Source organism: Kitasatospora sp. NPDC101801, assembly GCF_044766665.1.
Lineage (GTDB): Bacteria > Actinomycetota > Actinomycetes > Streptomycetales > Streptomycetaceae > Kitasatospora.
In genome coordinates, this window is the sequence record NZ_JBIWML010000022.1 from 57063 (window position 1) to 111229 (window position 54167).

The 54167-nt window shown below is 71.3% G+C and carries 38 protein-coding genes and 3 pseudogenes (1 of these 41 only partly in view); 21 read left to right on the plus strand and 20 right to left on the minus strand.

What is annotated here, in order from left to right; all coding sequences use genetic code 11:
• Both ACIRPK_RS22930 and ACIRPK_RS22935 read left to right on the plus strand, forming a co-directional pair.
• Nucleotides 1-212: the 3' portion of a hypothetical protein gene (locus tag ACIRPK_RS22930; RefSeq protein WP_403041138.1), read on the plus strand. 298 nt of this gene lie to the left of the window's left edge; the window shows 212 of its 510 coding nt (coding positions 299-510); its start codon lies off the left edge, out of view; its stop codon occupies nt 210-212.
• 216 nt (nt 213-428) lie between these two features.
• Nucleotides 429-1991, plus strand: a complete 1563-nt coding sequence (locus tag ACIRPK_RS22935; protein ID WP_403041139.1) for an APC family permease — start codon at nt 429-431, stop codon at nt 1989-1991.
• A gap of 61 nt (nt 1992-2052) precedes the next feature.
• Here ACIRPK_RS22935 and ACIRPK_RS22940 read toward each other — a convergent pair whose 3' ends face one another.
• Together ACIRPK_RS22940 and ACIRPK_RS22945 are read right to left on the minus strand one after the other, a co-directional pair.
• Nucleotides 2053-2847 (minus strand): VOC family protein, encoded by a 795-nt coding sequence (locus ACIRPK_RS22940; protein ID WP_403041140.1) that lies wholly within the window; start codon nt 2845-2847, stop codon nt 2053-2055.
• A gap of 112 nt (nt 2848-2959) precedes the next feature.
• Nucleotides 2960-3658, minus strand: coding sequence for a TetR/AcrR family transcriptional regulator (locus tag ACIRPK_RS22945; protein WP_403041141.1), 699 nt, complete (start codon nt 3656-3658; stop codon nt 2960-2962).
• Nucleotides 3659-3812: 154 nt separating this feature from the next.
• Here ACIRPK_RS22945 and ACIRPK_RS22950 point away from each other — a divergent pair, with 154 nt between their 5' ends.
• The 3 genes from ACIRPK_RS22950 to ACIRPK_RS22960 all read left to right on the plus strand — a co-directional run bounded on the left by ACIRPK_RS22950 (nt 3813) and on the right by ACIRPK_RS22960 (nt 8010).
• Nucleotides 3813-5267 (plus strand): APC family permease, encoded by a 1455-nt coding sequence (locus tag ACIRPK_RS22950; protein WP_403041178.1) that lies wholly within the window; start codon nt 3813-3815, stop codon nt 5265-5267.
• Nucleotides 5268-5295: 28 nt separating this feature from the next.
• A complete protein-coding gene (locus tag ACIRPK_RS22955; protein WP_403041142.1) occupies nt 5296-6933 on the plus strand; it encodes an amidohydrolase in 1638 nt (545 codons plus the stop codon).
• A 135-nt stretch (nt 6934-7068) separates the two neighbouring features.
• A complete protein-coding gene (locus ACIRPK_RS22960) occupies nt 7069-8010 on the plus strand; it encodes an esterase/lipase family protein (RefSeq protein ID WP_403041143.1) in 942 nt (313 codons plus the stop codon).
• Nucleotides 8011-8017: 7 nt separating this feature from the next.
• Here the strand turns inward: ACIRPK_RS22960 and ACIRPK_RS22965 are convergent, their stop codons facing one another.
• The 3 genes from ACIRPK_RS22965 to ACIRPK_RS22975 all read right to left on the minus strand — a co-directional run bounded on the left by ACIRPK_RS22965 (nt 8018) and on the right by ACIRPK_RS22975 (nt 10830).
• Entirely contained in the window at nt 8018-8677 is a 660-nt protein-coding gene (locus tag ACIRPK_RS22965; protein WP_403041144.1) for a hypothetical protein, read from the minus strand.
• A 67-nt stretch (nt 8678-8744) separates the two neighbouring features.
• Nucleotides 8745-9188, minus strand: coding sequence for a PPOX class F420-dependent oxidoreductase (locus ACIRPK_RS22970; protein ID WP_403041145.1), 444 nt, complete (start codon nt 9186-9188; stop codon nt 8745-8747).
• A 64-nt stretch (nt 9189-9252) separates the two neighbouring features.
• Nucleotides 9253-10830: a cytochrome bc complex cytochrome b subunit gene (locus ACIRPK_RS22975; RefSeq protein ID WP_403041146.1), complete on the minus strand. Its 1578-nt coding sequence runs from the start codon at nt 10828-10830 to the stop codon at nt 9253-9255.
• A gap of 122 nt (nt 10831-10952) precedes the next feature.
• Here ACIRPK_RS22975 and ACIRPK_RS22980 point away from each other — a divergent pair, with 122 nt between their 5' ends.
• Nucleotides 10953-11606, plus strand: a complete 654-nt coding sequence (locus ACIRPK_RS22980) for a TetR/AcrR family transcriptional regulator (protein WP_403041147.1) — start codon at nt 10953-10955, stop codon at nt 11604-11606.
• Nucleotides 11607-11648: 42 nt separating this feature from the next.
• Here ACIRPK_RS22980 and ACIRPK_RS22985 read toward each other — a convergent pair whose 3' ends face one another.
• Both ACIRPK_RS22985 and ACIRPK_RS22990 read right to left on the minus strand, forming a co-directional pair.
• Nucleotides 11649-12134 (minus strand): VOC family protein, encoded by a 486-nt coding sequence (locus ACIRPK_RS22985; RefSeq protein ID WP_403041148.1) that lies wholly within the window; start codon nt 12132-12134, stop codon nt 11649-11651.
• Between the two features lie 147 nt (nt 12135-12281).
• Nucleotides 12282-13472: an aminotransferase class V-fold PLP-dependent enzyme gene (locus ACIRPK_RS22990; protein ID WP_403041149.1), complete on the minus strand. Its 1191-nt coding sequence runs from the start codon at nt 13470-13472 to the stop codon at nt 12282-12284.
• 129 nt (nt 13473-13601) lie between these two features.
• Here ACIRPK_RS22990 and ACIRPK_RS22995 point away from each other — a divergent pair, with 129 nt between their 5' ends.
• Complete coding sequence (locus ACIRPK_RS22995; protein WP_403041150.1) at nt 13602-14804, plus strand: aromatic acid exporter family protein; 1203 nt, start codon at nt 13602-13604, stop codon at nt 14802-14804.
• A gap of 257 nt (nt 14805-15061) precedes the next feature.
• On the plus strand, nt 15062-16126 hold the full coding sequence (locus tag ACIRPK_RS23000; protein ID WP_403041151.1) for a cobalamin-independent methionine synthase II family protein: 1065 nt from the start codon (nt 15062-15064) through the stop codon (nt 16124-16126).
• Between the two features lie 86 nt (nt 16127-16212).
• Here the strand turns inward: ACIRPK_RS23000 and ACIRPK_RS23005 are convergent, their stop codons facing one another.
• Entirely contained in the window at nt 16213-17346 is a 1134-nt protein-coding gene (locus ACIRPK_RS23005) for an aminotransferase class I/II-fold pyridoxal phosphate-dependent enzyme (protein ID WP_403041152.1), read from the minus strand.
• Nucleotides 17343-17720 carry a helix-turn-helix domain-containing protein gene (locus ACIRPK_RS23010; RefSeq protein ID WP_403041153.1) on the minus strand — a complete coding sequence of 126 codons (378 nt, stop codon included), beginning with the start codon at nt 17718-17720 and terminating at the stop codon, nt 17343-17345. The genes ACIRPK_RS23005 and ACIRPK_RS23010 overlap by 4 nt, the downstream gene beginning before the upstream one ends.
• 133 nt (nt 17721-17853) lie before the next feature.
• Here ACIRPK_RS23010 and ACIRPK_RS23015 point away from each other — a divergent pair, with 133 nt between their 5' ends.
• The gene (locus ACIRPK_RS23015; RefSeq protein WP_403041154.1) at nt 17854-18276 is read left to right on the plus strand and encodes a hypothetical protein; all 423 of its coding nucleotides are present in this window, start codon (nt 17854-17856) and stop codon (nt 18274-18276) included.
• 528 nt (nt 18277-18804) lie between these two features.
• Here ACIRPK_RS23015 and ACIRPK_RS23020 read toward each other — a convergent pair.
• The 3 genes from ACIRPK_RS23020 to ACIRPK_RS23030 form a co-directional block, all read right to left on the minus strand.
• Nucleotides 18805-19974, minus strand: coding sequence for an RCC1 domain-containing protein (locus ACIRPK_RS23020; RefSeq protein ID WP_403041155.1), 1170 nt, complete (start codon nt 19972-19974; stop codon nt 18805-18807).
• A gap of 75 nt (nt 19975-20049) precedes the next feature.
• Nucleotides 20050-21291, minus strand: a complete 1242-nt coding sequence (locus ACIRPK_RS23025) for an RCC1 domain-containing protein (RefSeq protein ID WP_403041156.1) — start codon at nt 21289-21291, stop codon at nt 20050-20052.
• 26 nt (nt 21292-21317) lie between these two features.
• Nucleotides 21318-21512 carry a hypothetical protein gene (locus ACIRPK_RS23030; protein ID WP_403041157.1) on the minus strand — a complete coding sequence of 65 codons (195 nt, stop codon included), beginning with the start codon at nt 21510-21512 and terminating at the stop codon, nt 21318-21320.
• Nucleotides 21513-21796: 284 nt separating this feature from the next.
• Here ACIRPK_RS23030 and ACIRPK_RS23035 point away from each other — a divergent pair, with 284 nt between their 5' ends.
• Nucleotides 21797-22690 carry a hypothetical protein gene (locus ACIRPK_RS23035; protein ID WP_403041158.1) on the plus strand — a complete coding sequence of 298 codons (894 nt, stop codon included), beginning with the start codon at nt 21797-21799 and terminating at the stop codon, nt 22688-22690.
• Nucleotides 22690-24027, plus strand: coding sequence for a hypothetical protein (locus tag ACIRPK_RS23040; protein WP_403041159.1), 1338 nt, complete (start codon nt 22690-22692; stop codon nt 24025-24027). The genes ACIRPK_RS23035 and ACIRPK_RS23040 overlap by 1 nt, the downstream gene beginning before the upstream one ends.
• Nucleotides 24028-24086: 59 nt before the next feature.
• On the opposite strand, the gene ACIRPK_RS23045 is transcribed toward ACIRPK_RS23040, so the two are convergent.
• The 4 genes and pseudogenes from ACIRPK_RS23045 to ACIRPK_RS23060 form a co-directional block, all read right to left on the minus strand.
• Nucleotides 24087-24986 (minus strand): hypothetical protein, encoded by a 900-nt coding sequence (locus ACIRPK_RS23045; RefSeq protein ID WP_403041160.1) that lies wholly within the window; start codon nt 24984-24986, stop codon nt 24087-24089.
• Nucleotides 24983-25948 carry a hypothetical protein gene (locus tag ACIRPK_RS23050; protein WP_403041161.1) on the minus strand — a complete coding sequence of 322 codons (966 nt, stop codon included), beginning with the start codon at nt 25946-25948 and terminating at the stop codon, nt 24983-24985. Before ACIRPK_RS23050 ends, ACIRPK_RS23045 begins: the two co-directional genes overlap by 4 nt.
• Nucleotides 25949-26699: 751 nt before the next feature.
• Nucleotides 26700-27764: pseudogene (locus tag ACIRPK_RS23055) on the minus strand (NAD-dependent DNA ligase LigA); the annotation flags it as partial.
• 49 nt (nt 27765-27813) lie between these two features.
• Nucleotides 27814-29709 (minus strand): FG-GAP-like repeat-containing protein, encoded by a 1896-nt coding sequence (locus tag ACIRPK_RS23060; RefSeq protein ID WP_403041162.1) that lies wholly within the window; start codon nt 29707-29709, stop codon nt 27814-27816.
• A 267-nt stretch (nt 29710-29976) separates the two neighbouring features.
• On the opposite strand from ACIRPK_RS23060, the gene ACIRPK_RS23065 reads away from it, so the two are divergent.
• On the plus strand, nt 29977-30597 hold the full coding sequence (locus tag ACIRPK_RS23065) for a TetR/AcrR family transcriptional regulator (protein ID WP_403041163.1): 621 nt from the start codon (nt 29977-29979) through the stop codon (nt 30595-30597).
• Between the two features lie 121 nt (nt 30598-30718).
• Here ACIRPK_RS23065 and ACIRPK_RS23070 read toward each other — a convergent pair whose 3' ends face one another.
• Both ACIRPK_RS23070 and ACIRPK_RS23075 read right to left on the minus strand, forming a co-directional pair.
• Nucleotides 30719-31753, minus strand: a complete 1035-nt coding sequence (locus tag ACIRPK_RS23070; protein ID WP_403041164.1) for a gluconolaconase — start codon at nt 31751-31753, stop codon at nt 30719-30721.
• Nucleotides 31754-31949: 196 nt separating this feature from the next.
• Complete coding sequence (locus ACIRPK_RS23075; protein WP_403041165.1) at nt 31950-33227, minus strand: cytochrome P450; 1278 nt, start codon at nt 33225-33227, stop codon at nt 31950-31952.
• 297 nt (nt 33228-33524) lie between these two features.
• Here ACIRPK_RS23075 and ACIRPK_RS23080 point away from each other — a divergent pair, with 297 nt between their 5' ends.
• The 3 genes from ACIRPK_RS23080 to ACIRPK_RS23090 are packed head-to-tail and all read left to right on the plus strand — an operon-like array spanning nt 33525 to nt 36092.
• Nucleotides 33525-35066 carry an acyl-CoA carboxylase subunit beta gene (locus ACIRPK_RS23080; RefSeq protein WP_403041179.1) on the plus strand — a complete coding sequence of 514 codons (1542 nt, stop codon included), beginning with the start codon at nt 33525-33527 and terminating at the stop codon, nt 35064-35066.
• 2 nt (nt 35067-35068) lie between these two features.
• A complete protein-coding gene (locus ACIRPK_RS23085; RefSeq protein ID WP_403041166.1) occupies nt 35069-35284 on the plus strand; it encodes an acyl-CoA carboxylase epsilon subunit in 216 nt (71 codons plus the stop codon).
• A gap of 58 nt (nt 35285-35342) precedes the next feature.
• Complete coding sequence (locus ACIRPK_RS23090; RefSeq protein WP_403041167.1) at nt 35343-36092, plus strand: thioesterase II family protein; 750 nt, start codon at nt 35343-35345, stop codon at nt 36090-36092.
• A 73-nt stretch (nt 36093-36165) separates the two neighbouring features.
• Here ACIRPK_RS23090 and ACIRPK_RS23095 read toward each other — a convergent pair whose 3' ends face one another.
• Both ACIRPK_RS23095 and ACIRPK_RS23100 read right to left on the minus strand, forming a co-directional pair.
• On the minus strand, nt 36166-37791 hold the full coding sequence (locus tag ACIRPK_RS23095) for an MFS transporter (RefSeq protein ID WP_403041168.1): 1626 nt from the start codon (nt 37789-37791) through the stop codon (nt 36166-36168).
• Nucleotides 37792-37993: 202 nt separating this feature from the next.
• Nucleotides 37994-38842 carry a mycofactocin-coupled SDR family oxidoreductase gene (locus ACIRPK_RS23100; RefSeq protein ID WP_403041169.1) on the minus strand — a complete coding sequence of 283 codons (849 nt, stop codon included), beginning with the start codon at nt 38840-38842 and terminating at the stop codon, nt 37994-37996.
• Nucleotides 38843-39280: 438 nt separating this feature from the next.
• On the opposite strand from ACIRPK_RS23100, the pseudogene ACIRPK_RS23105 reads away from it, so the two are divergent.
• The 6 genes and pseudogenes from ACIRPK_RS23105 to ACIRPK_RS23130 form a co-directional block, all read left to right on the plus strand.
• Nucleotides 39281-45301 (plus strand): annotated as a pseudogene (locus tag ACIRPK_RS23105) (type I polyketide synthase); the annotation flags it as partial.
• A 265-nt stretch (nt 45302-45566) separates the two neighbouring features.
• Nucleotides 45567-46832, plus strand: coding sequence for an LLM class flavin-dependent oxidoreductase (locus ACIRPK_RS23110; protein ID WP_403041170.1), 1266 nt, complete (start codon nt 45567-45569; stop codon nt 46830-46832).
• Between the two features lie 118 nt (nt 46833-46950).
• Nucleotides 46951-47403 carry an SRPBCC family protein gene (locus ACIRPK_RS23115; protein WP_184912946.1) on the plus strand — a complete coding sequence of 151 codons (453 nt, stop codon included), beginning with the start codon at nt 46951-46953 and terminating at the stop codon, nt 47401-47403.
• Nucleotides 47400-48809, plus strand: a complete 1410-nt coding sequence (locus tag ACIRPK_RS23120) for an FAD-dependent oxidoreductase (protein WP_403041171.1) — start codon at nt 47400-47402, stop codon at nt 48807-48809. Before ACIRPK_RS23115 ends, ACIRPK_RS23120 begins: the two co-directional genes overlap by 4 nt.
• 106 nt (nt 48810-48915) lie before the next feature.
• Nucleotides 48916-52137: pseudogene (locus ACIRPK_RS23125) on the plus strand (type I polyketide synthase); the annotation flags it as partial.
• Between the two features lie 57 nt (nt 52138-52194).
• The coding region (locus ACIRPK_RS23130) for a type I polyketide synthase (protein ID WP_403041172.1) at nt 52195-54167 on the plus strand (1973 nt) is incomplete at its 3' end.

Sequence of the window (54167 nt, forward strand, 5' to 3'; positions counted from 1 at the left end):
AGCTGAACCCGGCGGTCGAGCGTCTGCAGAAGTGGCTCAAGGACGAGGGCTGGGGCGGTCTCGGTGATCAGTGGGACGCGAACAGGGTGGACCACGAGGTCTGGGGCAAGAACCCGGAGAAGACCGTCGCGGTGTGGGCGCAGTCGTTCCGCCCGATGAATCGGATCATCTTCCGGGTCAGCGCCGCCTGCTTCCAGCCGCCGGCTTCGTGAGGCAGATCACACACCCGGTGATACCGGGGCAATTTCGGTAACGGTGCGGGTTTCGTTGCGCCGGTGATCATGACATGTGCCTGCGATGTCAAGGCAATAGCCCGTCAATGCCAGGCAATCCAGGGTAAATCCTTGAATAAACCCGCATGATCCATGTCACGGTTCGTCACCTGCAAGCCCCTGAGCTGCGGAAACAGTTCAACGTACGGTTCGAGCATGGTTCAGCTCGACTCCCGCCCGAAGGCCGCCGGTCCGGCGGCCGGAGCGGACGCCAAGGACGGCGTCCGCTCCAAGGGCCTCAACAGCAACTCGGTCGGCCTGCTCGGGAACTCCGTCATCGGCGTCTCGACGGTGGCCCCGGTCTACTGCCTGACCACCACGCTCGGCACCACGGTGGCGGCGGTCGGGCTGCAGATGCCCGCGCTCTTCCTGGCCGGCTTCCTGCCGATGATGCTGGTGGCGTTCGCCTACCGGGAACTCAACAAGGCCGTCCCCGACAGCGGCACCTCGTTCACCTGGACCGTCAAGGCCTTCGGGCCGCACGTCGGCTGGATGTGCGGCTGGGGCCTGGTGGTGGCCACCATCATCGTGCTGTCGAACCTCGCCGGGGTGGCCACGGAGTACTTCTACCTGCTGCTCGGGGAGGTCACCGGCAGCGAGTGGATCACCGGACTGAACGACGACAAGCTGGTCCACGTGCTGACCTGCCTGGCGCTGATCGCGGTCGCCACCGCGATCAGCTACCGGGGGATGACCGCCACCAAGGGCGTCCAGTACGCCCTGGTCGGGTTGCAGCTCTCGGTGCTCGGCCTCTTCGCGGTGATGGCGATCGCCAAGGCGGTCACCGGTGACGCGCCGGGTGCGCTGGACTTCTCCTGGACCTGGCTCGACCCGTTCCAGGCCAGCTCGTTCAAGTCCTTCGTGGCCGGGCTCTCGCTCTCGCTCTTCATGTACTGGGGCTGGGACGCCTGCCTGAGCGCCAACGAGGAGACCGGCGGCAGCGAGAAGACCCCGGGCCGGGCCGCGCTGCTGGCGATGGCCGTGCTGGTCGGCTCCTACCTGTTCACCGCCGTCGCCGTGCAGATGTACGCCGGCGTCGGCGACACCGGCACGGGGCTGGGCAACCCGGAGACCTCCTCGAACGTCTTCGCCGCGCTGGCCGGCCCGGTGATGGGCCCGACGCTGGGCATCCTGCTGTTCGTCGCGGTGCTCGCCTCGGCCGCCGCGAGCCTGCAGACCACCTTCATCCCGGTCAGCCGGACGGTGCTGGCGATGAGCGTCTACGAGGCACTGCCGCCGTCCTTCACCGAGGTCAACGAGAAGTACCGGACCCCGGGCCGGGCCATCGTCACGGCGGGTGTCGGGACCGGCGTCTTCTACACCGTGATGACCCTGATCAGCGAGCACGTCCTCGCGGACACCATCGCCGCGCTGACCCTGATGATCTGCTTCTACTACTCGCTGACCGCGTTCGCCTGCGCCTGGTACTTCCGTCGGGACTTCACCCGCTCGGTCCGGGACGCGCTGCTGAAGGTGGTCTTCCCGCTGCTCGGCGGGCTGACCCTGGCCGGCATCTTCGGGCAGAGCCTGCGCGACATGGTCGACCCCGCCTACGGCCAGGGCAGCTCGGTGTTCGGCATCGGCTCGGTCTTCGTGATCGGGGTCGGCGTGCTGGCCCTCGGCCTGCTGGTGATGGCCGTGATGACCCGGCGCAGCCCGGCGTTCTTCCGGGGCGAGGTGCTGACCCGGGAGACCCCGGCGCTGGTGCTGCCGGAGTAGGCACGGAGCAGGCACGGAGGAGGCGGCCACCCCGACCGGGGCGGCCGCCTCCGGCGTACCGTCAGACGTCCGTCAGCGGTGGCATCTCGCCCTCGGTGGTGTCCGGGTCGATCACCGAGAAGTTGGCGCCCTGCGGGTCCGTCAGGCCGGCGAACCGGCCGAACGGGCTGGTCATCGGGCCGAACCGGAGCTCGGCGCCGAGCCCGGTGGCGGTGGCCACCGCCGCGTCGCAGTCCGGCACCGCGAAGTAGACGTTGACGAACGACGGCACCTCGGCCGGGAACTCCTGGCCCATCGCCATCCGACCGAGCGCCGGGCGGTCGGCCACGCTGTACGTCCGGAAGTCGACGTTGGCGTCGTTCACCTGCTGCGCCGTGTACGGGAAGACCGCAGGGTAGAAGGTGTCCACCTTCGCCGGCTCACGGGTGAAGACCTCGGCCCAGCAGTACGCACCGGGCTCCTCGCGCTTCTCGAAGCCCTCGTGCTGCCCGCCCTGCCAGACGCCGAAGACGGCGCCGCCCGGGTCGGCCGCGAGCAGCATCGAGCCGAAGTCACCGACCTGCATCGGGTCCATCAGTACCGTGCCGCCGTTCGCCGTGATCTTCGCCGCGGTGGCCTTCGCGTCGGGCGAGGCGAGGTACAGGCACCAGGCCGACTGGCCCTCCGCCCCCGGCATCGGCGGGACCACGGCCGCCACCGCCTTGCCGTCGGAGTAGGCCTGGGTGTAGTTGCCGAACTCGGACGAGGCCTCGCCGAACGTCCAGCCCAGCACCTCGCCGTAGAAGGACTTGGCGCCCTCGACGTCGGCGAACATCGCGTCGGCCCAGCACGGGGTTCCCTCGGCGTACGCAGTCATGATGATGACCCTTCCCTGCCCGGAGAGTTGTCCTGGGCGTCACCCTAACCACGGCTGCCGACACCCGCGCGGGCTGCTGCTCCGGGCGGCCGGGCCGGCGTCGGGGCCGAGTTCAGCGGGCCAGGCGGGCGGCGAAGGAGGTGAGCAGCAGGTCGAGCGCCAGCGGGTAGGCGCTGCGGTTCATCTCGGCGGCCAGCAGGGGGGCGGTGGCCGCGATGTGGGGGTGGGTGGTGGCGGAGAGGTGGGCGTAGCTGGTCTGCCAGACGCCGTGGTCGGCGGCCCGGGCCGGGGCCGGGAGAGCGTCCACGGCGGCGTCCAGGGCGGCGAAGGCCAGGCCCTGGTCGACGAAGGCGTGGTAGAGCTGGACGGCCTCCCGGTCGGGGAAGCCGGCGTCCCGCAGCAGGCCGAGGATCGACTCCACGGCCTGGATCTCGTACGCCCGCCCGGTGGTCCGGTAGGCGGCCAGCAGGGCGGCCTGCGGGTGGGCCTGGTAGGCGCCGTGGATCCGCAGGCCGATCGCGCGCAGGTCGGCCTGCCAGTCGCCGGTGGGCTGCCAGCCCTGCTGGGCGCGGCCGATCAGTTCGTCGGTGATCGCCAGCAGCAGGTCGTCGGTGCTGCGGAAGTACCGGTAGATCGCGCTCGGGTCGGCGCCCAGCGCCGCGCCGAGGCGGCGGACGGTGAGCGCTTCGGAGCCGTGCTGGCCGAGCAGCCGGAGCGCGGTGTCCACGATGCCCTGTGCGGACAGTACGGTGCCCTGCTTGGTCGGCCGGCGTCGTCGCCGGGCCGGCTCGTCCACCACCCGGTCGCCCATGGCCGTAACCTTATGACAACAGCATTGACGTGTGAAGACCCCCGGAGTTTCATTTGCCGGACCCGGGGCCGACCGAAGGCCCCCTGGTCAAGGCGGTGGTCTGTTGACGACGACAGCGAAGGACGGGGCGAGAACCTCGCCCCAGAGCGTCACCATGCGGAAGTCGATCGGCGTGGTGGACGGGGTGGTGATCGCTGCCTCCAGTACGGCGGCGACCTCGAGCATCGGCATCGGGCTCGGTCTGACGGCGGGTGTGGTCGGCCTGCACCTGCCGGCCGTCATGCTGCTGGCCTTCCTGCCGGTGCTCGGCATCGCGGTCGCGTACGGCCGGCTGAACCGGGTCGAGCCCAACGCGGGCAACAGCTACACCTGGGTCGGCCGGACGCTCAGCCCCTGGCTCGGCTTCCTGACCGGCTGGGTGAACGTGGTCGGCACCATCGTCTTCATGGCGTACACCACCGCCGTCACCGGCTCGGCCGTGCTCCAGCTGGCGGGCGAGGCGGGGCTGCACAGCGTCGCCGGCCTGGCCCTGGACCCGGACTCCACGCTGCAGACCACGCTGCTCGGTCTGGTCGTGCTGGCCGCCGCCACGCTGGTGGCGATCCGTGGCCTGGCGCTGGCCGCCCGGCTGCAGAAGTACCTGCTGATCTTCGAGTACGCGGTGCTGCTGGTCTTCTGCGGCTGGGGTCTGCTGGTCGGCGACCAGCCGTTCTCGCTGGAGTGGTTCAACCCGTTCGCGATCCCGAGCATGGACGCGCTGGCCCAGGGCATGGTGCTGGCGGTGTTCTGCTACTGGGGCTTCGAGTCGGTGTTCACCGTCGCCGAGGAGGTGCACGACCCGAGGGACGCCTCGCGCGGCGGCATCGTCGCGCTGGTGATGATGCTGCTGCTGTTCGTGCTCGCCGGGACCGCCTTCCAGCGGGTGCTGCCGCTCGACGAGCTGGCCGACAACGGGGCGCAGGGGCTGACCTACTTCGGCGCGAAGCTGGCCGAACAGCCGATCGCCGCCCTGCCGTTGATCGCCCTGACGTTCTCTGCCGTGGCCTCGCTGCAGGCCTCGGTGATCCCCACCGCGCGCGGCACCTTCGCGATGGGCCGGGACCGCACGCTCGGCCCGGTCTGGATGCGGATCCACCCGAAGCACGGCACCCCGGCCGCCGGGACGGTGCTGCTGGTGCTGATCGCCGGTGCGATCGCGCTGCTCTCGCTGGTCATCCCCACCGTCACCGACCTGATCGGCGCGGCGGTGAACGCGATCGGCATCGTGGTGGTGCTGTACTACGCGCTGACCGCCGTGGCCGCCGCCGTCCGGTTCCGCCACCTGCTCCGGGACGAGCCGCTGGCCGGGCTGCGGGTGGTGGTCGCCCCGCTGGTGAGCGCGGCCGCGCTGCTCGCCGTCGGCGGCTACCTGACCTGGACCTTCTACGACTCGGCCGACCACTTCGAGGTCAGCGCCGACAACGGCTGGTTCCAGCTGCTGGTCCCCGCGCTGATGGTCGGCACCGGTCTGGTGGCCGCCGCCTGGGCCCGCTGGGTCCGCAAGTCCCCGTACTTCGTCACCGGTCGCGGCACCGACGCCGACTCGATCGAACTCACCCCCTCGGTCTGACGACCCGAAACCCTCTGGAGACACCCGCATGAACCACGCAGACCTGGTCTTCACCGGTGGCCCGGTGTTCACCGCCGACGCCGCCAGGACCCGGGCCACCGCGCTGGCCGTCACCGGCGAGCGGATCACCGCCGTCGGCCACCAGGAGGTCCGGGAGCTGATCGGGCCCGGCACCGAAGTGGTGGACCTGAAGGGCAGGTTGCTGGTCCCCGGCTTTCAGGACTCGCACATCCACGCGGTGTACGGCGGCACCGAGCTGGCCGAGTGCGACCTGACCGAGACGGTCGGGGTGACGGACTACCTTGACCGGGTCCGGGCCTTCGCCGACGCGCACCCGGACCGGCCGTGGATCACCGGCAGCGGCTGGTCCCTGGAGAGCTTCGAGGGCGGGCTGCCCACCCGGCAGCTGCTCGACTCGGTGGTCGCCGACCGCCCGGTCTACCTGGTCAACCGCGACCACCACGGCGCCTGGGCGAACACCCGGGCACTGGAGCTGGCCGGGCTGACCAGGGACAGCCCGGACCCGGCCGACGGCCGGATCGAGCGGGAGCCGGACGGCACGCCGAGCGGCGTCCTCCAGGAGGGTGCCACCGCGCTGGTCGCCCGGCTGGTGCCGCCGACCACGGCGGCCGACCGGCTGGCCGGGCTGCTCCGGGCCCAGCAGCTGCTGCACTCGCTCGGCATCACCGGCTGGCAGGACGCGCTGCTCGGCGTCTTCAACGGCCAGCCCGACCCCTCCGACGCCTACCTGGCCGCCGCCCGGGCGGGCAGCCTGACCGCCCGGGTGACCGGCGCGCTCTGGTGGGACCGGGGCCGGGGCGCCGAGCAGATCCCCGAACTGGTCGCCAAGCGTGCCGAGTTGACGTACGGGCGGTTCCGGGCCGGTTCGGTGAAGATCATGCAGGACGGCATCGCGGAGAACTTCACCGCCGCGATGACCACCCCCTACCTGGACGGCTGCGGCTGTGCCACCGCCAACTCCGGCCTGAGCTTCGTCGACCCGAAGCTGCTCGGCGGGTACGTCAGCGCGCTCGACGCGCTCGACTTCCAGGTGCACTTCCACGCCCTCGGCGACCGGGCCGTCCGGGAGGCCCTGGACGCGGTCGAGGCCGCCCTCGCGGCCAACGGCCAGCGCGGCAACCGGCACCACCTGGCGCACCTCCAGGTGGTGCACCCCGAGGACCTCGGCCGGTTCGCCCGGCTCGGCGCGATCGCCAACATCCAGCCGCTCTGGGCCGCCCACGAGCCGCAGATGGACGAGCTCACCATCCCGTTCCTCGGCCCCGAGCGGGCCGGCTGGCAGTACCCGTTCGGCCACCTGCTGCGCACCGGCGCCACCCTGGCGGCGGGCAGCGACTGGCCGGTGAGCAGCCCCGACCCGCTGGCGGGCATCCACGTCGCGGTCAACCGGGCCGAACCCGGCGCCACCGACGGCCGGGTCTTCCTGCCCGAGCAGCGCCTCGACCTCGGCACCGCGCTCGCCGCCTACACGGCGGGCTCGGCCCACGTGAACGGCACCGACCAGGCGGGCAGCCTGCGTCCGGGCCTGCTGGCCGACCTGGTGGTGCTGGACCGCGACCTGTTCGCCCACCCGGCCGACCGGATCGCCGACGCCCGGGTCGAACGGACCTACGTGGGCGGCCGGCTGGTCCACCAGGCGGGCTGACACCGGGCGGCGCCGCCCGGCCTGCCGTGCGGCGTCGCCCCTCCGGCGGCGTCACCGTCCACCCCTCGGCGGAGTTATCCCTCGGACACCCCGTCGGGAGGTCCGATCGCCATCCGGAGAAGGACGGTTCTGGAGATGAGAGCTTTGCCCCCGCGGCTGCCGGCCGCCGCGGCCGCCACCGCGTTCGCGCTGCTGACCACCGTCGGCCCGAGCGCCTCGGCCGCTGCCCAGCGGCCGGTCGAAACCAATGCCACGGTGGGATTCCTGGCGGGCTTCCCGAAGCCCGGGGTGGCCCCGGACGGCGCGAACGACTGGTCCTGCCGACCCGGACCGGCGCACCCGAACCCGGTGGTGCTGGTGCACGGCACCTTCGAGAACATGAACGACAACTGGGGCGGGGCGGCGCCGCTGCTGGCGAACAACGGCTACTGCGTCTACGCCCTCGACTACGGCGGACCGGCGGGCGACCCGATCCAGGGCACCGGCCCGATCGAAGCGAGCGCGGCCCAGCTGGCCGCCTTCGTCGACCGGGTCACGGCCGCCACCGGCGCGGCCAGGGTGGACCTGGTCGGCCACTCGCAGGGCGGCATGATGCCCCGTCACTACCTGAAGAACCTCGGCGGTGCGGCCAAGGTGGACAAGCTGGTCGGGCTGGCCCCGAGCAACCACGGCACCACCCTGCTCGGCCTCACCGGGCTGGCGTCGACGCTCGGCCTGCTGGAGCCCGCCAACCGGTTCCTGCTCGGCCCGGCCTGCCCCGCCTGCGTGCAGCAGGAGCAGGGCTCGGCCTTCCTCACGGCGCTGAACGCCGGTGGCGACACGGTGCCGGGCGTCCGGTACACCGTGATCGCCTCCCGCTTCGACGAGGTGGTGACGCCCTACGCCTCGGCCTTCCTGACCGGTCCGGACGTCACCGACATCACCCTCCAGGACGGCTGCCCGCTGGACGCCGCCGACCACCTGGAGATCGCCTACGACCCGGTCGCGCTGACCCACGTGCTCAACGCCCTCGACCCGGCGCACCCCCGCCCGGTCCCGTGCGAGCTGGTGCTGCCGCTGGCCGGGCCGCTGCTCTGACGGCCGGTCAGGCCGTCGGGTAGCCGGTCTCGTCCAGGTCGTCGGCCAGGTCCGCCAGGGTCAGCTCGGGGTTCAGGGCGCGGACCACCTCGGTGGTCAGCGGACGGAGCGCCAGCACGTGCCGGACGGCGGCCAGGTCGACCGGCACCTCGTAGTAGTCCGAGGCGAAGTCGACGTACGCCTCGGCCGAACGGTCGGTGAGCGACTGGAACAGCCAGTCGGCACCGTCCGGATCGGGCAGGCCGGGCGGGAGGTCGACGGTGCCGGTGTGCCACTGCTCGTCGTCGGCCAGCCGCCACAGGGCGACGGTTACGACGGTGAAGCCGTGGTCGGTGAAGGCGGGCTCCTCGGCGCAGGAGCGGAGCTCCGCCGGGACCTCGTCCAGCACGCCCGGCCAGACCCGGTCCTCGGAGTACGGGCTCATCGGCGACTCGTGGTCGAAGCCGCGCAGGAAGCTGCCGGCCGGGGTGAAGGTGACCGAGTACTCGTCGCCGGAGCCGTTCTTCATCGCGGCCAGCTGCTCACCGGGTGCCCAGTCGGCGTCGAAGGAGAAGTAGCGCTCGGGCCACTCGGGGCAGAGGATCGCGTCCAGCACGGCCAGCGCCCGGCAGTGGTCCCGCAGGAGGTCCGGGGCGGGCAGCAGCAGGGCGACATCGTTGGCGGTCATGATGATCATCCAACCGTACGGCTCCGACACCGCTCGCCCCGGGCGGCCCGCTGTCCGCATCCCGTGGTCAGTTGAGGCTGTACGAGGCGGGCGGGGTCCAGGCCGCGCCGAACAGCAGCGCGGCGTCCGGGTCGGTCAGGGTGATCCGGATGCCGACCGTGCCCGCCAGCCCGAGCCGGAGCCGGCTGCGGAACAGGGCGAGCATCGCCGTCAGGCCGTACTTGTTGAGCAGCGAGGTGCGGTAGCAGGCGGTGGTGTCCGGGTCGCAGAGGGCGGCCCTGGCCTGCTGCCGCCCGCCGAGCGGGCGGCCGTGCGGGTCGCAGGGCTCGACCAGGATGCCCGGGTGGCTCCGGACGTGCCGCACCACGGCCGAGTCGGTCGGGGCCCAGACGCCGAGCGCCTGCCCGTCCGGCACCACCCAGGTGGTGGCGGTGGCGGCGGTGCCGTCGGGCTCGAAGGTGGTGATCAACAGGTGCCGCCTGTCGGCGAGTTGGTCGCTGGGCCGGCTCATCTCACGCTCCGTCGGTGCTCGGTGCTCGGTGCTCGGTGCTCGGTGCTCGGTGCTCGGTGTCAGGTCAGTGCTGGTCGGTGTGCGAGATCTCGCGGCGCTGCTCGGCGGTCGGGCGGCTGATCTGCCCGCCCGGGCCGAAGTACGCGCGGGAGGCCCGGACCCGGACCTTGGTCAGCAGCCCGGCCCGGGGCGGGAGTTCGGCGGGGGAGTACTGCTCGTGCGCGGTCAGCCGGTGCAACTCGGCCTGCGGCAGCGGCTCGTGGAGTTCGACGAACTCGCCGTGCGGCATCCGCTTGATGATGCCCGTCTCCCGGCCGTGCAACACCTTGTCCCGGTCGCGCCGTTGGAGCCCGAGGCACCAGCGCTTGGTGATCAGGAAGACCGCGACCGGCACCACGAACACGCCGACCCGGACCGCCCGGGTGATGCCGTCCAGCGAGAGGTGCAGGTGGGTGGCGAACAGGTCGTTGCCACCGGCGGCCAGCAGCACCAGGTAGACGCTGATCCAGGCCGCGCCGAACGCGGTCCGCACGGGCGCGTTCCGGGGGCGGTCCAGCAGGTGGTGCTCGCGCTTGTCCTGGGTGATCCAGCTCTCGACGAACGGGTGGACCGCGATCGCGCCGAGCACCAGCGGGAAGGCCAGGAAGGGGATCAGGATGCCGAGGTTGAGGGTGTGGCCCCAGAGGCCGACCTCCCAGCCCGGCATGATCCGGATCAGCCCCTCGGCGAAGCCCAGGTACCAGTCCGGCTGCGCGTCGGTGGAGACCTGGTCGGGGCGGTACGGACCGTACGCCCAGATCGGGTTGATGGTGGCGATGGCGGAGATCACCGCGATGATGCCGAAGACCAGGAAGAAGAAGCCGCCCGCCTTGGCCATGTACACCGGCATCAGCGGCATGCCGACGACGTTCTGCTCGGTCCGGCCGGGCCCGGCCCACTGGGTGTGCTTGTGGTGGAAGACCAGGATCAGGTGGGCCACCAGCAGGCCCACGATGACGCCCGGGATCAGCAGCACGTGCAGGGTGAAGAACCGCGGCACGATGTCGGTCCCGGGGAACTCGCCGCCGAACAGGAACATCTGCGCGTAGGTGCCGATCAGCGGCAGCGCGAGGAGGGAGCCCTCGACGAAGCGGATGCCGGTGCCGGAGAGCAGGTCGTCGGGCAGGGAGTAGCCGAACAGGCCGTCCAGCAGCCCGAGGAACAGCAGCAGGAAGCCGAACAGCCAGTTGACCTCGCGCGGCTTGCGGAACGCGCCGGTGAAGAACACCCGCATCATGTGCACGAACATCGCCGCGACGAACACCAGTGCGGCCCAGTGGTGGATCTGACGGATCAGCAGGCCGCCGCGCACCTCGAAGCTGATCTGCAGGGTGGAGGCGTAGGCCTCCGACATCGGTATGCCGTTCAGCGGCAGGTACGGGCCGTGGTAGACCACCTCGGCCATGCTCGGCTTGAAGAACATCGTCAGGTAGACGCCGGTCAGCACGATGACGACGAAGCTGTAGAGGCAGATCTCGCCGAGCATGAAGGACCAGTGGTCCGGAAAGACCTTGCGGAGATTGGTCCGGGCGAGCGTGTAGATGCCCAGTCTGCCGTCCAGCCAGTCCGCCGTGCGGCGCCCCGAGTTCTGACGGGTGGTCATGGCACTCCCCTTGTGCGCGATCCGTGCAGCAGGTTGAAACGGGGACTGCCCCCCGCTTCTGGGCGCTACTCTAGCAGTAGTGGGGAGTCCTCCCCGTTTCAGCGACTGACTAAGGTGGGCCCATGACGGATCAGCAGGCCACGCCCCGCCGGCGGGACGCCCGGCGCAACCGCGAGGCACTGGTCGAGGCGGCGGCCGAGCTCTTCGCCCAGCAGGGGCTGAACACCCCGCTGGACCTGATCGCCCGCCGCGCGGGCGTCGGCAACGCCACGCTCTACCGGCACTTCCCGACCCGGGAGGACCTGATCGGCGAGGTGTTCGCCACGGCGGGTTCGGTGCTGGCCGAGGCCGGCGAGCAGGCGCTCGCGGGCGAGGACGCCTGGGTCGAGATCGAGCGGTACTTCGCCCGGATCTTCGAACTGGTGGCGGCCAACCGGGGGTTCAACGACCTGGTGACGATGGCGATCCCCAGCGTTCCGGCGCTGGCCGAGCTGAGCCACCGCAACGCCGCCACGGTCACCGCCCTGATGGTCAGGGCCCAGCAGCAGGGCAGCATGCGGCTGGACGTGGTCCCGATGGACCTGCTGTTCCTGCTCGGCCCGCTCTGCCGGGCCGTCCCCGCCGCCGATGACCTGCGCCCCGGCCTGTGGCGCCGGTACCTGGCCCTGCTGCTGGCCGGGTTCCACACCAGGGCCACCGATCCGGTGGCCGAACCCCCGGTCGGCGAGGAGCAGTTGGACCAGCTCTTCGCCGGGCTCTGGGAGGCCGGGGGCTGACCGGGCGGTGGTGCGGCCACCCGGTCCGCACCGGGCGGCGGGTCACTCGCCCGCGTAGGCCCGTTCCAGCGCGGCGAGGTCGATCTTGACCATCCGGAGCATCACCTCGGTGGTCCGCCGGGCCTTCTCCGGGTCCGGGTCGGCGACCATGTCGATCAGGGCGGTCGGCACCACCTGCCAGGACACCCCGTACCGGTCCTTCAGCCAGCCGCAGGCGACACCGTGGCCGCCGTCCTCGGTGAGCCGACTCCAGTAGTGGTCGATCTCCGCCTGGTCGGCGCACGGGATCTGGAACGACACCGCCTCGGTGAAGCGGAACTCCGGCCCCCCGTTCAGGCCGACGAACTTCTGCCCGTTCAGTTCGAACTCGACCGTCACCACCGAACCGGCCGGGCCTGGACCGGCCTCGGTGTAGCGGGTGATCCGGCCGAGCCGGGAGTTCGCGAAGACCGACAGGTAGTACCGGGCGGCCTCCTCGGCCTGGCCGTCGAACCACAGACAGGTGGTGAAGCGGTCGTCGCTGCGCATACCGGTGCCCTTCCGACTGGCCTGCCGGTACCCCTTCTGACGCAGGGCCTTCGAGCGCACGCGGCCGGCGGGTGCTGCGCCGGATCCGGCGCCCGAAAAGTGAGCATAGGACCGGATCGGCCCGCCCCCGGGGGACGACGCGCGGGGTCAGCCGAGGCCGGTCGGCCGGGGGGCGGGCAGGGCGGCGCAGAGCCGGTCCAGCTCCTGCTCGGTGTTGTAGTAGTGCACCGAGGCCCGCAGCACCGACTCCAGGCCGCGCTCGGCCAGGTCCCAGCGGGCCTGACCGACCGTCGACACCGAGAGGTTGATCCGCTGCGCCCGCAGCTCGCGGAGCAGGTCGGAGCTGTCGTGGCCGTCGACGGTCAGGCTGACGATCCCGCACTGCCGCACACCCCGGTCGTGCATCCGTACGCCGGGCAGTGCCCGGAGCCGCTCGCGCAGGCCCTCCGCCAGCTCGGTGATCCGCTGTTCGATCGCGGGTAGCCCGAGGTCGAGCGCGTAGTCCACCGCGACCCCGAGCCCGATCCGGCCGGCCACCCCGTTCTCCCAGCTCTCGAACCGGCGGGCGTCGTCGCGGACCCGGTAGGAGTCCGGGCCGGTCCAGACCGCCGACCGCAGGTCGAGGAACGGCGGCTCCAGACTCTCCAGCAGCCGTTCCGAGCAGTACAGGAAGCCGGTGCCGCGCGGCCCGCGCAGGTACTTGCGGCCGGGGGCGGTGAGCAGGTCGCAGCCGATCTCCCGGACGTCCAGCGGCAGTTGGCCGACCGACTGGCAGGCGTCCAGCAGGTACCTGACCCCGGCAGCCCGGGCCACCTCGCCGATCTCGGCCGCCGGGTTGACCAGGCCGCCCTGGGTCGGGACGTGGGTGACGCCGATCAGCTTCACCCGCTCGTCGATCAGCTCGCGCAGCGCCGGTACGGAGATCTGCCCGTGTTCGTCGTCCGGCACCACCTCGACCCGGACGCCGTACCGCCGGGCGGTCTGGAGGTAGGCGATCGCGTTGCTGGCGTACTCCGAGCGGCCGGTCAGGATCCGGTCGCCGGGTTGCCAGCGCAGCCCGTGGAAGGCCATGTCCCAGGCCCGGGTGGCGTTCTCCTGGAGCGCGATCTCGTGCGGACCGGCGCCGATCAGCCGGGCCAGCGCGCCGTAGACGTGCTCGATCCGGTCGGTCTCGGCGAGGGCGGCCTCGTAGCCGCCGCCCTCCTCCTCCAGCCGCAGGTGGTGCACCACCGCGTCCACCACCTGACGCGGCGGCAGGGCGGAGCCGGCGTTGTTGAGGTGGGTCACGTTCGTACAGCCCGCCGTGTCCCGCCGGGCCCGTTCGACGTCGATCGGCACTGTCGCCTCCCTGTGGTCCACCGTTGCGTCCACCCTACGCAGGGGTGGCCGGGTGCGCCGGTGGGTTTCCACGGGTTGCCGGCCGGTCGCTGCGCGTCTCGGCCCGGCATCGGCGGGCAGGCGGGGAGAATGTCCGAGATGCGAGCGATCCTGTCCGCGAACGTACGCCGGTACCTCCGCGAACCGGTGGTCCACCTGACCGTCCGGGCCACCCTCGCGGCCACCCTCGCCTATGCCGTGGCCGTGCAGCTGAGCACCGAGCCCGCGCCGCTCACCGCTCCGCTGACGGCGCTGCTGGTGGTCCAGGTGACCGTCTACTCGACGCTGACCACCAGCATCCGCCGGGTGAACTCGGTGGTGGTGGGCGTGCTGATCGCGATCGGCTTCAGCGCGGTGATGGGGCTCAGCTGGTGGAGCCTCGGGCTGATCATCCTGGCGTCGCTGACGGTCGGTCAGTTCGTCCGGGTGGACGAGTTCGTCAACGAGGTGGCGATCAGCGCGATGCTGGTGCTGGGGGTGACCCGGCTCGCCACCCAGGCCTGGGACCGGGTGCTGGAGACCCTGATCGGCGCCGGCGTCGGCCTGCTGTTCAACCTGCTGTTCGCGCCCCCGGTCTGGCTCGACACGGCCGGTGAGTCGATCGAGGACCTGGCCCGCCGGGCCCGCCACCTGCTGCTGCGGCTGGCCGAACAGCTGCACGGCCCGACCGAGGTGGACCTGGCCGCCGCCCGGCTGCACGAGGCGCGGGCGCTGGACCAGGCGATCGCCGAGGTGGACGCCGCCCTGCGGCAGGCCGAGGACAGCCTGCGGTTCAATCCCCGGATCTCCGAGGGGCTGCTCTCCCGGCTGGTGCTGCGCACCGGGCTGGACACCCTGGAGATCTGCGTCGTGGTGATCCGGGTGCTGGCCCGCTCGCTCACCGACCTGGCCAAGCGGCGCACCGGCGAGGAGGCGCTGTTCCCGCCGGACGTGGCGCTCGCGCTGGAGGAGCTGTTCGCCCACGTGGGCGGCGCGTTGGTCAGCTTCTCGGTGCTGGTCACCACACAGGTCAGCCGCAACGCCGAGGCCGCCGAACGGCGGCTGGCCGACGAGCTCAGCGCGGCCCTGGCGAGTCGGGAGAACCTTGCCCGGCTGCTGCTGGACCAGGTGCGGCAGCACCCCGACGCCTGGCAGCTGCACGGGTCCCTGCTGGCCGAACTGGACCGGATACTGGACGAGCTGGACCTGGAGCACCGGTCCCGCCGCCTGATGGAGGAGCTGGACCGGGCCACCGTGGCCAGGAGCGAGCGGCGCACGCCGCTGTACCGGATGCGCAGGCTGGTCCGGGGCTGATCCGCCGGCCGGTGGTCGGCGGAGACGATCCGATCGGATCCTGAATCAACCCGACGCGGCGGCCGACACCGATTGGTGAACTTTCGTCCACGGAATCCGGCCGGACCCGGCCCGTCCGTTCCCCCGGACCGCCACCCGAAGGCCCGGCCGACCTGCGGTCTTGTCCCCGGCCGGGGTGTACCGGGGGACCGACGGACCGGACGGGTGCGATCGACGCCTTGTTGCGGAGGGGAGTGCCACTTCCTACGGTCGTCACCATGAGTATCCCCACGGAGTCAATCGGTAGCATCCCGCGCCCGCGTGTCCTGCAGCAGGCACTGACCGAGCACGCCGAAGGGCGGCTGAGCGCGGCGGATCTGACGAAGCTTCAGGAGCAGGCGACGGCCGACACGCTGGCCGCCCTGGAGCAGCTGGGCTGCCCCGTCCTGGTGGACGGGGAGCAGGCCAAGCCCAGCTTCGTCACCTACCCCCTGGCGGGGCTGACCACCCTCGACCCGGACGGCGCGGTCATCCCGTTCGCCGACGGCCACACCCGGCAGCTGCCGAAGCTGACCGCCGGGCCGTTCCGCTACCAGGTCGGCGCGGAGAGCTATCTGCGGGGCGCCCAGCGGTACACCACCCTCCCGGTCAAGCAGGCGGTGATCGCCCCGTCCGCGCTCAGCCTGCTCTACCCGGCCGACGCGATCGCCGGCTACTCGCGGGAGGCGTTCCTGGCCGACCTGGCGAACGAGGCCGAGGCCGACATCCGGGGCTGCCTGGACGCGGGCGCGCACGCGGTCCAACTGGACTTCACCGAGGGCCGGTTGTCGCTCAAGCTCGACCCGTCCGGATCGGTGCTGGACGACTTCATCGCGCTCAACAATGAGGTGCTCGGCCGGTTCGACGAGGAGCAGCGCTCGCGGCTGGGTGTGCACACCTGCCCGGGCGGCGACCACGACTCCACCCACAGCCTGGACGTCGACTACGCCGACCTGCTGCCCAAGCTGTTCCGGCTCAAGGTCGGCAACTTCTACGTCCAGCTGGCCGGCGAGGCGGACCCGGACCGGGTGCTCGGCATCATCGCCGAGCAACTCCGGCCGGGCATCCGGGTGTTCATCGGGGTGACCGACCCGATCGACCCCGTGGTGGAGACCCCGGAGCAGGTCCGTGACCGGGTGCTGGCGGCGGCCCGGTACATCCCGGTGGACCAGCTGGGCACCACCGACGACTGCGGCTTCGCGCCGTTCGCGGACGACACCTCCACCTCCCGTGACTTGGCGTTCGCCAAGATCTCGGCCCGGGTGCAGGGCACCGCGCTGGCGGCGGCGGCGCTCGGCCTCTGAGCGGTCGGTCGCCGAACCGCCCCCGGTGGCCCGCCCGTTCGGGCGGGCCACCGGGGGCGCGTCTCGGGCGGGTCACCGTCGGTGGGTCAGCGCCGGGTGCGGAGCCAGTCGGCCAGGGCCGCCAGGCCCGCCTCCGGGTCGCGCCGGCCGAGGCCGATCCGGAACCGGTCGGTGGGCGTGGGCGTCAGCTCCGAGCGGTAGATGCTCGCGGGCAGCAGCAGGACGCCGGCCTCCTGGACCAGCCGGGTGCAGAAGGTCTCCACGCCCTCGGCGCCCAGGTAGCGCGGGTAGGCGACGCAACCGCCGTCCGGGGCCCGCCAGTCGAAGAGGTCGGGGAAGTCGGCGAAGAACGCGTCGAAGACCGGCAGGTTGGCCGCCAGCAGCGCCCGGTTCCGGTCCAGGATGGTGCTGCGGGCCTTCAGGGCGATCCGGGCCAGCACCTCGCTCGGGGCCGAGTTGCAGATCGTGGTGTAGTGCTTGGCCCGCTCCAGCCGGGACCTCAACTCCCGGTCTCGGCAGACGATCCAGCCGATCCGCAGGCCGGGCAGGCCGAGCGACTTGGACGTCACGTTCAGCGAGAGCGCGCTCGGCGAGAGGTCGGCGGCCTGCGGGAGGGTCCGGTCCCGGTCGCGCTCCAGGCCCCGGTAGACCTCGTCGCTGAACAGCCGGATGCCGCGCTCGTCGCAGAGCTGCGCCAGGGTGGCGAAATCGGCGGCGTCGATCACCTTGCCGGTGGGGTTGTTGGGGAAGTTGACCGACAGCACCCGGGTGTTCGGGCGCAGCGCGGTCCGGACCAGGTCGAGGTCCAACGCCCAGTCCCGGTCCGGGTCCAGGGCGACGCCGGTGACCTCGCAGAGGGCGAGCGGGACGGTCTCGGCGGCCTGGTAGTTCGGGGTGACCACCACGGCGTGGTCGTCCGGGCCGAGCAGCACGTTCATCGCCAGGTAGAGCGCCTCCTCGGCGCCGGCGAAGCAGATCACGTCCTCCGGACCCGCCTCCCGGTGGTCGGCCGCGATCGCCGCGCGCAGGCCCGGGTCGCCGAAGGTCTCGGTGTAACCCAGTGCGAGGTGCTCGAAGGCTTCGCGGTCGGCGTCGTCGGCGAGGGCGAGCAGCTCGCCCATGGTCATGGTCTGGGCGTCGGAGGCGGTCAGGTGGTGCCGGGCGGTGAACTCCCAGCGGGAGAAGTGGGTTTCGAGTCGGAAGTCGGGCAGTCGGGTCATCGCGCCAGTCCTTCGGAGGGGGTGGACCTGAGCTCGGTCAGCAGGGCGTAGACGGTGGACCGGGACACCCCGAGCGCCTCGGCGACGGCGAGGGCGGCCTTGCGGACGGCGAACACCCCGGCCTGGTCCAGCTCGGCCAGCACGGCCAGCCGGTCCTGCCGGGTGAGCCGCTCGACCGGGCGGCCGTGCTCGCGCAGGTAGCCGCCGACGGCGTGCTGGATGCGCTCGGACCAGTCCTGGTCGAACAGCGGCTCCGGTCGGTGCACGGTGGGCGCCCCGAAGGCGGACAGCACGGCGGCGGCCTTCTCCAGCGGGGTGCGGTCGAGGTTGACGCAGAGCACCGCTGCCGCCCGGCCGTCCCCGTCGCGCAGCACGGCGCTGACCGAGGACAGCCGGCGGCCGTCCGCGAGCAGGCCCGTAGACGTCCCGGGCCGCCAGGCCGATACTGAGCGCCGCCGAGCCCGGGTCGAGCAGTCGCTGCGCGATCTGCAGGCCGCGGGCCAGGAGGTGTCGGTAACCGCCGTGGCCCGGCGGGCGGGGGTGGACCGCACCTTCCTGTATCGCCCCCGCGACCTGCTCACGCAGATCCACACCGCCGAGCAGTCCCCCGCCGGGGACGTGGTGACGGGAGCCGGGGTCTCACGGGCCTCGCTGATGGCAGACCTGGCCGCCGCGAACGAGCGCAACGCCAGGCTCGGGGGCAGGATCGCCCTGCTGGAGAAGCGGCTGTCCCAGCTGATGGGCGACCAGACATGGCGCGAGTCGGGGCTCGGCGCCCCCGAGAGCGCCGAAAAGCTCCAGCAGCGGATCGTCCAACTCGAGAACGACAAGGGCGACCTCAAGCTGAGACTGAAGGAGGCCCTGGAGGACCTGGAGGCCGCACGCTCGACCAACCGCGAGCTGACCCGGGCCCTGAACCAGCCCGGATGATCAGCACCGAGGCGATCCCCGGCTCGTGGCAGCTCCCCCACCGCCATCAGCCGGATCGCCAACGCTCGGGCAGTGCCAGCCCTTTGGCGAACTTCCACCAGCTGAGGGTACTCGGCGGAGCGAAGTCACCAGCCCCGGGATCCCTGGGTCGACGGTTCGTCGGCAAGGGCGCGAGAGACTGCATCTAAGGATATTCTCGCAGGTCAGCCAGGGTCTATCGTGGGCGCCTGTCTTTGATCTCAGAGTTAACTGGCGGGCTGCCCGGCTACTGGATGGGAGGATCCTCCAGCCTGTGGCGATCGTTGCCGGCGTCGCGGGTGATGCCATCACGATGAGCTGGCGGCCGTCGGCGGGAAAGGCGAGAAAGCGCCCTGCCGGTCAGCGTCTTGACGGCCGGTGAGATCGGTCAGGCCGCCGTCGGCCGGAGCCGCGCACAGGCGGAGACCGCGGCGGCCTGACCCCGCCGACGTCAAGGCCGAACTGCTACGGCGCGCACCGGTGGTGGTGCGGGCCGTAGCGGGTCGGGCCTCAGTTGGCGAGGCTGAAGTCACCGCTGACCGGGGCGGCGATCTTGTCGACGCCGGTCAGGGCGGTGAGTGAGATGACCGGGGTGGAGCTGTCCGTGGTGGTGCCGTTGGCGAGCTGGCCGGAGCCGTTGGCGCCCCAGGAGCGGACGGTGTTGTCGCCGAGCAGGGCGACGCTGTGCTCGCGGCCGCCAGCCACCAGCTGGACGCCCTTGATGCCCGGGACGGTGACGGGGGTGATGCGGTAGTTGGTGGTGCCGTCGCCGATCTGGCCCGAGGTGTTCTGACCCCAGGACTTGAGCTTGTTGTCGCTGTCGGTCACGGCCAGGCTGTGGTTGCAGCCGGCGGCGATCTGGGAGACGCCGGCCAGCCAGATGCCCTGGGTGTCGACGGGGGCGTAGCGGTTGATGGTGCTGTTGTCGCCGAGCTGGCCGGTGGCGTTGTAGCCCCAGGCCTTCAGCGAGTTTCCGCTGGTGGGCTTGGTGCCTCCGCTCGGCGGGCCGACCAGGGCGAGGTTGTGGTTGCAGCCGGCCGCGATCCGGGTGACCCCGGTCAGGTTGGCGACCGGGGAGGGCACGTTACGGCTGGCCGAAGTTCCGTCGCCGAGCTGGCCGTTGATATTGTAGCCCCAGGCCCAGACGGTGCCGTCCTCGCGGAGCGCGATGCTGTGGTTGAGTCCGCCGGCGATCGCGATCACCTTGTTGAGGCCCTCGACCCGGACGGGGACGCTGCTGTCGGTGTTGGTGCCGTTGCCGAGCTGGCCGTAGTTGTTCTTGCCCCAGGAGACCACGGTCTGGTCGTCCAGCAGGGCGAGGCTGTGCGCGCCGCCGGCCGCGATGTCGGTGGCGTTGGAGAGGTTGACGACCTGTCCGGGCGCGTTGTGGCCGAAGACGGTGCCGTCGCCGAGCTGGCCGTTGGTGTTGGTCCCCCAGGCCTGCACCGTACGGTCCGTCAGCAGGGCCAGTCCGTGGCCGTTGGTCGGCGAGGCGCCACCGGCGGCGATCTTGACCACCTCGGCGCTGGTCAGCCCGAGCACGGTGGTGGCGGTGGTGCGGAGGTCGGTCCAGGTGCCGTCGCCGAGCTGGCCGGACCGGTTGTTGCCCCAGGCTTTGAGCCGCTTCTCCTGGGCGTGCGCGGTGCTCACCGGCGCGGCCGCCAGGCCGAGTGTGATCACGGATGCGGTGATGGCTGAGCACAGGCGTGCGGTGCGGGAGTTCGTCATGTGGTGCCTTCCGGTGGTGAGGGAGGGTCAGCGCGCCAGGCTGAAGTTACCGCTCGAGGGCGCCGCGACAATGGAGACGTTGCCGGACTTGGCCAGCACCTGGACCGGGGTGGGGCTCTGGGTGAGGGTGCCGTCGCCGAGCTGGCCGGCGGCATTGTTGCCCCAGGCCTGGACGGTGCCGTCGCCGAGCACGGCCAGGTTGTGCGCGGCGCCGGAGGCGATGGCGAGCACGCCGGTCAGGCCGACCAGGGGCACGCTGGTGGTGCGTTGGGTGACGGTGCCGTCGCCGACCTGCCCGTTGGCGTTGAGACCCCAGCCGCGCAGGGTGTGGTCCTGGAGGAGTGCGATGGTGTGCGAGGCGCCCGCCGAGAGCGTGGTGACGTTCTTCAGCTCCAGGACCGGCACCGGGTAGGGCTTGGTGGCCGTGGTGTCGTCGCCCAGCTGGCCGTTGGCGTTCAGGCCCCAGGACATGACGGTGCCGTCCGCGAGCAGCGCCAGCGCGTGGCTGGCTCCGGTGGCGATGCCCTTGACGGTGGTCAGCTCGGGCACCGTGAGGGCGGTGGTGCGGGGGGTCGCGGCCGGGGGGACGAAGACGGTGGGCACGGGGTCGGTGGACTTGGCCGGCCTCGGGGTGGTGCCGAGCTGGCCGTCCTTGTTGTTGCCCCAGGTCTTCACCGTGCCATCCTTCAGCAGGGCCATGCTGAAGGTGTCACCGGCCGCGATCGCCTTGACGTCGTCGAGCCCGGCCACGGTCACCGGGAGCTTGGCGTCGACGACGGTGCCGTTGCCGAGCTCGCCCTCCTTGTTGTTGCCCCAGGCCTTGACCGTGCCGTCCTTCAGCAGGGCCAGGGCGTGCGAGCCGCCCGCCGCGATCGCCTCGACGCCGCCCAGCCCGGCCACCAGCCCGGGCACGGAGGAGTCCTCGGCGGTGCCGTTGCCGAGCTGGCCCTTGTCGTTCTTGCCCCAGGCCTCGACGGTGCCGTTGGCGAGCAGGGTCAGCGCGAAGCCGTTGGTGCCGGTGCCGCCGGCGGCGATGGTGGTGAGCTCGACCCCCGACATGCCGACCACGGAGACCGGGGTCTGCCGGTTGACCTTCGTACCGTCGCCCAGCTGACCGCTGGCGTTCTGGCCCCAGGAGCGTACCCGCAGGTCGTACGCGGAGGCGGTGGAGGCCGGCAGTGCGACGGATCCGAGCAGGGCCAGCCCTGTGACCAGGGCAGGAACGGCGACGGTCGGCAGGTGGCGGAGCTTGCGGTGCTGCAGGTGCATCTCTGTCCTCACGATTCGGGGGGTGTCTAGCGGCGGACGGGCTCGCCGTGGGCGAAGCCCGGGTGCAGCGGCTGGCTGTGGTGCGGCTGGCTCTGGCCCGGCGGGGCGGCGGTCGGGCGGTGCTCGGCCGCCGCGGCGGCGTGGGCGGCGGCGTGGGCGGCGCCCAGCACGGCCAGGGCCGCGACGAGCAGCGCGGCGCAGGGGCGGAGCAGAGGTGTCATGACGTCCCTCGGATACCGGGCCGCACGGCACCTGCCGCACGGTCGCAGCTGGAAGTGGAAATCGGATCGGCGGCATACATGCCCAATGACCAGAACGACTGTGCGTTTCCGAACGGCTTTCCACACCGTTGGCTCACCGGGATCGTTCGTCTTCGCCCTATCGGACCGTCACGGTTGCGGACGGTGACCAAGGGCCGAAGCATGGGCGACTGGACTGACTTCTCGTCATTTCACGCACGCACAAGTGCCGGAGATACGCGCCGACTTCAGTAGGAGACACCGTGTTGCGCAGACCACGAGCCAGACTGCTGGTCGTCACTCTCAGTGGCGCCCTTGCCCTAGCGGCCCCGGCCCCGGCGGGGGCTGAGGACACCGAGCCGGCCGTGGTGGTGAACGGGACGTTCTCCTCGCCCCGGGTGCCCGGGGACAAGACCTGGCTCGACGCCGTCGACGGCTGGACCGGTGGCGGCGTCGGCTCGGCCACTCGCGCCGCCCACCGAGACGGCCTCCAGGCCGCCCATCTCTCCAGACCCGACTCGACCACGCCGCTCAGCACTCGACTGCGTGGCGTCCGGGCCGGGGCCACGGTGACCCTCAGCTGGGACGACAGCCCGGACAGTTGCGTGAAGCAGGGAGTCGCCAGGCGGGCCTACGCCGTGACGGTCGCCGGCTCCGCCAACCCGACGGGCAACTTCGCCACCAATGATCCCATCGGTAAGGCGAATTGGTTCTACGGTCGGATCTACTCCTTCACTGCCGCCGAGGACGCCCCGCAGATCACGTTCACGTTCAGCCCGACCCCCGACAGCCCTGGCTGCCAACCGCTGCTTGGCAACGTCGCCGCCAAGCAGACCGCCCCGCCCCCGCAGCAGAACGACCCCTGCGCGGGCGGCTCGGCCGCCAGTCCGCAGTGCAAGGACACCGCTGCCGACAAGGAGAAGATCGAGAAGTGCCCGCCCACCAGCAAGGAGTGCCTGGCGAGCGTGGCCGGTGACGGCAAGGCGGAGAAGGACGGGATCGCCAAGGAGACCCAGGCCGTGGAGGACTTCGGCAAGGTGCCCCGCGAGCAGGACCCGAACACCGCCGCCGCCGCGCTGTGCGCCCTGCCCAACGCCTTGACCGCCGACGTCAAGCCCGGCGAGGCCCCGATCCAGCCGAGCGACTGGTGGTTCTGCTGATGAGGCGCCAACTCGCGGTCCTTGCCAGCATCTTGATCCTGACTGCCGCCGCACCCGCCCGGGCCACCGACACCGTGGACACGCCCGTACCCAACGGCACTTTCGCCCAGCCCGTCGCTCCCGACAACGGCACCGCCTCCGGGCACACCGACTGGGCCCCGGACAACAGCACCGGAGCCGTCTTCGGCAAGACCCTCGCCCAGCACCCGCTCGGCTACCAGGCCGCCACACTCAACTGGAACGGTGCCGCGCTCTCGCTGCGCACCCGCCTGTGGGGCGTGAAGGCCGGCTCGGCCGTCACGCTCAGCTGGGACGACAGCCCGGGTGTCTACAAGCAGTGCACCGCCGAGCAGGTGAAGGACGGCCAGACCTACAACGTCTCGCTGATCACCACCGGCCCCGCACCCGACCCGGTGGTCACCACGAAGGGCACCGACACCGTCGGCACCGCCAACTGGGCCACCGGCCGGGTGTTCGCGTTCACCGCGACCGAGGACAACCCAATGGTCTCTTTCGACTCCCAGGAGCAGCGCACCTCCCTCTCCTGCGGCCCGCTGATCACCAACGTGACGGCCAAGCAGACACCCGCGCCGGTCGACCAGAAGGTCAGCAAGGAGCAGTTGCCCGGCCCCAAGGCATACCGTGGCAACGACCCGCTGGAGCCGGGCGTCGCGGTGGACGACTGCGAGGGCTCGGCCACCAACTGCACGTTCACGGTGGACAGTCGGTACTCCTACCGGTACTACGGCCAGACCAGGATCGCCGGCGAGGTCTACATCAACTGCAGCCGCAATGCCGTGGTGGACGACCGCAGGATCGAGATCACCGAGCCGCCGTACGACAACCTCACCCAGTACTACGCGAGCAAGGGCGCCCCGCTCGTCCCCAGTCGCTCCGACCTCTCCATCTCCCGCCCGAACACGGCCGCCCAGGCCGCCGCCGGCTACGCGGCCGGGGGCGGCAACGCGGCGGCCGTCTCCACCAGCAACCCGCTCACCTGGAGCCGGACCACCACCAAGTCGCTGAACCCCACCATCCAGCCGGGCGAGGTGAGTTGGATCGAGGTGCAGCCCGCCCGCGAGCGGGTGGTCGGCAGCTTCACCAACCCCCGCAACAAGTACCGCCTGGACGCCACCTTCGACCTTCCCGCCGTCGCCCTTCCGGACCGCTACTACCAGCGCACCGGCCCGCTCAACGAGACCGAGCTCCAGCGGTGCGGCTCCGCCCGCCCGACTGCCGGCACCCCGGACAACGGCGCGAACCCGGACAAGCGGCTGCTTGCCCTCGACGCCCCGCCCGCCGGGGTCACCACCCGGTCTGTCCCCCTCACCCCGTAACCCCCGCACACGAATCGGCCGCCTGCCCGGTGCAACGGGCAGGCGGCCGATACTCGTTGCTACATCGGCAGCCAGCCGCGCCCGGGCGTCAGCCGGTACCGCTGCCCGCCCGTGACAGCGCTGGGCGGGACCTCGATCAGGCCGTTCGCAACCGCCTTGGTCGGCCGCAGGGTCAGGCAGGCGGATTTGTTGGTGAAGGTCTGGGCGACGACCGTGCTGACGTTGACACTCGACGGGCTGTCCACGCTCACACCCTTGATGAGCTTGGCCACCCCGTCCACCAGCAGGTCGCCCACAGTGCGCGTCATCGCGTTCAGCACCCCGAACTGGAGCTGGTCACCCGCGCTCACGGTGAACTTCACCTCCGTGGTCTCGGTACTGGTCCGCTTCCACTCGTGCGAGTACCGGGCCGCGAAGGCGAGCTGGAAGGAGGCCGTGGCACTGAGCTTGAGCTGCCCCGCACCCGCCACCGTGCCGCCCAGGTTCACCGAGCCGCCGTTGGCCGTCTCCGTGTTCGGGCCCTTGTCGCTCGGCGAGGTGATATCCGTGTGGCTGCCGCTGGTCGTATTGCTGACGCCCGCACTGCCCTTGACGTCGGTGGTGTTGTCGATCGTCCCCTCCAGCGCGGCGCTGCCGGAGATCTCACCCGCGATGTTGTCGGTGGTGCTCGACTCCAGGATGACCGTACGGGTGACGGTGATCGGCGCGTCGGTGCAGTTGATCGCCCCGTTGCCGACCGAGGCCACGGCGGTGGTGAACTCCCGGGCCAGGCCCGGGAGGACGCGGAACGAGCACCCGTACTCCCGCCCGCAGCCGTGCGCGAGGGCCGGGGCGTCCGCGATCGGGGTGTCCCCGTCGAAGGCCCGGGCCGCTGGTGCGGCCTCGCCGGCCTCGGCGGAGGCCGGCGAGGCGCACAGCACCAGCACCAGCAGGGCGGCAGACGCCGCCCGGCGCCTCACCGCTGCTCCCAGGTGCCCTGGAGCCCGAGGACGTACACCGCGTCCGGCACCCGGCCGGAGGGCTCCGGTGGGGCCTCCACCAGTCCGGGGACGGACCGCAGCGAGAGGCACTTGGCCTGATTGGAGAACGTCTGCGCGACGATTGAGCTGGCGTTGACAGTGGAGGGGCTGTCCACCGTCACGTTCTTGATCAGCTTGCCCAGGCCGTTCACCAAGAGCTCGCCGACCGTCCGGGAGGAGGCGTTCGCCACCCCGAACTGCACCTCGTCACCGGCTTTGACCTGGAACGCCACCTTGGTCGCCTCGGTGCTCTGGACCTGCCAGGTACGGGAGAAGGAGGCCTTGAAGGCCGACTCGAAGGTGGCCTTGACGCCCAGGTGCAGGGCGTTGGAGCCCTCCACCGTGACCGGCGCCTCGAAGCTGTTCTTCGAGTCGTCCTTGGTGGACGGGCCACTGTCCTTGCTCGCGCCGTACTGGGTGGTGCTGTTCTCCGTACCGGGCTTGACCGTGGCCGAGCCCGAGACGGTCACCGTGGTGTCCACCCCGCCCGAAAGGGTCGCCTTGCCGGAGATCTCGCCGCCGATGTTGTCGGTGCTGCTGGTCACGAAGGTGACCGTGCGCTCGACGTCCATCGGGCCGTTGGTGCAGTTGATCGCCGCGTTGCCCAGCGACACCACCCCGCTGGTGAACTCGCGCGGCAGCAGGTCGTACATCCGGAAGGTGCAGGCCGAGGCCTTGGCGCACTGGCTGGTGACCTCCCTGGTCGAGGCCAGCGGCCGCTCCCCGTCGAAGGCCTGCGCGACGGGGAGCGAAGGTACGGCGCCGACGCCGTCGGCGGTACTGCTCGGTACTGCTCCGCTCGGCGTGGTGAGTGGCACCAGCAGAGCTATCGCGACCCCGGGGAGCAGTAGGGCGTACCGGGCGGTGCACCGCCGTCGCGGCGGGCAGGCGTGAAGGACCACGGGTGCTCTCCTCATGTGGGGGAGTGGGTCGGGGCGGTTCCCTCATCCTCGGCGAGAGTCACATCGCAGGCGAACGGTCGGCCGCCATTCGATGCGCCGTCAGGCCAGCTGGCACCGTTCACCGGAACGGGTGACGGCCTTACCCCCAAGGCTCGGTGACCCCTGGCGGTGGCTTTTATCCCGGGGAGTAGAGGTCAAGCGGTTGTCCTGTGCCGACTGCGTTGATCAGTGCTTGGAGTTCGGGTGGAGGTGGCTCGTTGGTCCAAGCCCACCAGCAGCGGTGGAGGCTGGTCCAGGGGGCGAGCCGGGCCCGGACGGCGCGGATCGCCTCGGGCCAGCTGGTCGGGTGGGGCTGGTGAGGTTTGGCCAGGCCCCCTCTCAGGCCGACCCGGTTCCTCGGGCGGTTCGGGGGTGCTGTTCCGGTCGAAATCATTCACGGAACCCCCAGCGCTGTGCCAGCGTGGAGAGCAGGTCATGGAAGCGTGCGACGTAGGCTCCCCGCGGGCCCGGCGTAGGCGGACACGGCAGACGGCGGGTCATCACAGCCCCCAGGCAGCACGGCGACGTTCCTACTATCGGCCTGCTACGGACAGTGATCAGCGCGGAACCGCAGCCAACCCCGAGGGCTTGCTCAAGCTCCGGTCCCCTTGTGCAACACCTGTCGCACAAGTTAACGTCACGTCAATCAGGCATATGAGCTGCACTTTTGAGCGTCAGTCAGCCTTACACATCTGCGTTACCCCAACAGAAGCAGGGTCGCGTAGGTGACCGTGACGCCGTCGATCAGCACCGGCTCCAGCACCGCGCGGGGCGCGATGATGCCGGTGCGGCCGACGTTCCACTCCACCTCCAGCAGGCGGGTGACCTTGTGCTGGGCGGGCAGCTTGCGGGCCACCGCCCAGCGCGGCGCGCGGGAGCCCGCCCCGGCCTGCCGCTGGTCGGCGGCGGAGTCCGCCTTGACCACCACGCCGTCGATGCCGAACGGCAGCACCGGCCGGAGCGCGGCGATCTCGTCGATCCGCTGCTGCACCTGCTCGACCGTCGCGCAGTGCTGCGGCCCGGCCTCGGTGCCCGCGGCCGTGTTCGCACCCAACTCGGCAATCCGGGCCAGTAGTTCACTGTGCCCGAGCCCGTCGAGACCGACGGCGTCGTAGGCGAACAGGGTCAGCTCGACCCGGTACGGCCGGTCCTTGGCCCGCAGGGTGCCGGCCGCGCCGCTGCGCGGGTGGGCGAACGGGGCCGCGCCGTGCGCGGTGCGGGTCTCGTTGGCCAGCTCGAACTGCTCGTGGGTGAGCAGGACTTCACCGCGCAGCTCCAGATCCAGCGGCTCGGTCAGGGTGGCGGGCAGACCGAGCACGGCGTCGGCGGAGTGGGTGATGTCCTCGCCCGCCAGGCCGTCGCCCCGGGTGAGCAGCTGGACCAGCCGCCCGGCCCGGTAGCGGGCCGCCACCGCCAGGCCGTCCAGCTTCGGCTCCACGCACCAGCCGGCCACCGGGCGGCCGAGCCGGCGCTCCAGACCGGCCGCCCAGCCGCCGAACTCCTCGGCGGAGAAGACGTTGTCCAGCGAGAGCATCGGCACCGAGTGCGGGACGTCGCCCTCGACCGCGCCGCCGGCCACCTTGCCGGTCGGCGAGTGCTCCAGCGCCTCGCCCGGGTGGGCGAGTTCGTACGCCTCGATGGCCCGCACCAGGGCGTCGTACTCGTCGTCGCCCAGCGGCGTCGAACCGTCGTCGTAGTAGGCCGCGGCCGCCCGGACGGCGGTGTCCACGGCGTCGGCGTAGGCGGTGGGAGAGGCGAGGGTGGCTGCGTCCGTCATACCCACATTCTCTCGCTCCGCACTGACATCGCCGGTGGTCCTGGCACTGTCACAGCCGGGCACACTGGCCCGTCCGGGCGCCTCCGACGGTGTTGGGCGCGCCGCCGTCGCCGGGCGGCGGGGCGTTGCCGGTGCAGTGCAGGGATCCGCCCACGGTGTTCGCGCCGACGGTCGACCCGCCCTGGTTGGAGGAGAGTTGGACCGATCCGGTGATCCGGTTGCCGAGGCAGCCGTGCCCGGCCGGGTCCCCGATCAGTACGGAGCCGGCGGAGTCGGCCGCGGCCACCGAGCCGGTCAGTGTGCTGTCGCAGACGGCGAGGCGGGCGGCGCCGCGTGCGGTGATGCTGCCGAGGGTCGAGTGGCCGACGAACAGCGTGGCCCCGGGCTCGACCAGGACGGCGTCGGCGGTCGCGTCCAGCAGGCAGGTGCTGGGCCCGGTCGCCACCACCGAACCGACCTGGCCGGTGAGGGTCCGGGCGCAGCCGACCCGCTGGGTGATGCTCACGGGCGCACCGGGTCGGTAGGCGGTGTCGCCTGGGTAGCGGGCGGTGACGGTGTGCGGGCCGGGCAGCAGGCCGTCCCGGCTGATCCGGGTGAGCGCACAGTTCGGGCCGCCGCCGGGGGAGAGGGCGCCGGTGCCGATCGGGGTGGCACCGTCGGTCAGGGCCACGGCGCCGGTCGGCGGTCCTGCCGGCGCGATGCCGGGTGCGGCCGGGCAGACGGTGGCGGTGAAGGTCACCGGGCTGCCGAAGGGGGCCGGGTCGCCGGTGGAGGTGAGGGTGACGGTGACAGGGCGTCGGCTGGTGTTCAGCAGGACCGAGACGGCGGCGTCGTTGCCGACGGCGAGGTCGGGCCGGCCGTCGCCGTCGAGGTCGCCGACCACCGGACGGCCGCCGAACGCCGCCACCCGGTAGCTCTGTTGGGGCCGGAAGGTGCCGTCCCCGTTGCCCGGCAGCACGGCCACGTCGAGGGCGGTGCCGGTGGCGACCAGGTCGGCCCGGCCGTCCAGGTCGAAGTCCCCGGTGGTGATCGAGCCGGGGAAGTCGCCCATCGGGACGACCGTCGGTGTGCCGAGGCCGCCGTTCCCGTCGCCGAGCAGGATGTCCACCGCGTCGGCCGTGGCGGACGTCACCGCCAGGTCCGGCCGGCCGTCACCGTTGAGGTCGGCGGCCGTCAGGCCGAGCGGGGTCGAGCCGGTGGGATGGCCGAGGGCGGGGCCGAAGCCGCCGCTGCCGTCGCCGCGCAGGACGAACACCGCCCCGGCGTCGAAGCCGCCGTCGTCGGTCACCGCGATGTCGAGGTGTCCGTCCCGGTCGAGGTCCACCAGGACGAGGTCGGTCGGGTTGGCGCCCACCCGGTGGATCTGCTGTGGCCGGAGGGTGCCGTCGCCGTTGCCCAGCAGGACCGACACCGTCCCGTCGTTCCCGTTCGCGGTCACCAGGTCGGGCCGGCCGTCCCCGTTCAGGTCGCCGGTCGCCAGCCCGACGGGGTGCGCCCCGGCGGCGAACTCGCGCGAGGGCTGGAAGGTGCCGTCGCCGTTGCCGAGCCGCAGCTCGACCGCGCCGACGTTGCTGACGGGGTGTCCGCCGGTGGCGACGGCCAGGTCGATCCGGCCGTCCCCGCTGAAGTCGCCGGTGACGATCCGGGACGGGGAGACGCCGACCGGCGAGGTGTCCGGGGCGCCGAAGCTGCCGTCCCCCCGGGCGGTGAAGACCGAGACGCTGTTCTCGTCGTTGTTGACCGCGACCAGGTCGAGGCGGCCGGTACCGTGGAAGTCCCCCAGCGCGATCTCGAAGGGGTAGTGACCGGCCCGGTAGGAGACCGTGGGGGCGAACAGCCCGCCGTCGGGCTCCGCCGACAGCGCGGGGACCGGGCCCGCCACCAGGCCCGCCGCGCCCAGGGCTGCCACCAGTACCGCACGCAGCGGTACACCGATCCTGCTCATCCGGCTCTCCTCCCGGCCAGCGGCCGACCGGTTGCCCCGGCCGTCACCGGTTCTGATGGGCCGTCAGAACGGTGGTGCGGGTGCGGACGACACTCCGGCCAGTGGTCCGCCGGTCGTCCGCGACCGGCCGGGACGGTGACGCTGGGTAGCCGAAAGGGAGGGGGAGCCCCCCTCTTTCCGGGTCTTGCGCGCAGGTGATTCCCTGCTATTGGTCAAAGGTCGGTCAAGTGTATTAATGATCCCTTTTCCGTCGGGTACAGTTCCTGCATGGGACATCGTGAGGACCTGCTGGAGGGCGCCAAGCGGTGCCTTATCGAAAAGGGTTACGGCCGTACGACAACTCGAGACATCGTCGCGGCTTCCGGAGCCAACCTGGCGTCCATCGGTTATCACTACGGATCGAAGGAGGCGCTGCTCAACGCCGCCCTCCTGGAGGCGCTGGACGACACCGGCGGGGAGTACCAGCCGACCTCGGTCGAGGACCCGCGGCCCGGTGCCGATCCGCTGGAGCGGTTCGAGGCGGCCTGGGGGCAGATCGTCGAGAAGTACGCCACCCGCCGACAGCTGCTGCTGGCCAGCTTCGAGGTGTTCGCGCAGGTGGACAGGGTCCCCGAGCTGCGAGCGGCGCTGGCCGACGGCATCCAGCAGGGGCGTGAGTCGATGGCCGAGCTGTTCCAGAGCATCGCCGGCGAGAGTGCCGAGCCGCTCGACGCGGAGCGGCAGAACGCGATCGGTTCGTTCTACCAGGCGCTCGCCACCGGCGTGATGGCCCAGCTCCTGGTGGACCCGGACCGGGCCCCCTCGGCCCGTGACCTGACCCTGGCGCTGCGCACCATGGTGAACTGGCACACCGCGCTCCTCCCGGAGCCCCAGCCCGCCCAGATCTGAGTCTCCCGAATCCGCTCCGAAAAACCCGGGAAAAACAATTCGGAGAATGTCGAAATGACCGGCGGTCGAGTATTCCTCGACCGCCGGTTCACGTTTTCCGGCGCTGTTCCCCGAGGGGTGGTCAGATGCGGTGCAGAACGAATTCGTCGGTGGTCTCGCCCTTGAAGAGCAGATCGGGACGGCCACTCAGCGTGTAGTCCCCGTGCGGGGTGACCAGCACGTCGGTGGGCAGCCGCTCGGGCCACGGCTGGACGCGCTGGATCTCGTGCGCGGCGTCCCAGTGCCGGTCGGTCGGACGGAGCACGATCACCGCGTCCACGCCCTCCGGGTTCGCCAGGTCGTTGCTGACCACCAGCAGGGTGCCGTCCGGGCGCAGGGCGATCGAGTCGCCGCCCACGATCGGACGGTCCAGGGTGACGGCGTGCGCCTGGTGCGGGGCCTTCAGCGGGATCCGGACCAGCTGGCCGGTGCTGTACTGCAGGGTCAGCAGGAAGCCGGCCGGGTGCAGCAGCAGGCCGATCACGCCGGCGCCGGTGCCCAGCTGCCAGCCGGGCGAGATCACCGAGGTGTCGGCCAGCACGGAGGCGTGGCCGTCGGTGGTGACCTTGTAGATCTTGTTGGCGGCGGGGTCGCTGACGTACGCGGTGCCGTCCTTGTCGATGGCGACCCGGTCGGCGGCGTGCATCGGCTCGTCACCGATGCTGAGGTCCACCAGGAACAGCTGGCGGCCGGTGTTCAGGTCGAAGACCCCGAGCCCGGACTCCTTGAGGTAGGTCTCCGGGGTGGAGCGGGTGCCGAGGCCCAGGTCGTGGTAGCCGAGCAGCAGCCGGTTGCGGTGCAGGTCGATGGCGATGCCGACGGTCGAGACGATCTTCGGGTCGGGGTCGCCGACCAGCGTGGTGACCGAGCCGTCAGAGTGCAGGATCGAGGCGGTGCCGTGCCGGGTCGAGCTCAGCAGGATGGCCTTGCGCCTGGGGTCCCAGGTCATGCCCTCCGGGTGCAGTGAGTCGGCGTGGCCGGTGATGACACCGGGGTAGGGGCAGGACGAGGCCGTCGCGGTGGCGGCCTCGGCCGAGGGTGCCAGACCGGCCGTGGCAGCGGCGGCGACCACTGCGGCCCCGAGCACGCCGCGGCGGCTGATCTCAGTGTCGGTCATGTTCTTCGTCTCCTGGTGGGACAGGCGTGCACGGACCACGAGCGCCCGACGGCGAGACGGGAAACTTGGGCAGGATCGACGACGCCGCCGCACTGGGTTCGTCCGGGAACGGGTGCCCCCAGCATCGAACTTGGCACGAAACTAACGCCGTGAAGGTCCTGCCCCCACCCCTACCGGCCCCCTGTCCGACCGCCGCCTACCGGATCAGGACGGGGAGCGTCTCGACGCCGTACACGATCGACAGCTTGCGGAACGCCAGCTCCTCCGGGGGTACCGCAAGCCGGAGTTCGGGAAACCGCCGGACCAGGGCGGGGAAGGCGGCGCGCAGCTCCATCTTGGCCAGCTCGGCGCCGATGCAGCGGTGCATGCCGTACCCGAAGGCCAGGTGCGAGGGCCCCTGCCGGTCGCCGTCGAAGCGCTCCGGGTCGGTGCCGAAGACGGCGTCCCGGTTGGCGCCGCTGAGCGAGCAGAGCACCACGTCGCCGGCCGAGATCCGGGTGCCGGCGATCTCCATGTCCTCCCGGGCGAACCGGGGGAAGGCCATCTGGACCACCGTCAGGTAGCGCAGCAGCTCGTCGACGAACGGGGCGGTCGCGGCGTCGTCGTCGCGGACCCGGGCGAACGCCGCCGGGTCCTGCAGCAGCACCAGCGAGCCGAGCGCCAGCATGCTCGCGGTGGTCTCGAAGCCACCGGTCAGCACCCCGTCGGCCAGACCGGCCAGCTCCTGGTCGTCGATGTCGTCGCCGTACTCCTTGATCAGCATGCCGAGCAGGCCGTCGCCCGGCTCGACCCGCTGGCGCTGCACGACCTCCTGCAGGTAGGCCAGCGACTCGCTGATCGCGCCGAACGGGGTGCCCGCCCCGGCGAACAGGTCGAACCTGGCGGTCCCGAGCCGCTGGAAGTCCTCGCGGTCCTCGTACGGTATGCCGAGCAGCTCACAGATGGTCAGCGAGGGGATCGGCAGCGCGTAGTGCTCCACCAGGTCCACCGGGCCGGGGCCGGCCGCGGCCATCTGGTTGAGCTGCTCGGTGACCAGGGCGTCGATCCGGGGGCCGAGCCGGCTGAGTCGGCGCATGGTGAACTCGGGGGTCAGCCGGCGCCGCAGCCGGGTGTGCACCGGCGGGTCGCTGAAGCCCAGACCACCCGGGTTCTGACCCTCGGTCACCCCGGCGTTGCCGATCAGGTTGGCGAAGTCGCTGCTGAAGCCGGTCGGCCGGCCGAGCACCTGCTTGACCTCCTCGTAGCCGGTCACCAGCCAGGCGTTGAAGCCGAACGGCAGCGGCACCCGGCTGATCGGCGCGGCCGCCCGGGTGGTGGCCATCGCCGGGACCGGGTCCAGTCCGTCCCGCTTCAGGGGCATCAGGACGGATTCGGGCAGGAACGAGACGTCGGAGAGGTCGAAGCCGTTCCGAGCGGACCGGGCCAGGTAGCGGCGGCCGATCCAACTGGTCGCACGTGAACGGAGTTTGGTCATCAGCACTGGGTGCTCCAATCCGGGCAGGAGGCCGACTGGCCAAGGGGTCGTCGAGCGGCCGTGCGCGGCGGCGGGCATCAGCGTATCCACAGACAGTCGTACGTATGACAGCCGGATGGCCGTTAGGGGTTCCACCGGCGCTGTCAGGGGGGTGGGTCGGCTGGTTACGCCGCCCGGGCCCGATTTGAATGAATCGTTCGACCGCTTTCTGTATCGCCCGACCGGTTGGAGAGGTGGAGCGTGACTACTGTTGAGGAGGACCTGGCGGTGCTGCGGGACGTCGAACGACGTCCTGACATGCGGGCCAGGGTCGACGAGTTGCTGGCGACCAAGGACGAGGTGGCGCAGGGTGCGCCGCAGGCGACCAGGAACCAGCGTGCCAAGGGGAAGCTGACGGTCCGTGAACGGATCGACCTGCTCTTCGACGAGGGGACCTTCCGGGAGATCGAGCAGCTCCGGCGGCACCGGGCGACCGGTTTCGGCCTGGAGAACCGGCGCCCGCACACCGACGGTGTGATCACCGGGTGGGGCAAGGTCTGGGGCCGGACGGTGTTCGTCTACGCCCACGACTTCCGGATCTTCGGCGGCTCGCTCGGCGAGGCGCACGCGGAGAAGATCCACAAGGTGATGGACCTGGCCGAGGCGGCCGGTGCGCCGCTGGTCAGCCTCAGCGACGGCGCCGGGGCCCGGATCCAGGAGGGCGTCACCGCGCTGGCCGGGTACGGCGGGATCTTCCGCCGGAACGTCCAGGCGTCCGGGGTGATCCCGCAGATCTCGGTGATGCTCGGCCCCTGCGCGGGCGGCGCGACCTACTCGCCCGCGCTGACCGACTTCGTCTTCATGGTCCGGGACATCTCGCAGATGTACATCACCGGACCCGACGTGGTGAAGTCGGTGACCGGCGAGACGATCAGCCACGACGGGCTCGGCGGCGCCGAGGTGCACGCGGCGGTCTCCGGCGCGGCGGGCTTCCTGCACGACAACGAGGCCGACTGCATCGAGGACGTCCGGCACCTGCTCTCGCTGCTGCCGTCCAACAACCGCGAACTGCCCCCGGTGGAGCTCTCCGAGGACCCGCCGGACCGGCGCAACGACGCGCTGCTCGACCTGGTGCCGGCCGACCCGAACCGGGCCTACGACATGCGCAAGGTGATCGAGGAGGTCGTCGACGACGGCGACTTCTTCGAGGTGCACGCCTCCTGGGCCACCAACATCCTTTGCGGGCTGGCCCGTCTCGACGGGCACGTGGTGGGCATCGTGGCCAACCAACCCGCCTCGTTCGCAGGGGTGTTGGACATCAACGCGTCGGAGAAGGCGGCACGCTTCGTGCAGCTCTGCGACGCGTTCAGCATCCCGCTGGTGACCCTGGTCGACGTGCCTGGCTTCCTGCCCGGCCGGGACCAGGAGCACGAGGGCATCATCCGGCACGGCGCCAAGCTGCTGTACGCGTACTGCAACGCCACCGTGCCCAGGATCCAGCTGATCCTGCGCAAGGCGTACGGCGGTGCGTACATCGTGATGGACTCGCGCTCGATCGGCACCGACATCTCCTACGCCTGGCCCACCAACGAGATCGCCGTGATGGGCGCCGAGGGTGCCGCCAACGTGGTGTTCCGCCGGGAGATCGCGGCCGCCGACGACCCCGAGGCGGCCCGGCAGCAGCGGATCAAGGAGTACCAGGAGGAGTTGATGCACCCGTACTACGCCGCCGAGCGCGGTCTGGTGGACGACGTCATCGACCCGGCCCGGACCCGGTCCACGCTGATCGACGCGCTGGCGATGCTGCGCACCAAGCACACCCGGCTGCCGGCCCGCAAGCACGGAAACCCGCCGGTGTAGTGATGCCGCAGACGCAGCAGGTCTCGCAGATCACCGTGGTCCGGGGCGCCCCGGCCCCGGAGGAGCTCGCCGCCGCCGTGGTGGCGCTGCTCGCACTGGCCCGGCGGCGGTCCTCCGTCGCCGGGCCGGCCGGCCGGCCGCTCCGGGGCGCCGGTTGGGAGCCGGAGGGCTTCGGGGCGCCCGGGGCCTGGAACGCCGGCTCGAAGCCCCGGTCGTGATCCAGGTCGCGACCGGGGCAGTCCTCAGCGAAGTTGTCAGGAAGGAAGCTCAACCACCATGTCAGTGACGTCCGTTGAAAGCGGTGCCTGGACCCGAAGGTTCCATCCGGCACCCGAGGCTCCGACCAGGCTGGTCTGCTTCCCGCACGCCGGCGGGTCGGCCACCTACTACTTCCCGGTCTCCCGGGCGCTCTCGCCCGGGCTGGACGTGGTCTCGATCCAGTACCCCGGCCGGCAGGACCGCCGGCACGAGCCCGGTGTGGACTCGGTGGACCGGCTCGCCGACCTGGTGGTCGAGGAGCTGGGGGAGTGGCTGGACCGCCCGGTGGCGCTGTTCGGCCACAGCCTGGGCGCCACGCTGGCGTTCGAGGTGGCGAAGCGGCTGGAGAAGCGCGGCGTGGTCCCCACCGCCCTGTTCGCCTCCGGCCGCCGGGCCCCGTCCCGGCACCGCCCGGGCCGGGTCCACCTGTACGGCGACGCCGAACTGATCGCCAACCTGAAGAAGATGAGCGGGACCGACGCCCAGGTGCTGGGCGACGACGAGATGCTGCAGATGATCATGCCCGCCATCCGCAGCGACTACAAGGCCGCCGAGACCTACCAGTACCGCCCGGGGCCGAAGTTGAGCTGCCCGATCATCGCGCTGACCGGCGACGAGGACCCGGAGGTGAACCTGGAGGAGGCCCGGGCGTGGTCCGAGCACACCACCGCGGGCTTCGAGCTCCAGGTCTTCCAGGGCGGCCACTTCTACCTGAACCACCACGCCCCGGCGGTGCTGCGGGCGATCACCACCCAGCTGGGCGGCTGACGGCGGCAACGCGAAAGGCCGGCGGGCCGGGGTTCTCACCCCGGCCCGCCGGCCTTTCCCTGTGTGTCCCCGGTCAGCGCTGGCCGGCCGGAGCCCGGTTGCCGCCGGGCTGGGGGATGGTGGGAGTGCCGTCGCCGTCCTCGTCCTCGATCGCGACCGGCTCCTTCGGCAGCTTGCCGAGGACGACCGCGGAGAGGATCGCACCGAAGATCATGACGCCACCGGCGGTGATCGCCGCCGCGTGCATGCCGTCGGTGAACGCCACCCGGGCGATCCGGACGACGGTGTCGCGCAGTCCGTCCGGGAGCTGGTTGGCCACCGCGACGGCGTCGCCGAGGGCCTCCCGGGCGTGCTGGGCGACGTTGGCCGGCAGGTCGGACGGGAGCTTGTCGGCCAGGCCGCTGCGGTACACGGCGAAGCCGACGCTGCCCAGCACGGCCATACCGGCCGCACCACCGAACTGCTGGGTGGTCTCCAGCAGGGCGGACGCCGAGCCGGCCTTGGCCTTCGGGACGGTGGACAGGGCCAGGTCACCGACCAGGACCATGGCCATCATCAGGCCGACGTTCGCCACGCCGACACCCGTGAGCAGCACCCAGAGCGGGGAGTCGAACTTGGTGAGCAGGACGAAGGCGTAGCCGATGACGGAGACCGTGAAGCCCGCGCTGATGACGTAGGCGCGGTGCATCTTCTGCGACAGGACGGCCGCGACCGGACCGGCCACCGCGACCGCGAAGGACGGGATGAGGCACCAGAGACCGGCGCTCAGCGCGCTGAGCCCGAGCACCGACTGCAGGTACTGGGTGGAGAAGATGCCGAAGCCGACGATCGCGAACATCGCGGTGGTGTTGATCGCGGCCGAGCCGCCGAAGCCGCGGCTGAGCAGCAGCTTGGTGTCGATCATCGGGGTCTCGAGGCTGCGCTGACGGCAGATGAACAGCACACCGACCAGGACGCCGGCCCCGGCCGCGATGCCCGAGCCCAGGTTGAACTTGTCGGCGGCCAGCGTCTGCATGGCGTAGATGATCGGGAGGATGGTGCCGAGCGAGAGGACCGCGCTGGGCAGGTCGAAGCGGCCCGGGTTCGGGTCCTTGGACTCCGGCAGCAGGATCGGTGCCAGCACCAGCATCAGGACCATGGCCGGGATGTTGAGCAGGAAGACCGAGCCCCACCAGAAGTGGTCCAGCAGCAGACCGCTGACCACCGGGCCGATGGCGACACCGAGGCCGGTACCGGCGGTCCAGATGCCCACCGCCGCGGTGCGCTCCTTCTCGTCCCGGAAGATGTTCAGGATCAGGGCCCGGGTCGAGGGCATCAGGGTCGCGCCGCCGATGCCCAACAGGGCTCGGGCGATGATGAGTTGGTTGGCGCTCTCGGCGTAGGCCGCGCCGACCGAGGCGAGGCCGAAGCCCAGGATGCCGATGAGCAGCAGCTTGCGGCGGCCGATCCGGTCGGCCAGCGAGCCCATGGTCACCAGCAGACCGGCCAGGATGAAGCCGTAGATGTCGAAGATCCACAGCTGCTGGTCGGTGGTCGGGAGCAGGTCGGCACTGAGGAAGGGCACCGCGAAGTACAGCACCGAGGTGTCCATCGAGACGATGACCAGGGGCAGCACAAGCACGCCGAGGCCGAGCCACTCCTTCGCGCCGGCCTTGGGCGCCGCGTGGGCGCCGGAGGTGGTGCTCTGTTGGTTCGTCATTTCTAGGCTCTCTCCAGCCTTGTGGTGATTCGGTCGGACCAGTGGGTCGGACTAAGGGTCAGGTGGTTCGGACAGTATTTGTCCTGGCCATGTCACGTCTTGGACAGTCGGATCGACCCCGGGACGGGCCTGCTGAAGCCCGTCCCCGGGCCGGTCGTGGTGCGCGGTACGTGGTGCGTCGTGCGGGTGGGGCCGGTACTGCTTACTTGCCGGCCTTGACGACGGCGCCGCCGTCGACCTTGAGCTGGAGGCCGGTCACGTAACGGGACTCGTCGGAGGCCAGGTAGGTGACCGCGTGCGAGACGTCGAGCGGCTCCACGTACGGGATCGGCATGCCCTGGACCACCGGGAACGCCACCTCGGCGTCCTCGCGGGTGGGCGTCTCGACGTCCGGGCGGAAGACCTTGTACATCGCCGTGTTGTGCAGCATGACGGTGTTGGCGTTGGTCGGGTGGACCACGTTGAGGCGCCGGCCGGTCGGTGCGAGGTACGGCGCGAACCAGTTGACGTAGTCGTTCAGGACGGTCTTGGCGAAGGAGTAGCCGATGCCACCGGGGCCCATCGGACCCGGGGCGCCCGCCTCGGCTATGTAGGCCGCGGCCGAGCCGATCAGGATGATCGACGCGCCCTCGCCCAGGTGCGGCAGTGCGGCGTGCACGGTGTTGAGCGCGCCGCTCAGGTTGACGTCCACCGCGTCGGTGAACGCGTTCAGCGGGCGGTCCGCACCGACCGGGCCGATGGCCGCGTTGGCGACCACGACGTCCAGTCGGCCCAGCTCGGCCACGCCCTCGTCGATCGCGGCCTTGAGTGCGGCGCGGTCGCGGACGTCGGCCTGCTTGGTGACGATGCGACGCCCGGTCTTCTCCACCAGCCGAGCGGTCTCCTGCAGCTCCTCGGCGGTGGCCAGGGGGTACTCGACGACCTCGATGTCCTCGCAGATGTCGATCGCGATGATGTCGGCGCCCTCCTCGGCAAGTCGTATCGCGTGGCTGCGGCCCTGACCGCGACCCGCACCGGTGATGACGACGACCTTGCCCTCAACGCGGCCCATAAGGCCCTCCCGATCATGTGTCGTTGAATTATTTATACCCAAGGAAACCTCCCCTCCGATGGGCTGGGCACCCCCTAATCGCCCCTGCCGAATCAAGACAGGGGTGGGGCTAGGGGTGGGTAAGGGGCCTGACTTGACAGGGTAGTTGGGACCTCCGCCGTTCACCTTCAGACTAGCGCGGCCCCCTGACAGCCCGTCGGCTCGCCGGCGGCCCCGGGCAAGTGCTAAGGGGCTTTCTAGGGGTTCCGTGCGGGCGCCTGCTCATTACGGTGGAGGAGCCTGGGCCGGGTGTCCAGCAATAACGTCGCGCGCATATGCGAATACGGGACGGGGGTTCGGTGGCGACCCGCCATTTCACATTCCCCGCCTCCCGATTCCTTGTCCGAACTCGTCGGCGCTCACACGGGAAGCGGGATAACTGAAATGGCCAACCTCAACTCCGACGAACGGCTTGTCGAAGCACTCCGGGCGTCGCTGAAGGAGACCGAGCGGCTGCGCGGGCAGAACCGGAAGCTCTCGGCGGCCATGCGGGAGCCGATCGCGATCGTGGGGATGGCCTGCCGCTACCCCGGCGGCGTCGAGTCGCCGGAGGACCTGTGGCGGCTGGTGGCCGACGGGGTCGACGCGGTGTCCGAGTTCCCCGACAACCGCGGCTGGGATCTCGACGGCGTGTATGACCCGACCGGCGAGCGGCCCAACACCACGTACACCCGGGAGGGCGGATTCCTGCACGACGCGGGTGAGTTCGACCCCGCGTTCTTCGGAATCGCCCCCAACGACACGCCGTACGTGGACCCGCAGCAGCGGCTGCTGCTGGAGGTCAGCTGGGAGGCGTTCGAGCGGGCCGGGATCGACCCGGGCACCCTCAAGGGCAGTTCGACCGGTGTGTTCGCCGGACTGATGTACCACGACTACCCGTTCAGCAGCGCGGCCGGCTCGATCGTCTCCGGCCGGGTGTCCTACACCCTGGGCCTGGAGGGCCCGGCGGTGACCGTGGACACCGCCTGCTCCTCCTCGCTGGTCGCCCTCAACCTGGCCGTCCAGGCGCTCCGTTCGGGCGAGTGCTCGCTCGCCCTGGCGGGCGGCGTGGCCGTGATGGCCACCCCCGAGACCCTGGTGGAGTTCAGCCGGCAGAAGGGCCTGGCCAAGGACGGACGCTGCAAGGCGTTCGGCGCCGGCGCCGACGGCACCGGCTGGTCGGAGGGCGCGGGCGTCCTGCTGGTCGAGCGGCTGTCGGACGCGCGCCGCAACGGTCACCCGGTGCTGGCCATCGTGCGCGGCACGGCGATCAACCAGGACGGTGCCTCGAACGGCCTGACCGCCCCGAACGGCCCGGCCCAACAGCGGGTCATCCGGGCCGCGTTGGCCAACGCCCAGCTGACGGCCGCCGACGTGGACGCGGTCGAGGCGCACGGGACCGGCACCACGTTGGGCGACCCGATCGAGGCGCAGGCGCTGCTCAACACCTACGGCCAGGGCCGGGCCGAGGCCGGGCCGCTGTGGCTCGGCTCGCTGAAGTCCAACCTGGGGCACACCCAGGCGGCGGCCGGGGTCGGCGGGATCATCAAGATGGTCATGGCGATGCGGCACGGCGTGCTGCCACGCACCCTGCACGTCGAGCAGCCGTCCGCGCAGATCGACTGGTCGGCCGGAGCGGTCGAGCTGCTGACGGAGGCCCGGGACTGGCCGGAGACCGGCCGGGTGCGGCGGGCGGGCATCTCCTCCTTCGGCATCAGCGGGACGAACGCGCACGTGATCATCGAGCAGGCCCCGACGGAGCCGGAGCAGCGCGAGGCCGTGGCCGCCGCTCTGCCGGTGGTGCCACTGCTGCTGTCGGCGAAGAGCGCGAAGGCGCTGCGGGCGCAGGCGACGGCACTGCTCGAACGGATCGAGGGCGAGGGCGGGCCGGAGCCGGTCGACGTCGGGTTCTCGCTGGCCACGACGCGTTCGGTGCTGGAGCACCGGGGCGTGGTGGCCGGGGCCGACCGGGCGGAACTGGTGGCGGGGCTGCGGGTGCTGGCCGAGGGCGGGGGTGTGTCCGGTCAGGCGAAGGGCGGTCGGACGGCGTTCCTGTTCACGGGTCAGGGGTCGCAGCGGTTGGGGATGGGGCGTGAGCTGCACGGTGCGTTCCCGGTGTTCGCGGCTGCCTTTGACGAGGTGTTGGGTGCGTTGGGTGGGTCGCTGCGTGAGGTGGTCTGGGGCTCCGATGCCGACGAGCTGAACCGTACGGTCAATACCCAGCGCGCGCTGTTCGCATTCGAGGTGGCGCTGTTCCGTCTGGTGGAGTCGTGGGGTGTGCGGCCTGACTTCGTGTCGGGTCACTCGGTCGGTGAGATCGCCGCCGCGCACGTCGCCGGGGTGCTGTCGCTCTCCGATGCGGTGAAGCTGGTGTCGGCGCGGGCCCGGTTGATGCAGGACCTGCCCTCGGGTGGTGCGATGGTGGCGATCGAGGCTACGGAGGCCGAGGTTCTGCCGCTGTTGACCGATCAGGTGAGCATCGCGGCGGTGAACGGTCCGCGTTCGGTGGTGGTGTCGGGTGACGAGGCGACGGTGCTGCGGATCGCGGAGGGTTTCGAGCGGACCAAGCGGCTGAGTGTCTCGCACGCGTTCCACTCGCCGTTGATGGATCCGATGCTCGATGAGTTCCGCGCGGTGGTCCGTGAGTTGAGCTTCGCCGAGCCGGTGATACCGGTGGTGGCGTCGGGTTCGTTCGCCGATCCCGAGTACTGGGTGAGCCATGTCCGGGACGCGGTCCGGTTTGCAGACAACGTCCGGGGGTTGGAGTCCTCGGGTGTCACGCGGTTCGTGGAGATCGGTCCCGACGGCATCCTGACCGGGCTGGCTCAGCAGTCGGTCGGGTCCGAGGACGCGGTGCTGATCGCGACGGTGCGCCGGGACCGCCCTGAGGTCGCCACGCTGGTGGCGGCGCTGGGTCACCTGCACGTCTCCGGTGGCTCGGTGAAGTGGCCGGCGTTCTTCGCCGACTCGGGCGCCCGGCGGGTGGACCTGCCGACGTACGCCTTCCAACGGAAGCACTACTGGCTCGACGCCGCCTCCGTCGCCGGCGGCGACGCGTCGAGCATCGGTCTGCTGCCCGCCGACCACCCGCTGCTCGGCGCCGTCGTGGTGTCGCCGGACGGCGAAGGGGTGGTGCTGACCGGGCGGCTGGCGCTCGGTACGCAGCGCTGGATCGCCGACCACGGGGTGCTCGGCAACGTCCTGCTGCCGGGCACCGCGTTCGTGGAGTTGGCGGTGCGGGCGGGTGACCAGGTTGGCTGCGACCTGCTGGAGGAGCTGACGCTCCAGGCGCCGCTGATCCTGCCGCCCGGTGGGTCGGTGCAGGTCCAGGTGGCGGTGGGGGAGGTGGACGGCGACGGTGACCGGCCCGTCACCGTGCACTCGCGGCCCGAGGGGGACGAGGGCGGGGCCTGGACCCTGCACGCCGACGGCGTGCTGACCTCCGGAGCCGCGGCACCGTCCTTCGACCTCGCGCAGTGGCCGCCGGCCGGCGCCACCGCGCTGAAGCTGGACGGCGTCTACGACCGGCTGCTGGCGCAGGGCTACGGCTACGGGCCGGTGTTCCAGGGCCTGAAGGCTGCCTGGAAGCGTGGTGACGACCTGTTCGCCGAGGTGGCGCTGCCCGAGGTGGCCCACGCGGAGGCATCCCGGTTCGGGCTGCACCCGGCGCTGCTGGACGCCGCGATGCACGTCGCCCTGGTGGACGACGGCGAGGGCAAGGACGGCGAGCCGGTGCTGCCGTTCGTCTGGAGCGGGGTCACCCTGCACGCGGCCGGCGCCTCGTCCCTGCGGGTCCGCATCTCGCCCGACGGGCCGGAGAGCGTGAACGTCGTGGTGGCCGACGGTGTGGGGGTGCCGGTGCTGTCGGTGCGGTCGGTGGTGGGGCGGCCGGTGTCGTCGGAGCAGTTGTCGGCGGGGCGTGGGGTGGAGTCGCTGTTCCGGGTGGAGTGGCCGGTGGTCTCGGTCGGTTCCGGTACCGGTTCGCTGCCCGCCTGGGACACGTTGACGGGTGACGGTGTGGTGCCCGAGGCGGTGCTGTTGGAGTGCCTGACGCCTGAGGCAGCTGATGTGCCTGGTGGGGTCAGGGAGTTGGCCGGCCGGGTGCTGGGGGTGGTGGGGGAGTGGCTCGGCGACGAGCGCTTCGCCGACTCGCGCCTGGTGGTGCTGACGCGCGGCGGTGTGGTGGCGGCCGACGGTGATGTGGTGGATGTGGTGCAGGCTCCGGTGTGGGGTCTGGTGCGCGCCGCCGTCGCCGAGAACCCGGGTCGGTTCGTGGTCGTGGACTGGGACGGTCTGGCGGAGTCGCGTGCCGTGCTGGGTGCGGTGGTGGCTTCGGGTGAGGTGGAGGCTGCGGTCCGGGCCGGTGTGGTGCGGGTACCGCGCCTTGCGAAGGTCGGCGTGGTCGAGGGTGCGGTGCCGTCGGTGGTTGACGGTACGGTGCTGGTGACCGGTGGCACCGGTGGTCTGGGCGCGGTGGTGGCTCGGCACTTGGTGGTCGAGCACGGGGCCCGGAGTCTGGTGTTGACCAGTCGTCGGGGCCTGGAGGCGCCGGGCGCACGGGAGTTGGCGGCCGAGCTGGCGGCCCTGGGAGCTGCGGTCGAGATCGCGGCCTGTGACGTGGCGGATCGCGGGGCGGTGCGGGCGCTGCTCGCTTCGTTGGAGCGTCCGTTGGTGGGTGTGGTGCATGTCGCGGGTGTGATGGACAACGGTGTGGTCACGTCGGTGACGCCGGAGCGGTTGGATGCGGTGCTGGCGCCGAAGGTGGATGCCGCGTGGCACCTGCACGAGCTGACCGCTGGTCGTGAGTTGGCGTTCTTCGTGATGTTCTCGTCGGCCGGTGGCATGGTGTTGGCGGCGGGTCAGGCGAACTACGCGGCGGCCAACACCTTCCTGGACGCGCTGGCGCTGCACCGTCGGGCGGGCGGTCTGCCGGCCACCTCGATGGCGTTCGGCCTCTGGGGCGTCACCACCGGCATGACCCAGCAGACCCACTCGCTGGAGGAGGCGGAGCAGCGGATGGCCCGCCTCGGTCTCCCGGCTCTCCCGCAGGCCGAGGCGCTCGCCCTGTTCGACGCCTCGATCGCGACCGGCGAAGCCGTCCTGGTGCCGCTCCGGATCGACCCCAAGGCCCTGCGCACGCAAGGCGATTCGCTCCCTGCCCTGCTGCGCGGACAGGTGACCGTCCGGCGTCGGGCGGCGGTGGGCAAGGCCGAGGCGGAGTCGCTGCGGCAGCGGCTGGCCGGGCTGGACGAGACCGAGCGCGAGCGGGCCCTGCTCGCCGTGGTGCTCGGGTACGCGGCCAACCTGCTCGGCCACAGCGGGCCGGAGGCGGTGGAGCCCGAACGGGACTTCCTGGAAGCCGGGTTCGACTCGCTGAGCGCGATGGAGCTGCGCAACCTGCTGAACAAGGCGACCGGTCTCCGGCTTCCCCCGCTGGTGGTCTTCGACAGCAAGACCCCGGCCGCGCTGGCCCGGCTGATGCAGGGCGAACTGGCCCTGGAGCCGGCCGTCGCCACCTCCGGTGGCGAGGCGGCCCAGGGCGGCGTGGCCGACGGCCGGCGCGGCCAACTGTCGGTCCCGGGTGACGAGATCGGCCGGGACAGCCTCAGCCAGCTGTTCCGCGAGGCGGTGCTGTCCGGCCCGATGGCGCAGGCGTTCGGCCTGCTGAGCGCGGTCGCCCGGACCAGGCCGAGCTACTCCTCGCTGGCCGATCTCGGCGCGGTCCCGCAGCCGGTGCGGCTGGCGGACGGCCCGGGCCGCCCCCGGCTGGTCTGCGTCAGCACCCCGATGGCGACCGGTGGCGCGTACCAACTCGCCCGACTGGCTTCGCACTTCGGCGACGTACGGCCGGTGTCGGCGGTGCCGCTGTCCGGGTTCGTGCCCGGGGAGAAGCTGGCCGACTCGGCGGAGGCCGCGATCGAGGTGCTGGCGGCGAGCGTGCTGGAGGCGGCCGAGGGCGAGCCGTTCGTGCTGGTCGGCTACTCGGCGGGCGGTCTGCTGGCCCATGTGACGGCCGGCTACCTGGAGTCGGTGCTCGGGCTCGGGGCGGAGGGGCTGGTGCTGCTGGACACCTACCGCTCGGACAGCCAGAGCCGGGACGACCTGGACCGGGGCATGGTGGTCAGCATGCTGGAGAAGGAGCACATGTTCGGGCGCTTCGACAGCGCCCGGCTGGCCACCATGGGCCGCTACGTCGAGCTGGTGCCCAAGATCGTGCCGGGCAGGATCGAGGCGCCGGTGCTGTTCGTGCAGTGCCTGGAGGCGTTCTCGGGCCCGGGCGACGTGCCTGCTCAGGTCACGGAGTCGGACGACTGGATGGCGCACCCGTGGGACTCCTCGCAGGACGTCCGGCAGGTCCGGGCCAACCACTTCAGCATGCTGGAGTCCGAGGCGGCCGTGACCGCGGCGGCGATCGAGGACTGGCTCGCCGCGCGCGACTGATCCACTGCTGACCCACCGTCACCGGTCGCGGCCGGCGCCCCGTACGGTCTCCGTGCGGGCCGCCGGCCGCGTCGCGTCGCGGGGGAAGCCTGGTGGGGGCCGGTAAGGGCGCGGATAGGGGCTCGTAGGGGATCCTGCGAACACCCGTTCCTCCTAGGGTTGATGGTGGCTGATACGAAAGCGAATTGACGATCAGTCACCACAATCCCTGAACTTCTCAGTCTCCGGCAGCGGCGAGCCACCTGCCGATGAAAAGGAGCCGAGCATGCGCTTCGGACTGCTCTACCTGCAGCAAGTCCCCCGGCCGTGGGCCGAGGACAGCGAGGAGAACGTCCTGCACGAGGCCCTGGAGCAGATCGAACTGGCCGACCGGCTGGGCTTCGACTACGTCTGGGCCTCCGAGCACCACTTCCTCGACGAGTACTCCCACTCCTCCGCCCCCGAGGTGTTCCTGGCTGCTGCGGCCGCCCGTACGGAGCGCATCCGGCTCGCCCACGGCATCGTCTCGCTGCCGCCGGCCGTCAACCACCCCGCCCGCGTGGCCGAGCGGCTGGCGACCCTGGACCTGATCTCCAAGGGCCGGGTCGACTTCGGCTCGGGCCAGGGCAGCACGCAGCACGAGCTGGGTGCCTTCAACATCGACCGGACCACCAAGCGCGAGCAGTGGCGCGAGGCCATCGGCGTGATCACCCGGATGCTCACCGAGGTCCCGTTCACCGGCCACAAGGGCCAGTGGATCGACGTGCCGCCGCGCAACGTGCTGCCGAAGCCGAACCAGAAGCCGCACCCGCCGCTCTGGGTCGCCTGCAGCTCGCCGGAGACCGTCGAGACCGCCGCCCGCAACGGCGTCGGCGCGCTCTCCTTCGCCTTCATGACCGAGGACGAGGCCAAGGAGCGGGTCGCGGCCTACTACGACCTGATCGCCTCCGACGAGTGCGTCCCGGTCGGCAAGGCCGTCAACGCCAACTTCGCGGTGGCGCTGCCCTTCCTCTGTCACGAGGACGAGGAGACCGCCTACGAGCGGGCCATGGGCGGCGTGAACTTCTACGTCAACTCGTTCATGCACTTCTACCTGCAGGGCGAGCACCGCCCCGGCACCACGGTGCTGTCGGAGGAGTTCGGCAAGAAGGCCCCGCTGCCCAAGGAGAACCAGGACCGGATGGACCTGGTGGTCCGCCGCGGCATCGGCACCCCCGAGAAGCTCCGGGAGATGATCCGGGCCCAGGAGGCGGCCGGCGTCGACCAGATCATCTTCCAGGTCCAGCTGGGTGCCAACAAGCACGAGCACATCCTGGAGTCCCTGGAGCTGTTCGCCCGCGAGGTCATGCCGGAGTTCGTCGAGCGCCGCGAGGCGCAGGACCTGGCCAAGGCCGAGCGCCTCGCCGTCCCGGTCAAGGAGGCCCTGGGCCGGATCGAGACCAGCACGGTGGACGTCTCCGACTACCTGATCCGCACCGACATGGAGCTCTTCGGTCCTCCTCAGCAGGCCGCCCCCGACGCCACCCCCACAGCGGCGGAGAACGGCAGCTGATTCCCCGGTCCCCGACGGCCGCCGCTCAACGGCGCGCGGCGGCCGTCGGGGACGCACGTACCAACGGCCCCGGGGGCGGGGGCCGTCCCTGCGCCACTCACAGCTGAGAGGTATTCAGATGTTGCACGCCTTCGACGAGTCGGCCACCATAGCCGGCGATCTCGACGCGATCTGGCGGACGGTGTCCGACGTCGCAGGATGGTCCACCTGGGATCCGCACGTCCTGGAGAGCGGCACCGACACGCCGTTCGAGGTCGGCGGCGGTGGCTGGACCATCTCGCGCATCGTGAAGGGCCGTCGTAGCTACTTCAAGCTGGTCGAGGTCGACCCCGGCCGCGGCTACACCACCGAGTCCCCGATGCCGCTCGGCAAGATGCTGATCATCAACAAGTACGAGCAGGCCGGCCCCGGCCTGGTGAAGCTCAGCCGCCGGGTCGAGGTGCACGGCGGCTTCGCGCCGGTCTACGGCTTCTTCTGGGCGAAGGCGTTCCAGGCGGACACCCGCGCCACCTTCGAGGAGCTGGGCCGCGAGATCAAGCTGCGCGCCACCCGAGTGGAGACGAGCCGATGACCAGAGCGATTGTGATCGGCGGCGGCCTCTCCGGCGTGCTCGCCGCGACGGCCCTCTCCCACCACGTGGACGAGATCACCGTCATCGAGAGTGACCGGTACCCGGACCAGCCCGCACCCCGCCGCGGCATGCCGCAGGGCCGGCAGAACCACATGCTGACCGCAGGCGGCGCGCACGCCCTGGACCAGCTGCTGCCCGGCACCACGGACCTGCTGTTCGCGGCCGGCGCCCACAAGCTGGCGATGGGCCGCAACATCCTCACCCTGTCCTCCGAGGGCTGGTTCCGCCGGGTCGACGACGACGCCTTCTTCATCGCCTGCAGCCGAAACCTGCTGGACCACGTGGTCCGGCAGCAGGCGCTCACCAACCCCGCCATCACGGTGCTCCAGGAGACCAAGGCCACCGGCCTGGTCGGCACCGCGAGCCGGGTCACCGGGGTCCGGTACGAGAAGGGCACCGAGCCCGAGCAGACCCTCACCGCCGACTTCGTGGTGGATGCGACCGGCAGCCGTTCCAAGACCCCGCAGTGGCTCACCGACCTCGGTGTCGCCGAGCTGTACGAGGAGTTCCTGGACGCCGGTCTGGCCTACGCGGGCCGCCTGTACGAGGCGCCCGCCGACGCGGCCGCCGACTTCCCCGGCGTGCTGATCCAGACCGTCCCGAACACCGGCCGGCCCGGTGCCGGTGCGGCCTTCATGCCGCAGGAGAACGGCCGTTGGATCGTCTCCCTGATCGGCACCGCCGGCGGCCAGCCGCCGACCGGTGAGGACGGCTTCATGGAGTTCGCCCGCAACGTGGGCCACCCGATCGTCGCCGACCTGATGGCCCGGGCCACCCCGATCGGTGAGATCAAGGGTTCGCGCGGACTGGCCAACCGCCGCCGCTACTTCGAGCGGCTGACGCTCCCCGAGGGCTTCCTCGCCCTCGGCGACGCGGTCACCGTGCTCAGCCCGAACTACGCCTCCGGCATGTCGATGGCGGCCTTCGGCGCCCTGGCGCTGCGGAACCAGCTCAAGTCGCACGGCCTGGAGCCGGGCCTCGGCAAGAAGGTCCAGCAGGACATCGCCGACAAGGTGGCCGGGCCCTGGAAGTCGGCCACCAGCACCGACCGTTGGTTCCCGGGCGTCCGGACCAACATCAAGCTCGGCAAGGGCACCACGGAGCAGAAGATCGCCGTCCGCTGGTCCAGGACCGCCGCCGAGCACCCCGGTCTGCTGAAGGCGACCTACCAGGTCGCCACCCTGCAGACGCCGCAGAACAAGGTGATGACCCTGCCGCTGGTGGGCGCCCTGCTGAAGGGGCCGCAGCTGGCCCCGCTCACCCCCGCCGAGGCCCTCGCGCAGTTCCCGCAGATCGGGAAGCTGCTCGACGCCGTGCCGGCCGACCTCTCCAAGGTCGAGCACTGACGGAGCGTCGGCCCCGGGGCCGACGCTCCGCCGCACCACCTCGCACCACCCGGCTGCACTGATCTTCCGACCACGGACCGCACTAAGGGGATGGCCTTCGGTGAGCACGAGCAACGAGCAGAGGCTTGTCGAGTACCTCAAGCGAACCCTTGCCGAGCTGCGCGATGCCCGCCGGTGCCTCGACGAGGCGGCGCGCAAGCCCGACGACGAGTCGATCGCGATCGTCGGCATGGGGTGCCGCTACCCGGGAGGCGTGACGTCGCCCGAGGGACTGTGGCAGCTGGTGTCCGAAGGGGTCGACGCGGTGTCGGAGTTCCCGGCCGACCGCGGCTGGGACCTCGACGTCTACGACCCGGAGCCCGGAAAGCCGGGGAAGACCTACTCGCGGGAGGGTGGATTCCTCCACGACGCGGGCGAGTTCGACCCCGGCTTCTTCGGGATCTCCCCGAACGAGGCCCTCGCGATGGACTCCCAGCAGCGGCTGCTGCTGGAGGCCTCGTGGGAGGCGATCGAGAGCGCGGGCGTCGACCCGCTGTCGCTGAAGGGCACCCGGACGGGCGTGTTCGGCGGCGTGATGTACCACGACTACGCCCAGGGCCGGGAGCCCGGGACCTCGGCCGCGGGCAGCCTGGTGACCGGCCGGGTGTCCTACACCCTCGGCCTGGAGGGCCCCTCGCTCTCGGTCGACACCGCCTGTTCGTCCTCGCTGGTGGCTCTGCACCTCGCGGTGCAGGCGCTGCGGCGGGGCGACTGCACGCTGGCGCTGGCCGGTGGTGTGACGGTGATGTCCAACCCGGAGATGTTCGTCTTCTTCAGCACCCAGGGCGGCCTGTCGAAGGACGGCCGCTGCCGGTCGTTCGCCGAGGCCACCAACGGCATGACCTGCTCCGAGGGCGCCGGCGTGCTCTTCCTGGAGCGGCTGTCCGACGCCCGGCGGAACGGTCACCCGGTGCTGGCCATCGTGCGCGGCTCGGCGGTCAACCAGGACGGCGCCTCCAGCGGCTTCAGCGCCCCGAACGGTCCCGCGCAGCAGCGGGTGATCCGGCAGGCCCTGTCCGGCTCCGGCCTCACCTCCGCCGACGTGGACGTGGTCGAGGGCCACGGCACGGGCACCGTGCTGGGTGACCCGATCGAGGCGCAGGCGCTGCTGGAGACCTACGGCCAGGGGCGGCCCGAGAACCTGCCGCTGTGGCTCGGCTCGCTGAAGTCCAACCTGGGGCACACCCAGGCGGCGGCCGGGGTCGGCGGCATCATCAAGATGGTCATGGCGATGAAGCACGGCGTGCTGCCGCGCACCCTGCACGTCGACCGGCCGACCACCAAGGTCGACTGGACCTCGGGCGCGGTCCGCCTGCTGACGAAGGCCCAGGAGTGGCCGGAGACCGAGCGTCCGCGCCGGGCCGGCATCTCCTCCTTCGGGCTGAGCGGCACCAACGCGCACGTCATCATCGAGCAGGTCCCCGAGCCCGACCGGGAGGAGCCGGAGACCGAGACCAGGCCGCTGGCCGCTGTGCCGGTGGTGGTCACCGCGAAGACCGCCGCGGCCCTGCGGGCCCAGGCGGCCCGGCTGGTGCAGCACCTGGAGGAGCGGCCGGAGCTCGCCGTACCGGACCTCGGGCTGTCGCTGCTGACCACGCGTTCGGTGCTGGAGCACCGGGGCCTGGTGGTCGCGGCGGACCGGGCCGAACTGCTGGACGGGCTCAGGGCGCTGGCCGAGGGCGGGGGTGTGTCCGGTCAGGCGAGCGGTGGTCGGACGGCGTTCCTGTTCACGGGTCAGGGGTCGCAGCGGCTCGGGATGGGGCGTGAACTGCATGCCGCGTTCCCGGTGTTCGCTTCGGCCTTTGACGAGGTGTTGGGTGCGTTGGGCGGGTCGCTGCGGGATGTCGTCTGGGGCGACGATGTCGACGAGTTGAACCGGACGGTGAACACGCAGAGTGCGCTGTTCGCGTTCGAGGTGGCGTTGTTCCGTCTGGTGGAGTCGTGGGGTGTGCGGCCTGACTTCCTGGCCGGGCACTCGGTGGGTGAGATCGCGGCTGCGCATGTGGCCGGGGTGCTGTCGCTCGCGGATGCGGTGAGGCTGGTGTCGGCGCGGGCCCGGTTGATGCAGGACCTGCCCTCGGGTGGTGCGATGGTGGCGATCGAGGCTACGGAGGCCGAGGTTCTGCCGCTGTTGACCGATCAGGTGAGCATCGCGGCGGTGAACGGTCCGCGTTCGGTGGTGGTGTCGGGTGATGAGGCGACGGTGCTGCGGATCGCGGAGGGTTTCGAGCGGACCAAGCGGCTGAGTGTCTCGCACGCGTTCCACTCGCCGTTGATGGATCCGATGCTCGATGAGTTCCGCGCGGTGGTACGTGAGTTGACCTTCTCTGAGCCGGTGATACCGGTGGTGGCGTCGGGTTCGTTCGCCGATCCCGAGTACTGGGTGAGCCATGTCCGGGACGCGGTCCGGTTCGCGGACAACGTCGGCAAGCTGGAGTCCTCGGGTGTCACGCGGTTCGTGGAGATCGGTCCCGACGGCATCCTGACCGGGCTGGCCCAGCAGAGCGTCGAGTCCGAGGACGCGGTGCTGATCGCGACGGTGCGCCGGGACCGCCCTGAGGTCGCCACGCTGGTGGCGGCGCTGGGTCACCTGCACGTCTCCGGTGGCTCGGTGAAGTGGCCGGCGTTCTTCGCCGACTCGGGCGCCCGGCGGGTCGACCTGCCGACGTACGCCTTCCAGCACAAGCGCTACTGGCTGGAGTCCACTACCGGTGGCAGCGATTTCGCCGGTCGGGAGGTGGAGCCGGAGGAGGACCCGTTCGAGGTCCTGGTGCTGCGGCAGCGGATCGACGGGCTGCCGGACGGCGACCGGGAGCGGGTGCTGCTGGAGGAGGTCCGGATCCACGTGGCGGCGGTGCTCGGTCACGCCTCGCACGACGAGATCGGGCCCGACCTGGCCTTCCAGGAGCTGGGCTTCGACTCGCTGGCGGCGGTCGAACTGCGCAAGCGGCTGAGCCGGGTCACCGGCGTGCCGCTGCCCGCGACGCTGGTCTTCGACTACCCGAACTCCCGGGCGGTGGCGGAGTTCGTCAACGCCGAGATCGACCCGGCCGGCGGCGCCGCGGTGGCCCCGCTGCTGGGCGAGCTGGACCGGCTCTCCGAGGCGCTCTCGGTGGTCGACCCGGCGGCGGGGGAGCGGGCCAGGATCACCGCCCGCCTGGAGGCCATGCTCCGCAAGTGGAACGACACCCAAGGCAGTTCGGTCGCCGACGAAGAGGACGACCTGCTCGACGAGGCCACCGATGACGAGTTGTTCGCGGTCCTGGACAGCGAACTCGGGATCTCCTGATCCGCACGTACGAACAGCCGGCCGGTTCACGAACAGCTTGAGACCGATTGAGGGCAGATGGGTACCGACGAGAAGCTCCGCGAGTATCTGAAGCGCGCCACCGCGGACCTGCAGCAGACCAAGCGGCACCTCCGCGAGGTGGAGGCCAAGCAGCACGAGCCGATCGCCATCGTGGCGATGAGCTGCCGTTACCCGGGCGGGATCAGCTCGCCCGAGCAGCTGTGGGACCTGGTGGCCTCGGGCACCGACGGGATCTCGCTGTTCCCGGAGAACCGTGGCTGGAACACCGACGAGCTCTACCACCCGGACCCGGCCACGCCGGGCAAGACGTACAGCAAGGAGGGCGGATTCCTCCATGACGCGGGGGAGTTCGACGCCGACTTCTTCCGGATCAGCCCGCGCGAGGCCCGCGAGACGGACCCCCAGCAGCGGCTGATGCTGGAGACCGCCTGGGAGGCCTTCGAGCGCGCGGGCATCGACCCGCTCTCGCTGAAGGGCAGCCGGACCGGGGTCTTCGCCGGGGTGGTCTACCACGACTACTCGGCGGACAGCGGCACCGGCGGCCTGGCCAGCGTCGCGTCGGGCCGGGTCGCGTACGTGCTGGGCCTGGAGGGCCCGGCGATCACCGTCGACACCGCCTGCTCCTCCTCGCTGATCGCGCTGCACTTCGCCATCCAGTCGCTCCGCAACGGCGACTGCACGATGGCGCTCGCGGGCGGGGTCACCGTGATGGCGACGCCGGTCTCCTTCGTCGGCTTCAGCCAGGACCGGGGTCTGGCCCCGGACGGCCGCTGCAAGTCCTTCGCCGGTGCCGCCGACGGCACCACCTGGTCCGAGGGCGTCGGCATGCTGCTGGTCGAGCGACTGTCGGACGCGCGGCGCAACGGGCACCCGGTGCTCGCGGTGATCCGGGGCTCGGCGGTCAACTCCGACGGTGCCTCGAACGGCCTGACGGCGCCGAACGGTCCGTCCCAGCAGCGGGTCATCCGCGCCGCCCTCGCCGACGCCCGGCTGACGGCCGACGAGGTCGACACCGTCGAGGCGCACGGCACGGGCACCACGCTGGGTGACCCGATCGAGGCGCAGGCGCTGCTGGCGACGTACGGTCAGGACCGTCCGGCCGAACAGCCGCTCTGGCTGGGCTCGTTCAAGTCGAACATCGGGCACACCCAGGCGGCGGCGGGTGTCGGCGGCATCATCAAGATGGTCGAGGCGATGCAGCACGGCGTCCTGCCGAAGACCCTGCACGTCGACGAGCCGTCGCCGAACGTCGACTGGTCGGCCGGAAACATCGAGCTGCTCACCGAGGCCCGGCCGTGGCCGGAGAACGGCCACCCGCGTCGGGCCGGCATCTCCTCCTTCGGGCTCAGCGGCACCAACGCGCACGTCATCGTCGAGGAGCCCCCCGCCGCCCCCGAGAGCGGGCCGACGGCTCCCGAGACGGTGCTGCCGACCTCCCTGGTGCCGGTCAGGGTCTCCGGCCGCAGCGCACAGGCGCTGCGCGGCCAGGCCGCCCGCCTGGTGGAGTACCTGGAGTCCCGGCCCGAGGCCGGTCTGCTGGACCTCGGCTACTCCCTCGCCACCTCGCGGGCCGCCCTGGAGCACCGGGGCGTGGTGGTCGCGGCGGACCGTACGGAGCTGCTGACCGGACTGCGGGCGCTGGCCGAGGGCGAGAAGCCGGCCGGGGTCGTGCAGGGTGTCGCGCAGACCGACGGCCGGACGGCGTTCCTGTTCACGGGGCAGGGGTCGCAGCGGTTGGGGATGGGGCGTGAGCTGCATGCTGCTTTCCCGGTGTTCGCTTCGGCTTTTGACGAGGTGTTGGGTGAGCTGGGTGGGTCGCTGCGTGAGGTGGTGTGGGGCGAGGATGTTGATGAGCTGAACCGGACGGTGAACACGCAGCGTGCGTTGTTCGCGGTCGAGGTGGCGTTGTTCCGGCTGGTGGAGTCGTGGGGTGTGCGGCCTGACTTCGTGTCGGGTCACTCGGTGGGTGAGATCGCGGCCGCTCACGTGGCGGGGGTGCTGTCGCTGGC

Coding starts and splice junctions, on each gene's coding strand:
- ACIRPK_RS22935 (WP_403041139.1), top strand. CDS start 429: ATGGTTCAGCTCGACTCCCGCCCGAAGGCCGCCGGTCCGGCGGCCGGA.
- ACIRPK_RS22940 (WP_403041140.1), bottom strand. CDS start 2,847: ATGACTGCGTACGCCGAGGGAACCCCGTGCTGGGCCGACGCGATGTTC.
- ACIRPK_RS22945 (WP_403041141.1), bottom strand. CDS start 3,658: ATGGGCGACCGGGTGGTGGACGAGCCGGCCCGGCGACGACGCCGGCCG.
- ACIRPK_RS22950 (WP_403041178.1), top strand. CDS start 3,813: ATGCGGAAGTCGATCGGCGTGGTGGACGGGGTGGTGATCGCTGCCTCC.
- ACIRPK_RS22955 (WP_403041142.1), top strand. CDS start 5,296: ATGAACCACGCAGACCTGGTCTTCACCGGTGGCCCGGTGTTCACCGCC.
- ACIRPK_RS22960 (WP_403041143.1), top strand. CDS start 7,069: ATGAGAGCTTTGCCCCCGCGGCTGCCGGCCGCCGCGGCCGCCACCGCG.
- ACIRPK_RS22965 (WP_403041144.1), bottom strand. CDS start 8,677: ATGACCGCCAACGATGTCGCCCTGCTGCTGCCCGCCCCGGACCTCCTG.
- ACIRPK_RS22970 (WP_403041145.1), bottom strand. CDS start 9,188: ATGAGCCGGCCCAGCGACCAACTCGCCGACAGGCGGCACCTGTTGATC.
- ACIRPK_RS22975 (WP_403041146.1), bottom strand. CDS start 10,830: ATGACCACCCGTCAGAACTCGGGGCGCCGCACGGCGGACTGGCTGGAC.
- ACIRPK_RS22980 (WP_403041147.1), top strand. CDS start 10,953: ATGACGGATCAGCAGGCCACGCCCCGCCGGCGGGACGCCCGGCGCAAC.
- ACIRPK_RS22985 (WP_403041148.1), bottom strand. CDS start 12,134: ATGCGCAGCGACGACCGCTTCACCACCTGTCTGTGGTTCGACGGCCAG.
- ACIRPK_RS22995 (WP_403041150.1), top strand. CDS start 13,602: ATGTCCGAGATGCGAGCGATCCTGTCCGCGAACGTACGCCGGTACCTC.
- ACIRPK_RS23000 (WP_403041151.1), top strand. CDS start 15,062: ATGAGTATCCCCACGGAGTCAATCGGTAGCATCCCGCGCCCGCGTGTC.
- ACIRPK_RS23005 (WP_403041152.1), bottom strand. CDS start 17,346: ATGACCCGACTGCCCGACTTCCGACTCGAAACCCACTTCTCCCGCTGG.
- ACIRPK_RS23025 (WP_403041156.1), bottom strand. CDS start 21,291: ATGCACCTGCAGCACCGCAAGCTCCGCCACCTGCCGACCGTCGCCGTT.
- ACIRPK_RS23030 (WP_403041157.1), bottom strand. CDS start 21,512: ATGACACCTCTGCTCCGCCCCTGCGCCGCGCTGCTCGTCGCGGCCCTG.
- ACIRPK_RS23040 (WP_403041159.1), top strand. CDS start 22,690: ATGAGGCGCCAACTCGCGGTCCTTGCCAGCATCTTGATCCTGACTGCC.
- ACIRPK_RS23060 (WP_403041162.1), bottom strand. CDS start 29,709: ATGAGCAGGATCGGTGTACCGCTGCGTGCGGTACTGGTGGCAGCCCTG.
- ACIRPK_RS23065 (WP_403041163.1), top strand. CDS start 29,977: ATGGGACATCGTGAGGACCTGCTGGAGGGCGCCAAGCGGTGCCTTATC.
- ACIRPK_RS23070 (WP_403041164.1), bottom strand. CDS start 31,753: ATGACCGACACTGAGATCAGCCGCCGCGGCGTGCTCGGGGCCGCAGTG.
- ACIRPK_RS23075 (WP_403041165.1), bottom strand. CDS start 33,227: ATGACCAAACTCCGTTCACGTGCGACCAGTTGGATCGGCCGCCGCTAC.
- ACIRPK_RS23080 (WP_403041179.1), top strand. CDS start 33,525: ATGCGGGCCAGGGTCGACGAGTTGCTGGCGACCAAGGACGAGGTGGCG.
- ACIRPK_RS23085 (WP_403041166.1), top strand. CDS start 35,069: ATGCCGCAGACGCAGCAGGTCTCGCAGATCACCGTGGTCCGGGGCGCC.
- ACIRPK_RS23090 (WP_403041167.1), top strand. CDS start 35,343: ATGTCAGTGACGTCCGTTGAAAGCGGTGCCTGGACCCGAAGGTTCCAT.
- ACIRPK_RS23095 (WP_403041168.1), bottom strand. CDS start 37,791: ATGACGAACCAACAGAGCACCACCTCCGGCGCCCACGCGGCGCCCAAG.
- ACIRPK_RS23100 (WP_403041169.1), bottom strand. CDS start 38,842: ATGGGCCGCGTTGAGGGCAAGGTCGTCGTCATCACCGGTGCGGGTCGC.
- ACIRPK_RS23110 (WP_403041170.1), top strand. CDS start 45,567: ATGCGCTTCGGACTGCTCTACCTGCAGCAAGTCCCCCGGCCGTGGGCC.
- ACIRPK_RS23115 (WP_184912946.1), top strand. CDS start 46,951: ATGTTGCACGCCTTCGACGAGTCGGCCACCATAGCCGGCGATCTCGAC.
- ACIRPK_RS23120 (WP_403041171.1), top strand. CDS start 47,400: ATGACCAGAGCGATTGTGATCGGCGGCGGCCTCTCCGGCGTGCTCGCC.